This window comes from Bacillus thermotolerans (assembly GCF_000812025.2).
In the GTDB taxonomy this organism is placed as follows: Bacteria; Bacillota; Bacilli; order Bacillales; family Domibacillaceae; genus Quasibacillus; species Quasibacillus thermotolerans.
In genome coordinates this window covers 1-57,671 of sequence record NZ_JWJE02000009.1, presented here as the reverse complement: position 1 = coordinate 57,671, position 57,671 = coordinate 1, and the positions used below count along the sequence as shown (strand labels likewise).

Genomic DNA, 57,671 nt, shown 5'->3' with positions numbered 1-57,671 from the left:
CCTGCTGAAGCTTCTCCGTAATAGCCGGATGGGAACGTTTGTATCTATTTCCGTATTGAATCATTCGTTCCGCCAGCTCTGCCTGCTCCACTACTTCGGCCGTCTTACGCTCAAGACCATCTACTGATGCAATAGCCTCCTTGAGCTTTTCCTGAACGGATTTAATATTAAGCGGCGTTTCTTTAAGCGACTGCTGAGCTTCCTTGATCCGATCGACTGTCTCCTCCGTTAGCACCTCATAAAAATCCGGAACTCCCGGGATATTGCTTTTATCCACTACACGGAAAATGTCGGTAACCTTCTTGCGGAGCTCATTGATCTTCTCACGAGCTTCGATCTCATCCTTGCGAAGAGTTTTTAAGAAGCTGCTAAAGCTCGCTTGTTCCTTCTGAAGTTCCTGAAGCTGGATTTGAATTTCTTTCAGCTCGTCATGCAGGAAGGAATAGGCTGTCTTTTGCTCAGAGATTCTAGTTTCAAGAATATCGTATCTTTGTCCAAGACGATAAATGTCCTCCTCCAGCTGTTTAGGGACACTCCATTCTTCTTCTGTCAGCTCATAAGTCTGCCGCACATGCTCTGTTTCCTCTTGAAGCTCTTCATTGGTTACTCTTGCCTCTTCGATGAGATCTCTCGTTTGAGTATGGTTCGTAACAAGGAAGTGCTTGGCTTCTACTTCCTTCTCCAGCAGTTCGTAGAAGAAGTCGATATTCTCCTTCACATCTCGAATACCAGCCTCTACTTCATCTATCTCTGTTTTAACAATGAAGTCTTTATATACATTCAGCTGTTTGCGCAGGCTTGCTATCTCTTTCTCAAGCTGCAGATGATCCAAGAGGTATCCTTGGTGCTTCATTTCTTTATATCCGGACTCAATTTCGTTAAGCTGTGAAGGCAGTAAATTAGTCGTCTCTGCCATAAGCAAAGGAATGAGCTCCATTTTACGCAAAATTAAAATCACAGACTCTTTAAGCTTCAAAATGACTTCACGCGCTTCGAGGTAGTTCCCCTCTTTTGTCAGGTCTTCAAATGTTTGAAAGCCTTCAGACAAGGACTCAAGCTGCTCCTCCAGCACCGCGGCCGCTTTTCCGAATGTGTGACGGTGAGCAAGGAGGCGTTTCTTAGCGATTCGCTGCTTCTCCTTCAGCTCCTCCCTCTCCACACGGTTGTTCTCTTCGCTTCCAATTAGCTCACCAAGCTCAGATAGAATGAGATCAATTTTCTTTTCTGCTTCTTCCAGTTTGCGAGCAGCTGCTTCATTGCTGGCTCTTGCTTTTTTAAACTTAAACCAGTCGGCCCGCCTTTCTGCCTCTAGTAAATAACCGTCCGCCTGCACGATATCCTCTAGCAGCACATCGTCCCAAGTATGGCGCCAGCGATCAAACAGTTCCTCTGTCTGGCCCGTTAAGTTCAGAGCCTTCACTTTTGAGAGTTCGTCGGCAACCGGTCTCTCTGTTAATTCTTGTTTCTTTTCATCTAGTTCATCAATCTCTTTATATACCTTATTTCTATTAAAATAGGCAATAATAAGCAGGATAGCTATTGCTACCAGAACTGCACCTATAACGTATTCCATTGTAAGCCCCCTGTTCTTTCACTGCGCAGTCATCTTAGTATGTATTGATTATTCTTCTCATTCTCGTGTAATTCGCCATTAATAATGATACCATGTATATCGCTGTTTTTGACGACAAATTTCTTTTTTTTTCAGCTCATATGTGTATTTTTTGTTAAACTAGGTACATCATCACTTTTTGGGAGGCATTTCTTATGAAAAGAGACGGACATATTCATACGCCCTTTTGCCCGCACGGAACGACTGATTCGTTAGAAAGCTATGTAGAAGAAGCAATCCATCAAGGGTTCACCCACCTGACCTTTACGGAGCATGCACCTTTACCGGATGGCTTCCTGGATACAACCCCCACAAGGGACAGCGGCATGGACCGTTCGCAGCTGGATAATTACTTCATTTTACTGGATCGGCTCAAGAAAGAATATGCTTCTGCCATATCTATTAAAGCGGGGTTGGAAATAGACTTCATTGAAGGATTCGAAGCGCAGACTGCTCATTTGTTAAATGAATACGGCCCGCTGCTGGATGATTCCATTTTGTCCGTCCACTTTCTGAAGCATAGACAAGATTGGTATTGCCTTGATTACAGTGCTGATTATTTCGAAAAAATTATTCGTGCCTTCGGTTCTATAACTGCTGTATATACAGCATATTTCCAAACTGTCAAACAGTCAATTGAAGCGAATCTTGGACCCTATAAACCAACCCGTATTGGACATATGACGCTCGTGCATAAATTCCAGAAACAATTCCCTTGCAAAAAGGATTTCAGCAGAGAGATTGATGAATTGCTTCATTCGGTAAAAAGCAGCGGCTATGAACTCGATTTCAATGGAGCCGGGCTTATGAAGCCGCTCTGCCAGGAGACGTATCCTCCCCCTGCCGTCGCTCAGAAGGCAAAACAAATGGGCATTCCTCTTGTTTATGGATCAGATGCTCATCAAGCCAAGGACATAGGTCAGGGCTGGAAGGACATGCCCCTTCTTCACGATTCATTGAAAGAGGTGTAATACATGTTTCAAACAACCAACTATCAAGGAACTAAAACAGAAAACTATGAACTTGTGATCAAACAGCTTCGTGCTTTGCTAGAGGATGAGAAGAATCAAATAGCTAACTTAAGTAATGCCGCCGCCCTCTTAAATCAGTTTCTCGACAACGTTAACTGGGTTGGCTTTTATTTAACCGAAGGAGAGGAGCTCGTTCTCGGCCCGTTCCAGGGACTGCCCGCTTGCGTTCGCATTCCTTTCGGGAAAGGCGTATGCGGCACAGCAGCGAGTGAGAAAAGAACACAGAGAATTGCCGATGTTCATGCTTTCCCTGGCCATATTGCATGCGATGCTGCCTCCCAATCAGAAATTGTTATCCCGCTCGTCAAAGACAATGTCACCATTGGAGTTTTGGACATCGACAGTCCGATAAAGAACCGCTTTGATGAAATTGACCAGCAAATGCTTGAAGCCTTCAGCCAAGCATTAATCGAATACTTATAATAATAGAATGGCACTGTTCTTCATTGTAAGTCTTTTATATCCTTGCAGCGAACAGTGCCGTTTATTTAAACGCTTTTCCTTAAGCTTCATGTTTGTGTAAAAAACTCTCCTTGACACAAGGCTATGTAAATTATATACTGTTCTTTGTGTAAAATAAATGCAGCCTATGTGAACACTGTTAGCCGTTCATTTTGTTCCTTTGTCGCTCACGACAAATGGTGCATCGCGTAACCCTCTGCTGCAGGGGCGATGGTGCATGAAAACAAAATGACCTAATTGTTGTCGCACCGGTTTTTATTTTACAACAAAATAAAAACTAAAAGGAGGAGCTATATTATGGCTCGCTATACTGGCCCAAGCTGGAAAATTTCCCGCCGCCTTGGAATCTCTCTAAGCGGTACAGGTAAAGAATTAGAAAAACGTCCTTACGCACCTGGACAACACGGTCCAAACCAACGCAGAAAGTTATCTGAATACGGACTTCAATTACAAGAGAAGCAAAAGCTTCGTCATATGTATGGTGTAAACGAGCGCCAATTTAAAAACTTATTCGTTAAAGCTGGTAAAATGAAAGGTGTATACGGCGAAAACTTCATGATCCTTCTTGAAAGCCGCCTGGACAACCTTGTTTACCGTCTTGGCCTAGCTCGTACTCGCCGTCAAGCTCGTCAGCTAGTTAACCATGGACATGTGACTGTTGATGGACAACGCGTGGATATCCCGTCTTACCAAGTAAAACCTGGTCAAACAATCGGTATTCGCGAAAAGTCTAAAAACCTTACTATCGTAAAAGAAGCAATCGAAGTAAATAACTTCGTACCAGATTATTTAACTTTCGATGCTGAGAAATTAGAAGGTACGTTTACTCGCCTTCCTGAGCGTTCTGAGCTTCCAGCTGAGATCAACGAATCTCTAATCGTTGAGTATTACTCTCGTTAATAACTTTGCTTTGCAAAGCATAACGTTAAAAACCCTGGAAACCTTGTTAAGTCAAGGCGCCCAGGGCTTTTTTGTTTTCTCTATTATCACTTTCCTTACACTACTTTAAATAGAAAGAAGATCCACCCATCATTTCAACATCTTTTCTTTTTTTAACCTCTTGAATTAAGGTAAATAGAGCTTCATCCTTCTTTTTCGCCTCAATCATACAATCAATTTGCGGAACTGTTCCTTTAATTTCTCTTAGAAATCTAAAAAACATATCAATGTCCACATAATCTGAATGATGCCGGAATGCAGATTCACTTTTTGGACTTGAGATATGCATTTTAATTGGAAGAGATGAATCCTTCCAAGTTGCCACAACACGATCCCAATTTTCTTCCCACTTTTCATTCTCATGGTGGGCAAGATGATGATGATAATCAAATACAAGTGGGATTCCTAATTTTTCACATAAATAAAGAGTATCATCGAGTGTGAAGGAAGTATCATCATTTTCAAGCATGATCATTTTTTGGATAGCTTTCGGGACACTCATCCAATTATCTACAAAGCGCGACTGATCAGTTTCCTTATAGTTACCGCCGACATGGAGCACACAGCGGTGAATTGGGTCTACTTTCATCCCCCTTAACAATAGGTAATGCATCTTCAAGGTTTTTAATGAGTTTTTGAATACTTCTATTTTTGAGGAGTTCAGCACAACAAAGTGGTCTGGATGAAAATCAATTCTCATGTTGTGTTTTTTTACAAATTCTCCTATTTCGTGCAGCTTCCCCTTTAGCGGCTTTATATAGTCCCAATCTGGAAGGTCGGCATGGTTGGCGAGCGGAATCAGCCGGGAGGTTAAACGGTAAAAGTAAATATCACTAAAGGCATTATGCTTAAGCAGCCTGTGTGTATTTTCTAAATTAGCCAGTGCAATCCGTTCTAGTTTGCGAATCGCCGATTCACGGTCGCCGATTTTCTGGAATTGAGCAAACGTCATGGTTTTGGACGGAGAAGCGTTTTTGAGTTCCATACTCATCGCTACATACCCTAGTCGTACAATCGTCATTTTTTCCACCTCATCTATTAGTATGGAGAAAATGTGATGGCAGTAGACAATTTTATATAAAATAACTCTATACTGCCCAGCAATCGACGAAAGCTTTTTTAAAACAAAGAAAGCATCAACTTTTTAACAGTTGACGCCTTTTGATGATCTTATATATAGCGAGCGGGACCATAGCCGCCTTCAGCTTCTTTGTCTACGGGCCTCGATGAGACGAATAAATAGCAACACACCTTTTACTGTCTTCATCCCCCTGTATATGCTAGGCCCACTTCTGAATATTTCTAGTGCTTAAGCTCCCCTTCCATTTCCGGTACTGCCTATGCTCTTTTCTCACAAAAATGATTGCCTGCTCAATAGTACTTACCTCATACTTTGCCCAATGCTCAGCAATACTTCTAATTAATGAACGATTCATTTTCATCCCGCTGGACAGCAGAACAAACTCTAATAATACATTGACCACGCCGTCGTTAAAGCCCGCAGCCTTTAACTCTTCAATAACCTCCAAGTCCCTTGCAGAGACTGTATTAGCTTTATATTTCGAAAGGAATTCTTCGGATGTGAGCCCTTTAAATCGATTAATCAGCTCTTCTGTAACCATGTCTTCACGCCTTCCTTTACTTTTCAATAATTGTAACATATAACCAATAGCTAAAAAAAAGAAAATTCTATCCCCTCTTTTTTCTTGTATCTATTCACTTGTAGCCGTCATCATTAAACTCATTGCAGAGCAATAATAAAAAGCTGGCTTAAAGCCAGCTTTTTCATACATCACATTATTTATATTTAATCAAGTAGTACTTTTTCTTTCCTCGGCGAATGACTGTGAATTGTCCTTCCATTTTATCTGTCTCTGACAAGATATAAGAAGTGTCTTTCACTTTGTCACCGTTAATGGACACCGCTCCATTTTGGATATCCTCTCTCGCCTGGCGCTTGGAAGAAGAGATGCCGGCAGCTACAAGCAAGTCCACCAGGTTGGTCTCTTCATCAGCGGCTTGCTCGAATGTCGGTACATCTTTGAAGCCTTGCTTCACTTCTGAAGCGGTTAAGCTCTTAATATCACCGCTAAACAACGCTTCTGTTATTTTTTTCGCTTGTTCAAGCGACTGGTCTCCATGAATAAGACGTGTCATCTCTTCAGCAAGAGCTTTCTGCGCTTTGCGAAGATGAGGTTCTTCCTCTACAGACACCTGCAGGCCTTCGATTTCTTCCTTAGACAGGAACGTGAACAGCTTTAAGTATTTAATGACATCTGCGTCAGCTGTATTGATCCAGAATTGATAGAACTCATAAGGGGATGTCTTTTCGGGATCGAGCCATACGGCGCCGCTTTCTGTTTTTCCAAACTTTGTTCCGTCTGCTTTTGTTACAAGCGGAATCGTTAAGCCATATGCTGCCTCGCTCTCTGGTGCCATTTTACGGATCAGCTCAAGACCTGTCGTGATATTCCCCCATTGATCACTTCCGCCAATTTGCATTCTGCAATTGTGTTTCTCGTATAAATGGAAGAAATCCATCGCCTGCAAAATGGTATACGTAAATTCTGTAAAGGAAATGCCTGTGTCTAAGCGTGAAGCAATCGTATCTTTAGCAAGCATGTAATTGACGCCAATATGCTTACCAAAGTCGCGAAGGAATGTCACTATATCCATGGAGCCGGCCCAGTCATAGTTATTAACAAGCTTCGCTCCATTCTCCCCATCAAAATCAAAAATTTGTTCCATCTGCTTTTTAAGGCAAGCAACATTATGCTGTACTGTTTCAAGCGTTTGCAGCTTGCGCTCTTCCTTCTTACCGCTTGGGTCTCCAATCAATCCAGTCGCTCCCCCTACGAGAACAATTGGACGGTGTCCATGATTTTGGAAACGACGTAATGTTAGAAATGGAAGCAGATGTCCAATATGCATACTATCTGCTGTCGGATCTACTCCACAATAAAGAGAGATTTTCTCTTTTTCTAAAAGCTCTTGAATGCCTTCTTCATCGGTTTGCTGGTAAATGATCCCTCGCCATTGCAGTTCTTCTAACAAATTCATTTTGTATTCTTCCTTTCTTTGTCAATATAACAAGCAAACAAAAAAAGCGCCCCTGCTGATGCAGGGACGCTGATTGCGCGGTACCACCCAAGCTTGAGAATCACGGTTCTCCACTTTGTTCGATAACGGTTTGTCCGTTTGCTGCTACTTATCCGTTCACAGCAAAAGCTCCAGGAGGTAATTCGTTCAGCTATTTGTGCCGATTTCCACCAACCACCGGCTCTCTAATAAACAGGGATAGTGAACTACTGAATCCTTTCAACGCTAACTATGTACATGTATACGTCATATTTAATCAAAGGACTAAACAAATGTCAAACGAATTTTAAAATGAAATAAGCCAGCCCTTGAGAAAGAGCTGGCTTGTTGGATAATAAATTAATCTTCCATTGTAGATAAGTCACCTGTTGGAAGATCTAACTCCCAAGCTTTTAATACGCGGCGCATAATTTTACCGCTTCGCGTTTTCGGCAGTTTATCACGGAATTCAATCTCTCTTGGTGCTGCGTGAGCGGCAAGTCCCGTTTTTACAAACTGGCGGATCTCTTCTTTCAGCTCATCTGTTGCTTCGTGTCCCTCACGAAGAGCAACGAAAGCTTTAATAATTTCACCGCGTACTGGGTCAGGCTTGCCGATTACCCCGGCTTCTGCCACCGCTGGATGTTCCACAAGTTTGCTCTCCACCTCAAACGGTCCAACACGTTCTCCGGCTGTCATGATGACATCATCTACACGGCCTTGGAACCAGAAGTAGCCATCCTCATCCATATAAGCAGAGTCACCGGATACATACCAGCCGCCTGGCATGAAATAGGATTCATACTTCTCTGGGTTGTTCCAGATAGTGGTCATCATGGATGGCCAGCCTTTCTGAATAGCGAGGTTGCCCATACGGTTAGGAGGAAGCTCGTTGCCTTGGTCATCTACGATCGCTGCCTTCACACCTGGAACCGGCTTGCCCATTGAACCCGGGCGGATTTCCATCGATGGATAGTTACAAATAATATGAGCACCTGTTTCTGTCATCCACCATGTATCATGAATGCGCAGGTTGAAGACTTTCATTCCCCATCGGATTACTTCAGGGTTGAGCGGTTCACCAACGCTTAGAATATGTCTTAATGAGCTTAAATCAAATTGCTTTACAGCTTCATCTCCGGCTCCCATTAACATACGGAAGGCCGTTGGTGCACTGTACCATACAGTTACTTTGTAATCTTCAAGTGTTTGATACCAGCTTTCCGGCTTGAAGCGGCCGCCGACGATTACGTTCGTAGTTCCTGTCAGCCAAGGGCCGAAAATACCGTAGGATGTTCCCGTTACCCAGCCTGGATCGGCTGTGCACCAGTACACATCGTCCTCCTGCAGGTCAAGCACCCATTTAGCGGTTTGATACTGCTGGATCATCGCGCGATGGACATGAAGTACTCCTTTCGGTCTGCCTGTTGAACCGGAAGTGTAATGAAGAATCATTCCGTCGTCAAGATCTACCCATTCGATGTCAAAGGAGGCAGAAGCATTCTGCATTTCCTTATTGAAGTCAATATACTTATCCCCAGCTGGAGCTTCGCCGCCTACAATAAATACCTTTTGTAAGTCAGGAAGCTCATCAACCGGCACGCGCGGAAGCAGCTCTGGCGTTGTAATGATTGCCTTAGCGCTGCTGTCTTCCAAGCGGTCACGGACTGCACCCTCCATAAAGGCTTCAAAAAGCGGACCAACAATAGCACCGACTTTAATTGCTCCTAATACAGCAAAATATAACTCTGGTGAACGCGGCATAAAGATAAATACACGATCACCTTTTTCTATATTTCCAGATTGCTTGATTACATTAGCTGCCTGGTTTGTCTTTTCTTTCATATCTGCAAAAGTGTATTGCTCATTCCGCCCAGCGTCTCTGTAATAAAGCGCTACTTTATCCATGCGCTCCGGAGACTCTGCATGGCGGTCAATGGTTTCGTAAGCAATATTTACTTTGCCAGTTTCAGACCATGTGAAGTTCTTTTCGGCATCTTTCCAATCGAACGACTCATACACCTCTTCATAACTTTTTAAGTTATGATCCCCTTTTTGTACTGATAACGTTTCCAATTTCATATGACCGTTCCCCCTTCTTATGTAAGATACAACTATAATTATATGATAACACCACTTTTCGCAATTTTGAAACAATATGTTCGATGTTTTAGCAAGAAATTATAAATAATTTCGGAAAATTAAGTTAAACATCTTTAAGCATCGAAAATTCAGGTATAATACAACTATTGAACGATGAAGGTGGTGAGTGAATGGAACATAAAAAAGAATATCATTCGCAAGAAATTGAGTCGCCTGAAGGGACACTTGTCATCGAAGGCCCTGTTTCCTCAGAAACCTTGTCCCGCCTTACATTCCACGAAGGACTTTCAGCCTTTCGTATACCTGACCAGCAGCATAAAGCATTAATCGAGATTGCAGGCCTTCCCGAAGGACGTATTATTATTGCCCGCAACGGTGAAGAGATCATCGGTTATGTTACTTTTTTGTATCCTGACCCTTTAGAAAGATGGTCTGAAGCCAATCTCGAGGAATTGCTCGAACTCGGAGCTGTAGAAGTAGCTCCTGCCTATCGAGGGATGCGGGTAGGCAAAAATATGCTTCAACTGTCTATGCGTGATAAGTTCATGGAAAACTATATTATTATCACAACAGAATATTACTGGCATTGGGACTTGAAGGGGACAGGACTGAACGTCTGGGAATATAGAAAAATGATGGAACGGATGATGAATGCCGGAGGGCTCACGTGGTTTGCGACAGATGATCCTGAGATCAGCTCTCATCCGGCTAATTGCCTGATGGTGCGTATCGGGAAGAATATAGATGAAGAAACCATTCAAAAGTTTGACCAAATCCGATTCGTCCACCGCTTCATGTATTAAATAAAGGGGGAAAAGTAAGTGATAGTAGAAGAAATTATGCAGCGAGATCTGCATCTGCTTTCTCCAGAAGACAAAATCGGCACAGCTCTTCAATTATTTAGGGATAAAAAAATTCGTCACGTGCCGATTGTTGACGATAAAGGGGAGCTTGTCGGCATTGTCACTGATCGTGATGTAAAAGATTCTACGCCGTCTATTTTAAAGAAAGATCTAAGCGATGAAGAATTAAATAAACCGCTCTCGGTCATTATGCAGAAGGATGTATTCACTGGGCATCCGCTTGACTTTGTGGAAGATATTGCAGCAACCTTCTATGAATATAAAATCGGCTGCATGCCAATCGTCCAGGGCGGTGAAGTCATTGGCATTGTCACTGAATCTGATGTGCTCCGCACCTTCGTGGAACTGACAGGTGTCAACCAGCCCGGCTCGCGCATTGAAATACAAATGCCTCACAAGCAAGGCCAGTTATTCGAGGCGATTGAGGTGTTAAATAAGCGCCGGGTGCAAATTCAAAGCGTGCTCGTATATCCTGATAAAAAGAAGGAAGACTCAAGAATCGTTGTTTTCCGTATACGTACGATGAACCCTACTGGTGTGATTGATGACTTAAAAAAAGACGGGTACAATGTTCGGTGGCCAAATATGCCGGGGATGGACACATGAAGAAGGAAGCAGTGTTTGTTCATTCGGATCAACTGCTTTCCTATCGTTTTTCAGAACATCACCCGTTCAATCAGTTTCGGCTCACCTTAACCATCGACCTTTTAAAGACCATTGGCAAGCTTCGCGATTCAGACATCGCTTCGCCCCGTCTCGCCTCTAAAGAAGAGCTTCAGCTAGCTCATGATGTTTCGTATGTGGAGGCTGTCGAAAAAGCTGGCAAAGGCGAATTAAACGCAGATATCGCGGAAGGGTATGGACTGGGTACAGAGGATACACCTATTTTCGAAAATATGCATGAAGCCAGTTCACTCCTCGTAGGCGGCACGCTCACCGCTGTCGATTGGGTCATGCAGGAGAAAGCAGACCACGCTCTCCATTTAGGCGGCGGATTGCACCACGGCTTCCGCGGGAAAGCATCTGGTTTTTGTATTTATAACGACAGCTCCGTAGCCATTAAGTATTTGCAAGAAAAGTATAATGCTAGAGTACTATACATCGATACAGATGCTCACCATGGGGATGGCGTTCAATGGACCTTCTATGATGACCCCGATGTCTGCACGTTCTCCATCCACGAAACTGGGCGCTATCTTTTCCCTGGTACTGGAAATGTAAATGAACGCGGGCAAGGAAAAGGGTATGGAACTTCTTTCAACCTTCCTTTGGAGGCGTTTACAGAAGATGACTCCTGGCTTGAGTCCTATGAAACAGCTGTATGGGAAATAGCTGATTTCTTTAAACCGGACGTCATTTTAACGCAAAATGGAGCCGATTCTCACTTCCATGATCCATTGACCCATTTGTCGGCCACTACTCGTATTTATGAACGGATTCCTCAAGTTGCTCATGAAATCGCCCACAAGTATTGTGACGGCCGCTGGATTGCAGTTGGCGGAGGAGGCTACGATATATGGCGGGTCGTACCGCGAGCCTGGTCCTATGTTTGGCTGGCTATGACTGAGCAGTCAGATGTGAAGGGGTCTCTGCCGGAACAGTGGCTCAAACGCTGGCAACCGAAATCTCCGGTACAGCTTCCAGTCAACTGGCATGACGCTGAGGAAGATTATGATGCTATTCCCCGGAAGGCAGAGATCGAGGAAAAGAACCGTCTAACGCTGGACAAGCTTCTCTATCCGCTTCGCCAGCAAAAAAAGTAAATTATTCTTTATAACAAAAAGGAGTGAGAAACCTCTCACTCCTTCAGTTTGTCGACAAAAGGGTCCGGAATGGTCTCATTCCGGACCTTTTTCAGCTTTTTACTAGCGTTGACCCTATTTATAGAAAAGACTGGACCTCTCCAAGGCCATCATTTAGACCATTTCTGGACCTTGCCAAGTCCAGTTGGCCACTTTCTTAAGATTCATGCTAGCAAAAGTAATCATCGCCTGCATGGACAATTTTTCAAGTCCCCTTAGTGAACTTGATTACCCTTATTGATTGGAACGGAAGACGCGCAGACTCCTGCGGGATCAGCGGGACAGGTGAGACCCCGCAAAGCGCAACTTGAGAAGGCCACCGCCCGCCCCGCGGAAAGCGAAGCGTCTGGAGTGGAAATCAACACACTTACAGGCAAAATAAAAAGACTGCAGACGCTCGATTTCCATCGAGTTTGTCTACAGTCTGAAGGAGTGAGAAACCTCTCTCTCCTCTTTTGAATCATTATTTTGTGGAGCCTCTTTTTTCAATGTGATGCGGCAGCACAACAATTGGTGTCTCTACTTTCTCTTTATTCATATACTTTGTCAAAAGTCGCATAGCTACAGCACCAATGTCATAAAGGGGCTGTACGACTGACGTCAATTGAGGACGCACCATCAATGCCAGCCTGGAGCTGTCAAAGCTGATGACTTCCAGCTCGTCCGGAATATGTACTCCGTTGTCTTGTGCTCCGTGAATAACGCCGACCGCCATTTCATCATTATTAACAAATACAGCTGTCGGAGGCGAAGATAACTCTTGCAGCCGACTCCATGCTTCAATGCCTGAATCGTACGTATAGTCCCCTTCAATTACTAGCTCATCCTTTTTCTCGATTCCAGCAGCTTCTAATGCTTCGTAATAACCGCTTAACACATGTTGATTGATCGTGTCTTTAAGCGGGCTAGCTACAAAAGCGATGTCTGTATGCCCCGCGTCTGTCAGCATAGCAACGGCATCTGCAGCCGCCTGACGGTAATCAATATTAACCGAAGGAATTTTGCCTGTCGGTTCTATAGCGCTAGCCAGGACAACAGGGACGGAGGAGTGTTCAAACTCTTCAATGTGCTCCTGCGAAATTTGCCCTCCCATAAAGACAAGACCGTCTACTTGTTTTCCAAGCATAGTGTGGATTAGGTGGATTTCTTTTTCTGCATTTTGATCAGAGTTACTTAAAATGATGTTGTATTTGTACATCGTCGCAATGTCTTCAATACCTCGTGCCAATTCGGCATAGAAGATATTCGAAATGTCGGGAATAATAACGCCGACCGTTGTAGTCTTCTTGCTGGCTAGCCCGCGAGCTACAGCATTAGGACGGTAGCCTAAGCGGTCGATCACTTCAAGGACTTTCTTTCTTGTTACTGGCTTCACATTCGGGTTACCGTTCACAACCCGAGACACTGTCGCCATGGATACGCCCGCCTCCCTGGCAACATCGTAAATCGTAATGTTCATATTTCTATCTTCTCCTTCGCATAAACTTGTACCTCTATCTTAACAAAAAAAAGCCCTGTGAATACACAGGGAGTTATGCTTTTACAGGAATAGTTTTTACAACTTCCTTATAAAATTCATCAAATTGTTGTAAATTCATTTGCTGAGCCGAATCAGACAATGCTACCGCTGGGTCAGGATGCACCTCTGCCATTACACCGTCTGCTCCAATAGCAATCGCTGCTTTAGCAGTAGGGATCAGTAAATCTCTGCGTCCTGTTGAATGTGTAACATCAACGAATACAGGCAAATGAGTTTCTTGTTTTAAGATTGGTACAGCTGAAATGTCAAGTGTGTTACGCGTCGCACGCTCGTATGTGCGAATGCCGCGTTCACAAAGCATAATTTGATCGTTGCCGCGAGAAATAATATATTCAGCAGCATTGATGAATTCCTCAATTGTTGCTGCTAAACCGCGCTTTAACAATACTGGCTTCTTCACATCTCCAGCCGCTTTTAATAATTCGAAGTTTTGCATGTTGCGGGCGCCGATTTGAATCACATCAATGTAGTCGCAGGCAACTTCGATATCAGCTGGGTTAACAATTTCACTTACGACACGAAGATCATATTCATCCGCTACTCTCTTTAAGATCTCCAGTCCTTCAATACCAAGACCTTGGAAATCGTAAGGTGATGTACGAGGCTTGAAAGCACCACCACGAATTAAGTTTAAGCCTTTATTTTTAATAGCCTGAGCTACTTCTGCTACTTGTTCGTAAGATTCTACCGCACATGGCCCAAACACGAATGTTGGTGTGCCCTCTCCTACTTTCTCCCCGCGAATATCCACTATAGTATCTTCTGGCTTCTTCTTGCGAGAAACAAGAAGTGCTTTACGATGATCATCTTTCTGCAGCTCTAGACCAGCTTTGAAGATCTCCTTGAATAAATGCTCAATTGTTGAATTTTCAAATGGTCCTTCGTTGCTTTCCACGATCTTGTTCAGCATATCTCTTTCGCGGACAGGATCATAGCGGTTGACGCCTTGCTTTTCCTTTACTTGGCCAATTTGCTGTACAAGCGTAGCACGCTCGCTAATAAGCTCTAAAAGTTGTCCATTGATTTCGTCAACACGCTGTCTTAACTGATCTAACTCTTGGTTACTCATGTGATTATCCCTCCGCATTTTAAATCTTTATCAAATAGTTGTTTGTTCAATCTTGCCATGTAAATAACCTGATCTTTCGCCAGCTGAAAGATGGTACGGTTTTATTTTCGTTTGTAGGGTTTATTATAAAACAAAGATTCTGAAATGTCACGAACATTTTTCTTTATTTATTAAACGCTTTTAAGCGTTAAAGTATTATAGTGAAATAAAAGGAAACAGAGAAGCATCAAAAGCTGCTCTGCTTCCTTCTCTTTGCCTTCACGAGCTTAGGTCAGCTAATCCATCCTTTGTAATTTTCCAATGGGATTCGTGCCAGGAAGGCTGGCCGTTCTCAAATAAAAAAGCTTGTGGAGACTGATGTATGACTTCATACTGGGCAGCAATGTAGTTAGATAGATCTCTTGATTCCTGCACAGTTAAATAATAGCCTTTTTCTTCCGGATGCTCCTCTAAGAAAGCATTATAAGCTTCGAAAGCCTGTGCACTTACTGGACAGGTAGAACTATGCTTAAAGAAGAAGAAACGGTCGTTCTCTTCCGCCAGTCTCTCAAAGTCTGCAATTAAATGAACTTTTTCCACTATAAGTCACCCTTTGTTGAAAGATTTTGTTTGCATTATTCCTTTTATGCAAACAAGCTAATACTTATTATACCGTATAGAGAAAACCTGCACTTTATTTATTTCCCACATGAATCTAATTAAACCTTTCTGTCGATGAGAGCCTCCCTTGAGCTTTGCAATAAAAAAAGCAGGCTAAGCCTGCTTTTTAGTTATTTTTCTTTCTGTTATTCCCCTGCTTGTTATTATTGGAATTCGATCTGTTTTTCGTATTGTTTGTGCTCTTCGCTGCATTGGCAGCAGGTGTTTGGCTGCCTGTTTTTTCGTTAATCCCTGCACTGGCCGGATTGGCATACGTAGCAGATGAAGATTTAGTTGACTCATTATTATTTGCCGCAGACCCGCTTGACTGGCCTACGCTTTTTTCTGTTTCTTCAAATGCCTTTTTTGTTTCATCCAATTTTTGTTCTACTGTCTTCTTTACTTCTTCGGCCGTTTCTTTCGCCTGCTGCTTCATCTCTTCCGTACTTTGGCTGTTTGAGTCGGAAGCAGATCCAGGCATCATGTTCTTTACTTTGCCAACTAGGTTGCCGGATTGTCCTTGTACAGTTTGAGTTAAAGAAGAAGACTTTTCTTTAGCTGTGGAAGCAAGAGTTGTTCCTTTTTCCCTTGCCTTATCTGTCCATTCTCCAGCACGGCTTTTTAATGTAACTGCCTGTGAATTTAAATCCTCACGCAGTTCTCTGCCTGGTTTCGGCGCTAGGAATAAAGCTGTAGCAGCACCGACAGCTGCCCCAAGCATCGCTCCGATCATGAAGTCTCTTGAAGTAGAGCTGTTGTCTACATGCTTGTCATAATCGCCATACTGAACACTTGGTTTCTCCATTTTTTGGCCCGTGTTTTGTTTCGTGTTTTGCGCCATTATAATCTCTCCTTCACTTTTACATTTTCATCCGTTGAACGAACAGCAGGTGAAACTGTCTGGGTTGCAGGAAGAGTTGTTTGCTGCATGCCGTCTTTTTCAGCTTTAAATCTGTCCACTAACTGCTTAACTACATTCCCCCATTGAACGGCTTGAGAAATTTTATACTGATTCTTCTCCATTTGTGAGGCAACCGTAGTTGTTACTTTATTAATGGACTGATTTAAATTATGAACAGTTGAGCCAACATCTTTCACCGCATATACAACTGTATTCAGTTGCTCGGTTTTATGCTGGATGTCTTCAGCGAGCACGTTTGTCTTATGTAGCAACTCTGTTGTCTCTGTCGTTACTCCCTGCAATTGACCCTCCAGCCGGTCTAGTGTGCGTGTCAAGCTGTCCAATGTTTGGTCAACGGACTTCAAAGTTTTAGTTAAACTAATTACAAGAATTAAAAAAGCGATTGCTGCCACTGCAGCACTCAAGTACAAAATGATTTCCAATTCCGACACCTCCAGAAGCGTTATATAACTAAAGTTACCCCTCAACTAAAAGGTTAAACACTTTTATATTCGTTTTTCATGCGCGTTTTCCTGCCTATTTGCTAAATTTATTCAAAAATCCTCTCCTTTCTCCTCTTCTTGACGTTTGTCTATCACCCCCTTTCCCCGTAAAGATAAAAACTGCCGGAGAAGAACTCCGGCAGTCAATGAGGAAAATGACAACCGTCATTTTCTCTTTATTATTGTTTACTTAGGTAGTTTTCATACGCAGCCTGGAATTTTTGAATGTCCCCAGCTCCCATGAATAAGAGAACGCCTTCTTTATGCTTAGCTAAAGGTGACGTATCTTCTTCCTTCAAGAGCGCAGCCCCCGGAATTTTCTCTTGCAAGTCTTCAATAGAAAGCTTACCGTGATTCTCGCGAGCTGAGCCGAAAATATCACATAAGTAGACAGTATCAGCTTCGCCCAAGCTTTCAGCAAATTCTTCAAGGAAGGTTTGTGTCCGCGTAAACGTGTGCGGCTGGAAAATAGCCACTACTTCTTTATCAGGGTATTTCTGACGAGCTGAACGGATCGTTGCCCGCACCTCGGTTGGGTGATGAGCATAGTCGTCCACAAGAATTTGTGAGCCTGCAGTTTTTTCGGAGAACCGCCGCTTCACTCCTTGGAACGTAAGCAGCCGTTCTTTCACGATTTCCGTATCAATCTCTTCATAGTCACAAAGTGCAATAACAGCAAGTGCATTAAGTATATTGTGATCGCCGAATGTTGGTATTTTAAATGTTGCATAGAAAGTGTTCCTTACGAACACGTCGAATGTAGTACCTGTTGAGTCATGTTCTACGTGGCGGGCTTGAAAGTCATTTTCTTCCGCAAAACCGTAGAAGACAACCGGCACTTTCGCCTGTATACCTTGTAAGTATTCATCATCTCCGCACGCGAATATTCCTTTTTTCACATTCAAAGCCATTTCCTGGAAGGCAGAAACAACATCTTCTACATCCGTGAAATAATCCGGATGATCAAAATCAATATTGGTCATGATGGCATAATCTGGATTATAGGATAAGAAATGCCGTCGATATTCACATGCCTCGAGGCAAAAATAATCGGCTTGCTTCTCACCTTTTCCTGTGCCATCACCAATCAAATAAGAAGTAGGCTTAGCGCCGCTAACCACGTGAGCTAAAAGCCCGGTAGTCGATGTTTTCCCATGAGCCCCTGTCACAGCAATGCTCGTATAATTCTGCATAAAGTCACCAAGAAAACGGTGATAGCGGATCACCGGCACCTGGAGCTCCAGCGCCCGCTGGATTTCCTCATGTTCATCTGGAAAGGCATTCCCTGCGATCACCGTCATGCCCGGCTGAACATTATCAGCCCGAAACGGCAGAATCGGAATCCCTGCTTCCTCTAATGCTTTTTGTGTAAAAAACTCTTTATCAACGTCAGAGCCTTGCACGTTTTCTCCTTGATCATGTAGAACCTGTGCAAGGGCGCTCATTCCCGAGCCTTTAATTCCAACAAAGTGGTATGTTGTCATATAATTGAACCTCCAGCCTTCGTCTATCAGTACTGCAGTATATGTATTTTAATCATTTTTGATTTTATAGACGGTTTGACAGTTAACTTTCACATTGAATCATTATAACACTTTTTCTCTTGTGTGACTATTACATCGAAAAATAGCCATTTTCCTGTTTTCGGTAAGAAAGGAAAGAGCTGATCACCCACCGGCTGCAGCTCTTTCTTCTTGTCTTCATTATCTGTTAATTCATATGCGCTTCCTTCAAGGCCTGAAGATCCTCTTCTGTCATGAGCACTTCGCGCGGCTTTCCAGCTCGCTGGCCAGAAATCATCCCTTGCGTCTCCATCATTTCAATCAACCGTGCTGCTCGGTTATAGCCAATACTGAAATGTCGCTGAAGGAGCGATGTAGACGCGCCGCCTTTTTGAACAACAAATTCACACGCCTCTGGGAACAGCTCATCTTCTGTTTCCTGAATCTGAGCCTTCTCCAGCAGTTCTTCCTGCCTGAACAAATAATTAGGCGCCTGTTGCTTTCTTACATGCTCTACGACCATATCAATTTCATCATCAGAAACGAATGTGCCCTGCAATCGAACAGCTTCTGATGCCCCATTATTCAAGAGGAGCATATCTCCCCGTCCAAGCAGCTTTTCAGCGCCCCCTGTATCGATAATGGTTCGTGAGTCAACCTGGGAAGAAACAGAGAAAGCAATCCTTGTCGGGATATTCGCTTTAATTAACCCGGTAATTACGTCCACTGACGGCCGCTGCGTCGCAACGATTAAATGGATGCCGCATGCCCGCGCCTTTTGAGCAATTCGGGAAATGGCTTCCTCTACTTCAGATGGAGACATCATCATTAAATCAGCCAGCTCATCAATGACTATGACGATATACGGCAGATGCTCTCCCTTCTTGCCTCTCCGTGCGACTTTTTCATTATATTTTTTAATATCACGAACCCCTGCATGAAGGAACAGCTCGTAACGACGCTCCATTTCCTCTACTGCCCATTTTAAAGCTGCTGTCGCTGCTTTTACATCTGTAATAACCGGGCTCACAAGGTGTGGGATGTCATTATACGGGGCAAGCTCTACCATTTTCGGGTCAATTAAAAGCAGCTTCAATTCATGAGGCGCCGCTTTGTATAAGAGACTCACGAGAATAGAGTTAATACAGACGCTTTTCCCTGACCCTGTCGCCCCGGCGATTAATCCATGAGGCATTTTATTCAAGTCCAGTACAACCGGCTCCCCCGATATATCAAGGCCAAGAGCAGAGGCAAGAGGTGATGTGTGCTCAGTAAATTCCGGTGTGGAAATAATTTCGCTGATCTGCACCGGCCGGCTGTCTTTATTGGGTATCTCTATCCCGATTACCTGCGTGCCTGGAATAGGTGCTTCAATCCGGATCGTTCGGGCCGCAAGACTTCTCTTGATGTCGTCTGCTAGATTCGTAATCTTGCTGACTTTCACTCCCCGCTCAGGCTCCACCTCGAAACGCATAACAGAAGGTCCTACCGTCACATCTACGACGGAGGCCTTTACATTAAAGTTTCTGAATGTTTCATTCAAAATGTTGCTCTGTATATTGATCCGCTCGGGATCTGCCTTTTTCATAACAGGAGGTGCTAAATACAAGACATCGGGAAATGCATACACCTGCTCTTCAACAGCGAGTACTGTCTCTTCTTGCTGCTTGTGGTCCTCTGCCAATACCTCTGTCTCCTGGCGCTTCGGAGCCGCCGCCTCTTCAGCCGGCTGGGCTTCTGAACTTAGGCTGTTCCCCAGCTCCTGCTCTTGCTGTTTGGCCGGCTCTATTGGCTGTGCTTGCTGTTTAGCTTGCCGGCTTTCCCATGCCTTTCTATCCTCCATGGACATGATAACATTGAAAGGAGTTACTCTGCCCTTCTTGCGTCTCGCCTCTTGACGAGCCTTGTGCCTTTCCTCTTGTTTTTTCTTCTGCAGCTTCTTACCTGCACTCGGAGGTGTGACAGCCGACTCTTCTGCTTTGACTGCTGGCTTTTCTTCTCTTGTTTCCAAAGATGCCGGTTCTGGTTGGCTCTTAACCTCTGATTCTTCTATTTTTTCTCTAAAAGCAGGATCCTCTTTTTCTACATCAAATACGGTTTTCTTTTCTTGTGCAGTTTTAAATACAAGTAAAGTATCTTCTTCCTCCGACTGTTTATCATCCGGAGAAACTCCAGCCGCCTCTTCGGCTTCTTCGCTTACATTCGGCTGCTGTTCTTCTTGCTTTTGAGTTCGAATGACGATTTCTTCCCGTTCCTTCTCTTGCTCGGGAATCTCTTTTGCCGGCGTCACTACCGGCTCTTCAGTCCGTTCGTCTATATTAACAGAGTGGTCCTCTTTATTCGGCGATTCTGGCACTTCAGACTCAGCCTTCGCCTTTCCACTGAGCTCTCTCTTCCCAAACCCGTATACAGGTGAAGGAATATCAGTCGGACGAAAAGCTCTGTTCGTTGTCTTGCTGACAGAAGGTGTAGCAGGAGGTGTAGCAGGAGGTGTAGCAGTTGTATTTCTCACTTTCCAATCTTGTTCTGTCACTTCCTCCTGCTCCCAGTCAGCTTCAAAAAACGCCTCAGCGGGCTTTGCTATTCCCCTATACTTGAGCCTTCTGCTCAAGCTGGAAAACTCGTCTCTCCGTGCTCTTGCCGTATCAGAATCATCAGTTGATAAGCGCCTTTCTGTAGATGGATAACGGTAGGTCACTTTGGTTTTTAAATCTGGCGGGTTATACATAGCCTTAGGGAAAGAGGCAGCTGGTTCAATCGACTTTTTTCTTTTTGGCAGCTTCCCCTTCGGCGACTGTTTGTTCGTCTCTCTCAATTCAGTATCTATTTCAGCTTCTTCACGAAATATCCCTATAAATTTCTTAAAAAAACCCATTGTAATCACTCTTTCTTTTAAAGAATCTATTCCATTTTAACAGTTTTTTTCTGTATGAAAATAGATACTGGCAAGATTTGAGCTTTTTGCCCTTCTAGACGCCCTGTAAATAAAAAGCTTTACAAGCAGCCATCAACTTGCAAAGCTTTTCGTGTTGTTTATTTACTTCTTTTTTTCGGCTGCCCGGTTTTTTGCCATAATAAAAATAGGGTCAAGCTTCCCTTCTTCATAAATAAACGATAACGCTGTAATCGGCACATGACCACCTGCAAAAAAGCTCATATTCATTTGCGCCAGAACGTCGTAGCCTGTCTCATTGCGGATATCGCCTATGATCAGTACATCGCCATGCGGAACAGATATCGTCATTTCTCCCTCTACCTGTTCAGACATGTCTTTTAAAAACTTCTCATTTAAAATACGGCTCGCGTCATAGCCATCATTCGTATTTAAAAAGTAAAAGAAGTTGCCGGATACTTCGTCCTTCTTTACATTCGTCGGCAAGGAGCGCAAATTGAAACGAGCCATTTCTCTAACTCGCTCTTCTGTCCAGCCTTCTCTTTTTCTCAATGACTCATCAATCAAGCGATATGTTTTCCCTAGATCCAGCGCATAATAAATGCGCGTTTCTGCCGTATGTTCATCTGTAAAGAAAGGAACGCCGTCTTTAGTCTCTTTCGGAAACGACGTAGAGCGAATAACCGGAAAGATATTTTTCTCTTGGTTAGACAAGGAATGCTCGGCCCCCATGACAGCCAGTGCTTCCTCTACATAATAAACAACTTCATCGATGGCCTGTTCTTTTTTATTCTGCCACTTAGCAACGACCGGCGGCAAGGATACATTGATTCCTTTTCCAGTCTCTGTGTTTTCAATTCTTAATTCATCCTTCTCACGGTCAAAGGTAAAGCTGCGGTTATCCTTCTGCAGGCGCTCCTCAAGAATTCTTCTCAATTTTTTAGAATCCATTTTCTCTCTCCTTTCGCGACAAAGACGCCTGATAAGCGAGCTGCCTCAAGTAAGCAGCTGCCCGCTTACCAGGCGCTTATTATAAACCTTGAATAAACTGTTCAATTTCCTCTTTTGTTTTTCGGTCCTTACTCACGAAACGTCCGATTTCTGTCCCGTTCTCATAAGCAATAAAGCTTGGGATGCCGAAAATATTCAACTCGGCACACAGATCAATGAATTCATCACGGTCTACATAAACGAATGTAAACTCAGGGAATGCTTCCTCTATTTCCGGAAGCACGGGTTCAATGACACGGCAGTCCGGGCACCAGTCAGCTGAAAATAAAAAAATGTGCTTATTAGATACTTTCAGCTGCTGGAATTCATCTATAGATGATAATTTCTTCATGTTATTTACCTCCTAAGGAGATCGTCATCTGTCCAGGCTTGATCCAGCCTTTTTTCCTCATGATCTCAGACACTGCTAAGCTTATCACAAGCGGACCGGCAAAATGAAGCAGAAAGACTTGCAAAAAGACAGCTGGCTCAAAGCCCATGACCGTAAAAGTCATAATCTGGCCAACAAAGCCTGATGTCCCCATTCCTGCTCCTGCGGCATTGTTGAACATTGGCCAAACCGTTGTACCGATTGGAGCGAGTATAGCTCCTGCTATAGTCGGCGGAATAAGAATGAGCGGGTGCTGTACGATGTTCGGCACTTGCAGCATAGAAGTGCCGATCCCCTGCGCCACAAATCCGCCCCATTTATTCTCACGCCAGCTGGCGACCGCAAACCCGATCATTTGAGCACTGCAGCCAATCGTTGCTGCTCCTGCAGCCAGGCCGTTCAAATCGAGCATAAGAGCGATAGCAGCACTTGAGATGGGGGCGGTAAGCGCTAATCCCATCAAAACGGCAACCAATATACCCATAGGTACCGGCTGCTGCAAGGTCGCCCATTCAATCCAGCTGCCAAACCATTTCATAAATGCATTAATGCCTGGTCCTAAGAGAGCGGCTGCTGTGTACCCTGAAGCAATTGTTACTAAAGGAGCCACAATAATATCCAGCTTTGTCGTTCCGCTTAAAGCTTTTCCAATCTCCGCCCCCAATAAAGCCGCAATGTAACTTCCAGCTGGCCCGCCCAGAGCTGCTCCAGCAGCCCCTGTAGCCACGCTGGCAAATAAAACAAGCGGCGGCGCCTTTAACCCATAAGCTACCGCTACACCAATAGCCGGCCCCATCAAGCCCATGACGAGCTCTCCCATATTTACGAGATAAGGAATTCCAAGCTGCTCTCCCGCTGTATTAATAATCAGTCCGATAATAAGTGAACTAAACAAACCAAGCGCCATGAAGCTAAGCGCCTCAATAAAATATACGCGAGGTGACAGGGTAATTCCTTTTTTCTGCAAGAATGTTTTCATATCCGCTCCTCCTTTACACCGATGATAACTAGTGTAAAGACAATTATATACTTACCGGTTAACCAGCGGAAGACATTATTTTCTGTATTTCAACACAAACTGACCAAATAACAGCTTGGCAATATGCAAGAACATCTCATCTCTCGTAATAAACCCAGCTGTGAACACTCCAACCGCCCCCTCATGCTGGCGGATCCCTTCACGGGCGGTAAACTGATCCATCACAGGTCCCAGCTCCTCCCCTTTACGAAGGCGTTCCGCTATTTCATCAGGCAGTAAAATACGCGCCCCTGCGGCTGTGATCACCGGCTGGTCAGCAGAAGCAAGAGCTCCCCAATTACAAAGGAACAAGCCCTCCTCCATCTCCATGACTCCGCCTTCAAGACCAATGCCGATATCGGCTTCTGCCCTCTTAAGCGCGTGGCTTGCCCGGTTAACCGCGCCTTGCTTCGTCTCTGCATCCGAGAATGGCTGATCGCTTACTTCTGAAGGGACAGAGAGCGCTATTACTTTCGCATATAAATGCGCAAAAGCCGCTGCCTGTTCTGTCGCTGATTTTTTTGCTTGGTTTAATGAACCGATGGCAATCTTCATTTTTCCTGTCTTCTCCTTCTATTTTCTACTTAATATTCTTTTTTATTTATCCCGTTTTTCCAAGCTGCTCTCTTTCGCCTATTTATACCATTAAAGCCGGGTATTCCCTTACGGAAAATACCCGGCTTTCTCTTAACTTCCTGATTTCAGCGTATCAACTGTCGCCTTATCACTTGCTTTGACTAAACGAATCAAAAGCTCTTTGGCCGCCGCATAATCATCCACGTGAACGATAGATGCATGAGTATGAATATAGCGGGAGCAAATACCGATGACCGCACTTGGCACCCCTTCATTAGACGTATGTACACGGCCTGCATCCGTTCCGCCTTGCGATACAAAGTACTGATAAGGAATATTGTGGGTTTCCGCTGTATCAAGCACAAATTCACGCATGCCCCGGTGAGTGACCATTGTTCGGTCAAAAATACGTAAAAGCGCCCCTTTGCCAAGCTGTCCGAATTCATTCTTGTCACCTGAAGCATCGTTCGCCGGACTGGCATCCAATGCATAGAATATATCTGGTTTAATCATCTCAGCGGACGTTTGTGCACCACGCAGCCCCACTTCCTCCTGAACAGTCGCACCGGAATAAAGAGTATTCGGCACAATGTCGTCTTTTAACTCCTTTAACAGTTCAATCGCTAAACCGCATCCGTAACGGTTATCCCACGCTTTAGCCAAAATTTTCTTCTCATTGGCCATTGGCGTAAATTCGGATACCGGAAGAATAGGCTGTCCCGGCTTGATCCCAATCTTCTTCGCGTCTTCCCTGTCATCAGCTCCAATATCAATGAGCATATTTTTGATCTCCATTGGTTTTTTTCGCTGTCCTTCACTTAACAAATGAGGAGGCACCGAACTAACCACGCCAACCACCGGCCCGCTATCCGTTATAATTTGCACACGCTGGGCGAGAAGGACTTGGTTCCACCAGCCGCCGAGCGGTTGAAAGCGGATCATGCCATTTTCTGTGATTTGTGTGACCATGAAACCAACTTCATCCATATGGCCGGCTACCATGACAACAGGCTCCGCCTCTTTCCCTTTCTTCACACCGAAGATACTGCCAAGTCCATCCTGCACGATTTCATCCGCATATAATTCCAGCTGGGACCTCATGAATCTGCGAACGTCATGCTCATTGCCAGGCGCTCCCGGCAGTTCGGTTAATGTTTTAAAAAGCTGCATTGTCTCTTTATTCATTAGGAATTCTCCTTTTTAAAGAACTATTATTTCCATTTTACAGAAAGTTGGGCTATCTTGCCAATGAAGAGACTGGCAAGTATGTTACATAGCTCCTTACAGAAAATAAAAGCAGAAATTTTAAATTACTAAACATTTGCGGTATACTAAAGACAGTCTATGAAATTAGGGGAGTGAATAGCATGAAAATGAATTGGGGAACATTTATTTTGGGAGCAGTTGCTGGGGCAGCCGGTGCTGTAGCTACACAAAAATATGTAACAACAAGTACATATGCATCAGCCGATAAGGCACTGAAAGAAGTAAAAGAAGCATTTAAAGCTGAAGGACCCATCGACGGTTCTTGGATTAAGATGAAGCCCGAACCATACAAAAAAGCTGGTATCAATAAATTGGTTTATAAAGGCGGAGTTTCTCGCACAATTGGCCAGGAAAGGGAACAATACGAGTTCATTGCTGACTCTCACACTGGCACTATCATGGATGTATACCGCACTTATTAATAAGAAAGCTAGTCGGGGCTCTTCTTGAGCAGCTTCATTGTTACAGCTGTTCAAATCTTGCTTCCCGGAACACAGCGCCAGCTGAAGCAATGCGGCTGCTGTGTCCCGGAAAAGCAGTGAGCATGAATATTCTTAGCTGCTTTCACTCTGCACCGGGCTTCTTTCTTTTCTTACGTAATCGATCAGCTCGCCCTCTTCGTTCCACTTGACTGCCCGGTAAACGGCATCATGGTAAAAGAAAAGCCAATCTTCTTTCTTCATCACTTCCGGCAGCCAGCGCTTTTTAGCCTCAATCGAATCCATCGGATAATCATCATAAGCCATTACCCATAGAACATTTTGATGAGCATGCGTGGCTAGCAAGTCCGCCATGTGGACAAGACGCTCTTCACCTGTTTCAATGATAATAATAGAATGACCGGCACTGTGCCCGCCTGTATGAATCATTCGCACACCTTTTACAGGCTCGAACTCCTCATCAAAGGTTTTAACCTGGTGCTCAATCGCTGTCCAGTTCTCTTCCCAGTACGTACTTTTTGAGCGAATATTGGGATTTCGCATTTCTTCCCACTCTACCGACGATGTGTAAATGACCGCATTCGGAAAAGCTGGTACAAGCTTTCCGTCCTGCCGCTTCGTTAAACCGAGCGCATGATCAAAATGCATATGTGTCATTAGCACAACATCAATATCTGCCGGTGTTAATCCAAGCTCCTCTAAACTCTCTTCTACCTTCGATTCCTCAGTCACACCATAATTACGAATCTGCTTCTCTGTCAGCCGTCCTTTTCCGATACCCGATTCAATTAGAATATTTTTCCCTTCCATCTGAAAGAAAATAGGGTCCGTTCTCAGCTCTATCTGGTTTTTCTCATTGTATTCATATTTACGTGACCATAGCGGCCTTGGAACTACTCCGAACATGGCGCCGCCATCCAAATGCGTAACCCCTCCATCTAACCAGGTTAGTGTAACCTCTCCAACTGTAAGCTTTTCCATAAACATCCTCCTCTTTTCATTTATATCTTGATTGTAACACTTTTTAGAAAAGTCTTTCTATTCACTTGATTAGGAAATGCAACCATCTATAAAAAAAGACCGTCCCATCTGTCGGCTTTCGACAATGAGACAGTCCCTAGAAACTTAACTATGAGCGAAAAGCCGCTTCTGCCCGGTAAATTCGCTGGCCTTTTGCTGAAAATTTCTCTTCATATTCAGTCATAATATTCCCTTCAAAGTCACTGTTATGAAGATCCAAGCTGACAAACTTCAATAGCATTCCATATTCAGAAAAGCTCATTAGTGAAAATTCAAACAGCCCTTGATTATCCGTCTTAAAATGAATTTCTCCGCTAGCCGGCATAATATCCTCATACCGCTTTAAGAAAGTTTTGTATGTTAAACGCCGCTTGGCATGGCGTTTTTTCGGCCATGGATCGGAAAAGTTTAAGTACACGCGGCTGACTTCCCCTTTTTCAAAGTAATCGGTTAGATTCTCCGCATCTACATTCAAGAGTTTTAAGTTCGGAAGCTCTGCTTCAATAAGCCGGTCCAAAGCAGTAACCATGACGCTTTCATATACTTCAATACCGATGAAGTTAACATCCGGATGGGCCTTTGCCATTTCAGTCACAAACTGGCCCTTTCCCGTTCCCACCTCGATGTAAATAGGATGGTCGTTTTGAAATGCTTCCTTCCAGCGGCCTTTTTGTTCTTCGGGCTGCAGAATTACATATTGGGGATGAGCCTCAATTTTTTCACGGGCCCATGGTTTATGTCGCAAACGCATAGCTGCACCTCATTTATTCTTTTTTCGTTCAAACCATACCATGATATTGGGTTAGATGCAATGCACATAAAAAAAGAGCCTGACGACTCTTTCTGTATACGTATTCATTTCAAAGAGCTTTCGCTGACTCGTAACAAACGCTTTTTCAGCGTCTAAGTATTTGAGCCAGCTCGCGAAGGCCTTTGTTCATCTCATGAAGACGACCTGTATCTTTATCCCATTGAATCGATGCCAGTACCTGGACAATTGCATACCACTTCATTCTTAAGTGAAGATGAGGGGTAAAAGCCAAGTCGTACTGAGCCAGCCACTCTTCCCAATTTCCCGCTTCTACATACTTATACAGCAACATGCCTAAATCCATGGCTGGATCAGCAATCATCGCTCCATCCCAATCAATTAAATACAGCTCATCCTCATCCGATAAGAGCCAATTATTATGATTAATATCTCCATGGCAAACAACGTACTCTCCATGTCTTACTTCCTGAAGGTACTCATAAAGAAATTCAAGAGCTGAGTGAACGTCTTCATGCATCATTACTTCCGCATCAAGCTGCTGCTCCAGGTGCCTCATTGAAGTATAAGGGTCAACCTTTTCCTTATCCAGTTTCTCAAGCATGGACAGCAGCGGCTGTGAAGAGTGAATTTTGCTCATGAGCCGAGCTACGCGGCCCGTTGCCATCTCTTCCGGTCTAAGCTCCCGGCCCTGAAGCCAATGCTGGGCGGTGATGACATCCCCATTCTCCACCCTCTTTGTCCAAACTAACTTCGGCACAATTCCTTCGGCCGATAAGACTGCTAAGAAAGGAGAAGAGTTCCTCTTTAAAAACAGCTGCTGTTCATCTTGGTGCTTAGCTATATAGGCTTTTCCTGTTGCTCCGCCAGCCGGCGTGATTTCCCAGTCTTGTCCGAGTAAGTATTCCACCGTTCGTCACCTTCATTTAGTACAAGAATAAAAAAGACAGCTATCGATCAATGACGCAATAGCTATCCTTGTCATGTCCAAAACATTCCCTTTTTCGCCGTTTGCTGAAAATTACCGTCAAAGTTATTTGTTATTTTATCATGAAATAACACATTCGGCTACGTTATTTGAAGGATTGAGACAAAGGAACGTGTTTTCAAGAGAATAGACGCTTTTATTTACTCTTCCTCTTCTTCTTTAATTGTATGATAGAGCCAAGAACCTTCATGCCTTTCCCACTCCGGCCGGATAGTACTCGTTGTCTGGGTGGATTGAAGCAGGGCTTTAGCCGCTCTCAGCTGCGCTGTCTTTAACGGAGAAGGCGTGCCTTGTAAACGTTGAAACCAAGGTAAAAACCTGCGGCTGTCGATCACTTCCAAGGAGGCAGGGGCTTCCGGATAATCAATAAATCCATTTCGAGAGATCACTGCCTTTTTAATAGGAAAATCAAGCTCCGCTTGCTGAAATACCGCCTTAAGCACAGCTTCTGCTCGGCTGATCGTAAGGAGCGGACTCAGCACACGGCTTGACTTCTCCCCATTTCTTTTTATCCAGAAGCGATCGCGCGAACCAATAAATACCGATTGATCTTCTTTCTCTAAAAACGTCAAGCACCAAACTTCTGTCGGGGTCAGCAAAATGAGTTCAAGCTCTACTGGTGCACTTTTTAGCTGCATAACAGGCTTGTACATAAGCAAAAAGCTATCCGGCAGCCCTTGCAGCAGCAGCTTTAAGAGCTCGTCGTAAAAATATTTCCGATCTACATACGATGTCTCCTGTGAAGTTGAGCTGGCCCACTTCATTTGGAAGGCAAACAGCTCACTTAAGAAAAACCTCCTTAGATCATCTATCGTTTCAGCGGCAGCTACCTCATTCACACCAAGGAACGCCTCGTTAACAGCGAACTCATCTGGCCACTCTTCTTCTTTATGACGGAAAAACCATAACTTTAACCGGCCTGCAAGGGTAACTGGTCCCTGACCTGTCTCTATTTCTTCGATCAGCTCCTGCCGCAGCACCTTCCTTCCCTGATAACGCTCCCAGTCTCTTCTCATGCTTTTCCACTGAATGTTTTTTAAACGGACAAAGCGAGACGGATATTGGTAAATATCCTTTTCATAGCGGGATACGTAATCCTGTAACTTCACTAACTGCGCCATGGTCAACGATCCTTTCCTTCCAATTCTAAAGCTCAAACTGATGCTTCACTTTATATTTCGGCAGTTTATCGAGATGTGTTTCGTATAGAACGACAGAATTTGTTAAAAAATTTTTTTCGAAGGCATCAGCGGGAAGCTCAAAAGGTACCTCTCCTTTCCATTTTCTCGCTACGGTAATATGCGGACGGAATGGCTTGCGGTCAAGCTCAAAGCCTGCCTGCCTGCAAGCTTCGTATACTTTTTTCTGCAGTGTATAGAGCTGTTCTTCTTCCTTTACCCCCGCCCAAAAAATGCGGGGGCTCGTCTTCTTCCCGAACCAGCCAAGGGAATGGATCGACAATGGGAAAGGGGCTATTTGCTGGATGGCTTCCGCAACGAGCTCGATGGAAGCGTTTAGCTTGTCTTCTTCTGCTGCTCCAAGAAAAGCAAGAGTCAGATGCAGGTCTTCTTGGTGGACAAACCGGCTGAAGGGAAGCTCCTTATTTTGCACAAACTCATATAGTTCTCGCTTTACCTCAGCCGGCAGGGGCAAGGCATAGAAAAAGTGATTTCGCTTCATTCTTTTCTCTCCTGTCTTATTTTTGAGCATTATACTAAAAAGCAAATAGGCACCGCAAATAAACGCAAGAAAAACAGGCTGTATGATTGGATTAATTCAGGTAATGTGATAATAATAAGATAAAGATATTTAATGGAAGGATGAACATTAGCAGTGAAAACCGTTGATAATATTGCTGACTTAATTGGTGACACACCGTTATTGAAATTAAATAAACTAAACCCCGAGGAAGGGGCCGACATATATTTAAAGCTTGAGTTTTTTAATCCGAGCAGGAGTGTAAAAGACCGGGCTGCCTTTAATATGATCGTCGAAGCGGAAAAAGCCGGGCTGCTTAAGCCGGGTGCGACAATTATTGAACCGACAAGCGGGAACACAGGTATCGGCTTGGCGATGAACGCGGCTGCCAGAGGCTACAAGGCGATCCTTGTGATGCCTGATACAATGACAAAAGAACGGATTAATCTGTTGAAGGCGTACGGCGCAGAAGTTGTACTAACGCCTGGCGATGAAAAAATGCCTGGCTCCATCAAAAAGGCAGAGGAGCTGGCAAAGGAAATTCCTAACAGCTTTATCCCAATGCAATTTGAAAACCAGGCTAACCCTGACGCTCATCGGAAAACGACAGCGCTGGAAATCTTAGAAGGGGTTAAACAGATCGGCAAAAACCTTGGTGCTTTCGTGGCAACAGCTGGCACAGGAGGAACGATTACCGGCACAGGTGAAGTATTAAAAGAGCATGTGCCAGGCGTAAAGGTGCATGTTGTAGAGCCCGCAGGTTCACCTGTTCTCTCGGGCGGCAAGCCAGGTAAGCACAAGCTTGTAGGGACAAGCCCCGGCTTTATCCCGGATACACTTAATGAAGATGTGTATGATTACATTTACAAAATTGAAGATGAGCATGCATATGAAACAGCCCGCCGTCTTGCCAGCGAGGAAGGCGTGCTTGTTGGCCCGTCATCCGGTGCTGCCTGCTATGCGGCCATTCAAACGGCTAAAACATTAACGAAAGATGACATTGTTGTATGCATCATGTGTGATACTGGCGAACGCTACCTTTCAAGCGACCTTTTCCAATTTTAATCAGACAGAAGCTGCCCCAACAGTTTCTACAAAAAAGCGGCTGCATAAAGCAGCCGTTTCAGACTGTAGACAAACTCGATGGAAATCGAGCGTCTGCAGTCTTTTTATTTTGCCTGTAAGTGTGTTGATTTCCACTCCAGACGCTTCGCTTTCCACGGAGCGGGCGGTGAGCCTCCTCAAGCTCCGCTTTGCGGGGTCTCACCTGTCCCGCTGATCCCGCAGGAGTCTGCGCGTCTTCCGTTCCAATCAATAAGGGTAATCAAGTTCACTAAGGAGACTTAAAAATTGTCCATGCAGGCGATGATTACTTTTGCTGCCATGAATCTTAAGAAAGTGGCCAACTGGACTTGGCAAGGTCCAGAAATGGTCTAAATGATGGCCTTGGAGAGGTCCAGTCTTTTCTATAAATAGGGTCAACGCTAGTAAAAGATCGAAAAAGGGTCCAGAATGAGACCATTCCGAACCCTTTTGTCGACAAACTGAAACGGCTGCATAAAGCAGCCGTTTTTTTATTATGCTTGTAGAGCGTCCTTGTCTCCTGCCAGCTCCCAAATAGCCTGTGCATAAATAGCCGTCGCCTTCAGCAAATCATCAATATAAATATACTCATCCTTCTGGTGAGCGACATCTTCTCTCCCTGGGAACAAGGCGCCAAAAGCAACGCCTGTTTTCAGACTGCGCGCATACGTGCCGCCTCCAATAGAAAGAAGCTCAGCTCTCTCTCCAGTTTGCTCTTCGTATACCTTGCGTAATGTCTGGATGAACGGGTGAGTCCTCTCCACATAATGCGGAGCACTGTCAGAAAAGTTTTCTATATAAAACCCATCTTCTTCAAGTTTAGTCTCCAAGTGTCCTTTTCGCTTCTCAAGAGGGAATGTAACCGGGTAGCGCATATTTAACCCTAAACGGCCGCCATTTTTCTCATCGTATGACAACTTTCCAACATTAATCGTTAAATCTCCCGTAATGTCATCCGTGTAGTCCATCTCTATGTTCTTTCCTCGCGAGCTTTGGAAGAAGCGCTCAGCCGTCCATTTAAAAAACTGGGCTGCGTTTTTGTCCAAATGACGGGAAGCAAGAAACTCAGCTAAATAAAGACCAGCATTTTTTCCATGATCCGGCTCCATCCCATGTGCAGATACACCCTTCAACGCTAGAATCAAACGTCCGTTATCAATATAGAACAGGCCATTTAAATCATTTTCTTTCATGAATATCTGATAGCTTTGAACAATTTCCGACTGGCCTCCGTTGACGGTGACTACTGCTTTTGCATAATCCGGCACCATATTATAACGCCGACCCGACTCGAAGGAATGTACCTTTACCTCCTCCCCGCCTCGCTTGCCAGACTGCTCAGCTATTTTCTGGACAATATCGAAATCGGCAATCCCCTTCTCTGCATGAATAATTGGAAAATCGGCATCAGGGGCAAACCCTACAGTCGGCATTTCCTCTTTTTTAAAATAAGCATCGACACATCGCCAGTCGCTCTCTTCGTCGGTGCCGATAATCATGCGTACACGTTTATGTAACGGGAGGCCTAATTCCTTTATGATTTTCATTGCATAATAGGCAGCCATCGTTGGACCTTTATCATCAATCGCTCCACGGCCAAACAGCTTTCCATCCTTCTCCTCCCCTTTGAAAGGATCGAATGTCCAGCCATCGCCAGCAGGCACTACATCCACATGACACAAAATTCCGATGAGTTCTTCCCCTTCGCCAAACTCCAAGTGTCCCGCTACCCGGTCCACTTCCTTTGCCGCAAATCCGTCCGCTTTGCCAAGGTTCAGCATAAAATCGAGTGCTTTCTTAACTTCCTCTCCAAGCGGAGCCTCTGGTGTTGCTTGAGCTTCATCAAGAACACTCTTGACCGCAAGGAGTGAACGCAAGTCACGAAGCAAGCTCTCCTTCCGCTTCTCTACTTCTCCTGCCCAATTCATTCTTTTCATCAGCTCCCTCCTTATCCTTTTACTCATTTTACCTTGAGATGAGAAAAAACAAAATAAATTGCCCTTTCAGACCAGGAAGAAATAAAAAGTGTTAATCTAGTGCAAATTAAGGGTAAATAATATGTAAAATAGATGAAACGAAGCATTTTTTCTAGCAATCACCATATAAATGAGATAAAATGAAATTGTCAGACATCTTGTATTCTTTCGCAAAGGAGCTGTCTGCCGTATAGAATTACATATCGCAAATACCATGATTAACCTGTCGTCTGTTGGATCGTCGTCTCTGTGAAAAAAGATGAGGGAGTGGTTTTTTGAAACCTTCAACAAATCGAATGTTAACTCGGATCAAATCAGTCTATCTGTTCATTAAGGAGAATGGGACTGTTTCGACTCAGGAAATTGTAGATGAATTTGGTATCACTCCTCGCACCATTCAAAGAGATTTGAATGTGTTAGCTTATAATGGCTTAGTAATTAGCCCACAACGCGGCCGGTGGACAACAACACATAAGAAAGTAAAAATGACTTCATAATATAACCCCCTGCCATAAACACGGCAGGGGGTTTCACTTGTTTCTCTTATAAGCTGCTTCCTTTTAGCAGGTCGATCTCTTCTTCTGTCAGCTCTCGGTATTCACCAAGCTCCAAGTCCTCATCTAATTGGAGAGGCCCCATGGAGATACGCTGCAGGTAGACGACTCTCTTCCCTACTGCAGCAAACATACGCTTCACTTGATGGAATTTTCCTTCTGTAATGGTTAGCTCAATATCCGAGCGCAGCCCGCTTTTAAGAATCTTCAAATCTGCCGGCTTTGTTACATAGCCATCATCAAGCGTAACTCCTCGCTGAAAGATTCTCCCGTCTTCATCTGTTACTTCCCCATCAATCACTGCGAAGTATGTTTTCGGTACATGCTTTTTAGGGGAAAGCAGCTGATGAGAAAGCACCCCGTCATTCGTAAGAAGCAGCAGTCCTTCGGTATCCTTATCCAAACGCCCGACAGGAAACGGTTGAAACACCGCATGGGAGGGCTCAAGCAAATCGACAACCGTTTCATCCCGCACATCCTCTGTTGCCGAGATCACTCCCGGCGGCTTATTCATCATTAAATAAATAAACTCCCGGTAGTACACCTCTTCGCCATGCACGGTGATCAAGTCGCTCTCATGATCCACGTGCTGTTTCGCTTCTTTAAGCACTTGACCATTTACTTCTACCGCTCCTTGTTTTAAAAGCTGTTTCACATCCTTGCGGCTCCCATAACCGCTTGCCGCTAAAAGCTTATCAATTCGCATCCATCTTTCCCTCCTTTGAAGATTTCTTTACCCTCGATAACATCAGAACTGTCGTGATGATAAAAATAGTACCCAGCCACTCTCCAATACCGAACTGCACGTCAAGAAAAAGGATGGATAAGAAGACAGCTGACAGCGGCTCTGCACAGGAGAGCAGACTAGTTTCGGCAGGTTTTAAATAGTTCAAGCTCTCTAAGTAAAAATAGAACGAAAGCAGCGTGCCAAAGACAATCACAAACACAACTGCCACTATAGTAACAAAAGAAAAAGTACCTGTTAGCTCCCACGGAGGGTAAAAGAGGCTGAATACGATCCCCGCAATCACCATCCCCCAGCCAACGACGATCTCCGACCCCCACCTTTGCAGAAGCTTGAGTGGCAGCAGTGTGTAGATTCCGAGAGCAACAGCCGCACTTATTCCCCAGAATACAGCTTCTCCTGAAATAGCCAGTTCATTCGGGTTCCCGCCCGTTACAAGAAGGAAGGTTCCAAATAAGGACAAAAGCACCGCGATGATTTCCTTCGTTTCCGGACGGGCTTTCGAGCGGATAGCTAAATACAGAACGATAAGTACTGGAGTCAAGTATTGCAAGACTGTTGCGGTTGCTGCATTTCCCGCTTCGATGGCTGAAAAGAACGTATACTGGACAGCCAGCATACCGAACAAACTGAAGAGGATTAAAGATGGCCAGCTGAACCGGTCTTTCCATATGCGGAATACTGGCTGCTTCTTTTTAAAAGAAGCAAAAAGCAGAAGCAGCAGACCGGCAAACAGCAGACGCATAGTGACAAGCCACTCAACCGCAACTCCTTTTTCATCAAAAAGAAATTGCGCCACTACGCCTGAGCTGCCCCAAAATACAGCACTTGAAAGAACCATAATAATTCCTTTTGTTCTTAAGTTAACAGAAAGACTATTTTCCACCTTTCCCCCTCCTCCCTGAAAGCTAAAAATAAAAGCGAGCGAGAAAGAAACTCCTCACTCAGCCTTTTGCTCTTTTTAATTTATTTTTCAAGCGGTCGAGCCTTGAGCCGAATACTATGTCAGCAAGTCCTGACCGGATACTTAGTGCAAAGTAGACAGCCGCACCTAATATGGCACAAATAACAATCAACACAACACTCTGCATTTTGCTGTCCGTACTAAGCAACGGCAAGAGCATAAAGTAAGCAGCTAAGACAACAATGGACATGATGATATTGTATAAGAAAATCTGTCCAATCTTTCCGGCGACTGACCGGAGAGAATATTGGGCATAATGGCGAATAACGAGCAGATTAATGATAATGGAAGCTCCATATCCGATCGCTGTTGCATAAATGGCCCCTTCTGCTTGAAACAGCTTAATAAGCGGAATGTTTAAGGAGAGCTTCAGCAGGATGCCGAACAGCAAACTGAATACCGTAAAGCGCTGCTCATTAATCCCTTGCAAAATAGCAGCCGTTACACTAAACAATGCGAATAAAATAGCAACCGGTGCATAGGCCCGTAAAATTTCCGTACCATCTATGCTATGCTCATAAAACACGGTATAGATGGGTTCAGCTAACAGCATAATGCCGACAACGGCCGGCACTGTTAGGAAGAGAAGCACCTGGAAGGTTTGGTTCAGCTGCCTTTTGACTGCACCCTCTTCTCTCGAGACAAAAGAGCTCGTAACAAGCGGGACAATCGTCATTGCAAAGGCAGTCGCCAGCGAAACAGGGATAATGACAATTTTCTGCGCGCTGAAATTGACAATTCCAAACAGCGTATCCGATATACCCGCTAGACCTATAGAAGCCATGGCCCGGTTAAAGGTAATCATATCCACCAGCTGATAAAGCGGAATGGCGATGCCAACGAAAATAAAAGGAATTGCATAAACAACAATTTCACTGTAAATGCCGCCAAGTGATACTTGAACTTGGCCTTTATCCTGTACAAGAAGCTCATCTAAGTGTTTTTTCCGCTTCTTGAAATACCAGAACAGCGTCAGCAGGCCAAATACCGCTCCAACGAAAGCGGCGAATGTGGCGACGCCGATTGCCTCCACAACGGTTCCGCCCCACACATACAGTACAAGAAACGAGCCGCCTAGTAAAAAGACAATACGGGCGATTTGTTCAATCACCTGTGACACAGCTGAAGGTCCCATCGATTGATGTCCTTGGAAGAACCCGCGCATAATACTCATAAATGGTACGATAATTAAAGCAAAGCTCACCGCTCGGATGACATAAGCAACCTCCGCCACTGTGTAAATTTGTTCATCATCTGATATAACCATTTGAGCAAATACAGGGGCAAAAGTATACATAGCAAGGAACGCCAGGAAGCCGGTCAGCAGCATGATAACAAGCCCCGACCTGAAAAGGCGCCTTCCTACTTCATACTCCTCGAGTGCATTGTATTTAGCAATGAACTTAGAAACCGCCAGCGGGATCCCTGCTGTCGCCAGGCTGATAAAAATCGTGTACGGTACATAACCATACTGGTAAAGAGATGTCGCCTCCTCCCCTACAATTGCGTAAAACGGAATGACGTAGAATAAACCAAGAAACTTGGAGATAAATGTCCCCAAGGTTAAAATAAAAGTACCTCTAATCAGCTTTGAAGACATACAAATTCCCTTTCTATCCCTTTAAGATAATGCACACACTAAAAATCAGTTTACCTCTTTCCTATCGTTCTGACAATTTATAACGAGTATATTTATCTTGTTAAATTGACAAGCAGGAAGGGAATCTTTTACGATGAGAAGACTGTTCAAGAAAGAGAGGAAGCAATCATGGATTATGATGTAATCGTCGTGGGCGGCGGACCGTCGGGGCTTATGGCTTCTATCGCAGCCGGCGAACAGCAGGCACGGGTACTGCTGGTTGATAAAGGCAATAAGCTCGGACGGAAGCTGGCTATTTCCGGAGGCGGCCGCTGTAACGTGACGAACCGCCTCCCCGTTGATGAAATCATCCGGCACATCCCAGGTAACGGGCGGTTCCTATACAGCGCTTTTTCCATCTTCAATAATGAAGATATTATCCGCTTCTTTGAAGATTTGGGGATTGAGCTTAAAGAAGAAGATCATGGCCGGATGTTTCCCGTCAGCAATAAGGCCCAATCAGTGGTTGACGCTCTTCTTCGCCGTATTGATGAACTCAATGTAGATGTGCGGGTGAATACAGCTGTAGAGACCCTATTGTTTGAAGGTGGACAAACAGCCGGCATAATGCTGCGTGACGGTCAAACCATCCGAAGCCGGGCGGTCGTCGTAGCAGCGGGCGGAAGCTCTGTCCCTCATACAGGCTCTACTGGGGACGCCTACCCATGGGCAGAAGAAGCGGGACACACGGTGACAGAGCTCTATCCGACAGAGGTGCCAGTCACTTCTGATGAATCGTTTATTAAAGAGAAGAAGCTTCAAGGGCTGTCTCTGCGCGGCGTGGCACTCAGTGTATTGAATCCGAAAGGGAAGCCTATTATTACTCATCAAATGGATATGATCTTCACTCACTTTGGCGTATCAGGCCCTGCAGTTCTGCGATGCAGCCAGTTTGTCGTCAAAGCCTTGAAGAAAAGCAAGACAGGCGAAGTCTTTATGGCGATTGACAGCTTCCCTGACCAGCACGAAGAACAGCTATTCCAGCATTTGCGAAGGCAGCTTGCAGAACAGCCGAAAAAAGCAATTAAAAATACTTTAAAAGGCCTGCTGCCCGAGCGGTACTTGTTATTTCTCCTAGAGAGAGCTGAAATAGATGAGAACACGCCCGGAAGCAATGTCAGCACAGAGAAACTTCGGCAGTTCACCCGCTTATGCAAGCAGTTCCGGTTTGCTGTTAACGGGACGCTTCCGCTTGAAAAAGCATTCGTCACAGGCGGTGGCATTTCTATTAAGGAAGTGGACCCTAAGACCATGGCATCCAAAAAAATGCCGGGCTTGTTTTTCTGCGGAGAGGTGCTCGATATCCACGGTTACACGGGCGGCTATAATATCACTTCCGCTCTCGTGACGGGCAGACTCGCTGGCATGAATGCAGCAAAATAAAAAAGCAGGGGGATCCCCCTGCTTTTTTATTAACAAAACCGGTTTTCGTTCGAGACGCTTCGCATAATCCTTGTGTGCAGCGATACCTCCGTATGCCCGTTCACCTGTGACTTCGTACGCTTTGGACGTGTCCAGTTATGGCTAAACTTCTGAGTCGTCGGATCCTGCCAATCTCTTTTGGCCATGCTGCTCACCTCACCGGTATTTTTAAAAGAGATATTCATCTCGAATATCTCTTTTAGGATGTGTAGAGAGTCCATCAGATATAAGCCACATGTGCATCCATTTGCTGGATGCCTCAAAAAAGCAGCCCTTGAAGGGATCAAGGGCTGCTTTTTCCTATATTATTCTGTTTCTCCTGTCCACTCCAGCATGCCGCCTGTCATGTTGCGGACCTTGAATCCTTGATCACGCATGAAGTGGCAAACATTGGTACTGCGTCCACCCGAACGGCAAACGAAAATATACTCTTTTTCCTTATCGAACTTGTCCAGGTTCTCAGGAATAGTCCCCATAGCGATATGTTTAGCTTGAGGAATTTTTCCAGCAGCTACTTCTTCATCTTCACGCACATCAATTATTTCCAGCTTTTCTCCATTTTCAAGCTTTTGTTTTAACTCTTCTGTTGTAATTTGCGGAATTGATTCCATGTTTTTTCATCCTTTCTTCTAGTTAGCTACAATATTAACCAGTTTACCCGGTACAGCTATCACTTTACGCACTGTTTTACCGTTAATTTGCTCTTGAACCTTCTCTTCGTTCATAGCGATTTGTTCCATTTCTTCTTTTGTTGCTTCTTTAGAAATCATTAATTTTGCTTTCACCTTGCCATTCACTTGAATAACGATTTCTACCTCATCATCTACCAGCTTTGTCTCATCGAATGTCGGCCAAGCTTCATAGCTAATTGAACCTTCATGACCAAGCTTTTCCCACAGCTCTTCAGCCAGGTGAGGAGCTATCGGTGCAAGCAGTTTCACGAAGCCTTCTACATATTCCTTTGGAAGTGTCTCGGCTTTGTAAGCTTCATTAATGAACACCATCATTTGTGAAATAGCTGTGTTAAAGTGCAGGTTGCCGTAGTCTTCCGTCACTTTCTTTACAGTTTGGTGATATACCTTCTCCAGCTCATTGCCTGAGTCGGTTATTTTGTCGCTAAGCTCTTCATTTTCTTGAACAAGCAGACGCCAGATACGGTCAAGGAAGCGGCGCGCCCCGTCAAGACCCGTGGTGGACCAGGCAATAGAAGCATCCAGCGGTCCCATGAACATCTCATACAGACGAAGCGTGTCAGCCCCATGACTCTCGACAATTTCATCTGGATTTACGACGTTTCCTTTGGATTTACTCATCTTTTCGTTATTTTCTCCAAGAATCATCCCTTGGTTATACAGCTTCTGGAACGGCTCCTTCGTCGGTACAACGCCAAGGTCATACAATACTTTGTGCCAGAAGCGTGCATATAATAAGTGAAGGACGGCATGCTCTGCTCCGCCGATATAAATATCAACCGGCAGCCATTGCTTTAATTTTTCCGGATCAGCCAGCGCTTCATCATTGTTTGGATCAATAAAGCGCAGGTAATACCAGCAGCTTCCCGCCCATTGCGGCATTGTATTCGTTTCGCGCCGGCCTTTTTTGCCTGTTTCTGGATCTACTACATTTACCCAGTCATCAATATTAGCAAGCGGCGATTCGCCCGTACCGCTCGGCTTAATTTCAGTTGTTTCAGGTAACACAAGCGGCAGCTCCTCTTCCGGAACTGTGCTCATTGTACCATCTTCCCAATGAATAATTGGAATTGGCTCTCCCCAATAACGCTGGCGGCTAAATAGCCAGTCACGCAGACGGTAAGTAACCTTCTTCGTGCCATTGCCTTTTTCCTCAAGCCACTGGATCATCTTCTCAATCGCTTCTTCTTTATTTAAGCCATTTAAGAAGTCTGAATTCACGTGCTCACCGTCGCCTGTGTACGCCTCTTTATCCACATCTCCGCCCGCTACTACTTCTTTGATCGGCAGCTCAAATTTCTTCGCGAATTCATAATCACGCTCATCATGCGCCGGAACAGCCATAATAGCACCGGTTCCGTAGCTCATTAGCACGTAATCCGCAATCCAGATTGGCATCTTCTCTCCGTTGACTGGATTGATTGCATAGGCACCCGTAAACACGCCTGTTTTATCCTTCGCAAGATCTGTACGCTCCAGGTCGCTTTTTGATTTTACTTGATCCAAATAGCGCTCTACCGCTTCCTTTTGGTCAGCTGTCGTGATCTTTTCCACAAACGGGTGCTCGGGAGCCAATACAGCGTAAGTGGCACCAAAGAGTGTATCTGGACGTGTCGTAAACACCGTAAATGTTTCTTCATGTCCTTCAATTCCAAAGGTGACCTCTGCCCCTTCTGAACGTCCGATCCAGTTACGCTGCATATCCTTAATGCTTTCCGGCCAGTCCAGCTCTTCTAAGTCTTCAAGCAGACGATCAGCATAAGCTGTAATTTTCAGCATCCACTGTTTCATCGGGCGGCGCTCAACCGGGTGTCCTCCCCGCTCGCTCTTGCCGTCGATAACCTCTTCATTGGCAAGTACTGTACCAAGGGCCGGGCACCAGTTGACAGGCACTTCATCTACATAGGCCAATCCTTTTTTATACAGCTGTAAGAAGATCCATTGTGTCCACTTATAGTAGCCAGGATCTGTCGTATTAATTTCCCGGTCCCAGTCGTAAGAGAAACCGAGAGATTTAATTTGACGGCGGAAGTTATCAATATTATGCTTCGTAAATTCTGCCGGGTCATTTCCTGTATCTAGTGCATATTGCTCCGCCGGCAAGCCAAAAGCATCCCAGCCCATTGGGTGAAGAACATTATATCCCTGCATCCGCTTCATTCTGGATAAAATATCGGTTGCCGTGTAGCCTTCTGGGTGTCCTACATGAAGACCTGCTCCTGAAGGATAAGGGAACATATCCAATGCGTAGAACTTACGCTTGTCTGCCTCACTTGTTGTTTTAAATGTTTTATTTTCTTCCCAATACTGCTGCCACTTTTGTTCAATCTTCTGATGATTGAAACTCATATGTAACACCCTTTCCTGTTGATATGAAAAAACTCCCGCCCCACAAGTTGGGACGAGAGAGAGATTCCCGCGGTACCACCCACATTAGCGCAAACGATCGCGCTCTGCTTCGTATCTGTAACGCCGATTACAGCGGCAGGCATTACTTTTTGTTTCACACCTGCGATTCAAGAGGCGAGTTCATAGATTTTCCGGACTGGCTTGCACCGGCCGCCAGCTCTCTGTTTACCGAAAGAACACCATTACTACTCCTCAATCACTATCTTTCCATTATTCAGTCTACAACTATTTTAGACAATATTTCTCTCTGTTGCAAGCCTAAAGAGAAGACGCAGACACAGCCGGCACCTCTTCTTTCCCTTTTAGAGGACGGTCATATACAACGGTCAAACTAACACTGATAGCAAGCAAAGCAATTAAAACAAAGAACAGAACAGACATGCCGTACAAGTCAACAAGCATTCCGCCAAGTACTGGTCCAAACATCCGGCCGGCTGTCGCTGTGCTGTTTACGACCCCTTGATAGAACCCTTCGCGTCCTTTTGGGGAAAGCTGATTCGCAACAGTCGGCACTGCAGGCCAGACAAGCATTTCACCTACCGTCAGAATCAGCATAGCGGCAAGGAATCCTTTGAAGTCGCCAGCAAACGCTGTGACAGCAAAAGACACAGCAAAAATACAAATACCAGTAATGATCTGTTTTTTCATATTATCCTTAAAGATCTTCACTAGATAATTAATCAGCGGTTGGCCGAAAACAATAAGCGTACCATTAATAGTCCACAACAAACTGTACTGTTTGAGGCTGATATTCAATTCTTGTGTGTAAGTAGCAATAGTAGACTGCCACTGTACGTAGCCAATCCAGCAAATCATGTAGGCAGCGCATAGGATGAATAATGCATTTAGCTTGCTGCGGCTCTTCACAGCTCCACTCTCCGCTAGAACGCTCGTCTGGCTCCCTTGCACTTTCTTCATGCCCCGATAGCCAAAGGCGGCAATCAGGAAGAACGCAGTAAACATCATTAGATTCGCGCCAAATATATAAGCAAACGAAAAGGAAGCAACAAAGCCGCCGAGTGCGGAACCAAGTGCCACCCCTGCATTTTGCGCAATATATATGGCGTTGAAGGCGCGCCGTCCGCCCTCTGGCCACACTGCACCGACGAGCGCATACACCGCTGGGAAGATCATACCGGATCCAAAGCCGACAATTGTCAGGAAGAATACATAATGCGGCCACCCGTTCCAAAATGTCATTCCCGTCATAGCAGTAACATTGATAAATGCTCCCAGCAAAATTGTCCGATAGCCTCCCAGCCGGTCAAATAAGGTACCGCCGAGTAAATTGCCAACCACTGTTGCACCTGCGTTCAACATTAAAACAACCCCTGCCACAGACAAGGATTTCCCTAACTCTCCATGTATATAAATTGTATTTAAAGGCCATAAAAACGAGGATCCTGTTACATTAATGACCATACCAATGACTAACAACCAAACAGCTTTTGGCATACTGTCTCCCCCATCTAACCGTTATTTCGTATTCCAAAGTAACAGTTTAGAGAGCACAGGCAGTTTTTTCAAGCTGTTTTCCGAACTTACTATTCTGACTAGTCTCTATGGATAACCATAGTATTTCCCTCCCCGCTCATGATACACTTTTTCTTTGAAGTATCCCCTTGATACTGGACAGAAAGGATGAAACCAATGACAACAAATCCGTTTCCTTATGCAAGTGACAATAAACGCTATCATACATGGAATTATCATCTGCGTAAGCACTTTGGCCATAAAGTCTTTAAGGTAGCATTGGACGGCGGTTTTGACTGCCCGAACCGTGATGGCACAGTAGCCTTTGGCGGGTGTACATTCTGCAGTGCGGCCGGTTCCGGCGACTTCGCTGGCAGCCGTGCCGATAGTTTAGAAGCACAGTTTCAAGAGATAAAAAATAAAATGCATCGCAAATGGAAGGATGGTAAGTATATCGCTTATTTTCAAGCCTATACGAATACCCATGCCCCAGTCGATGTACTTCGGGAAAAGTACGAAACCGTGCTTAGCCAGGATGGCGTCGTTGGCTTGTCCATTGCAACTCGCCCTGATTGCCTTCCAGATGAGGTAGTTGACTATTTAGCTGAGCTGAACGAACGGACTTATCTGTGGGTGGAGCTCGGTCTGCAAACCGTTCACGAAAAGACAGCTAATCTCATTAACCGGGCACATGATTTTCCGGCTTATGTAGAAGGGGTGGAGAAGCTTCGCAAACACAATATTCGTATCTGTTCTCATATTATTAACGGACTCCCTATGGAAACACCGGAGATGATGATGGAAACGGCCCAGGCAGTTGCTGGTTTAGATGTACAGGGAATTAAAATTCACCTTCTCCATCTGTTGAAAGGCACACCTATGGTCAAGCAATATGAAAAAGGCATGCTTGAGTTTCTCTCTTTAGAGGAGTATGTCCAGCTCGTATGTGATCAGCTAGAAATCCTCCCGCCCGAGATGGTGATTCATCGCATTACTGGTGACGGACCCATTGATTTGATGATCGGTCCGATGTGGAGCGTGGATAAATGGACCGTTTTAAATGCGATTGATGCAGAGCTTCATCGAAGGAACAGCTTTCAAGGGGCACGCTTTCTTCAGAAGCAAACGACTAAGCTTTCCTTCTAACTAAGATCCCCCGCTCCCTTTAAGGGAACGGGGGATCAAATTAGCGGGTCTCTTCCTCTTTTAAGTCTTTAATGGCAACTTGTGTCCGCTCCTCCAGCGGGCCCCTTAGATGAACGGTCGCCATTTCATTCTCTTCATGAAGTTCATCAATCCAGATAGATGTCCCAGCAAAGGTCACATCAATATCAGCAGAGGAAGAAACGATTTGCTTTGCACGCTTCATATCCATTGTGCTAACCTCCTAAATAAATGATGAATGTAGTTTGTGAAAGGAAAGAAATTTTATACAGTCATCACAAAATGATGTGAAAGGAGACTTTTTATGAATATGGATGGTATTCTTCCGTTCGCCCGGCTGCTTCTTGAAAAGGTAGTGACGGACGGAAGCGCGGCCATTGATGCAACAGTAGGAAACGGCCATGATACAGTCTTTCTTGCAAAGCTTACCGGCAGCAATGGACATGTATTCGGCTTTGATATACAAAAGCAGGCATTGGAAAATACAGCTGTCCGCCTTCAAGAGCACGGCCTGAGCAATCGCGTAACGCTCTTTGAGGAAGGACACGAGCATGCAGCTGAGGTGATCCCTTCTGAATGGCACGGACGGCTCTCAGGGGCCGTATTTAATCTTGGATATTTGCCGAAGGGAGATAAATCAATTGTTACGAAACCAGATACAACCATTGAAGCAGTAACACAGATATTCTCTATGCTCTCCCCCGGCGGAATCATTGTGCTCGTGATTTATCATGGACACACGGAGGGGGCTGAAGAAAAAGAGAAATTGCTTCACTTCGTACAAAGCATGGATCAGACAAAAGCACACGTGCTTCGCTATGAATTCATTAATCAAGCTAATAATCCCCCATTCATTGTGGCTATCGAAAAGCGCTGAATTAAAAAAGGAAAACGGCTGCCGTTTTCCTTTTTTATTGAACAGCTTCCCTTAGCCACTCAAATGATTGCAGTTTTTTCTCAAAGTCATACACGATGGTAACAGCCATAATCTCTTCCGTTTCATATTGCTCGCTAATCCGCTTAAATTGCTCGCGAACGGTAGCCGGACTGCCGACAACCATGCGCTTCCGGTTTTCCTTAATATAGGGCCGCTCATACTTATTGTACTCGTAAGCGGAAGCCTTCTCTGGGCTCGGCGTACCATTGAGCTGCATGCCCTGCGCACCCATGATTAAGGAATAATCCAGACTGGAGGCCAGATATTCAGCCTCCTCATCTGTCTTTGCGCAGATGGTGAATACCGCGGTCAAGTTTTTAGGCTGGTTCAGTAAAGGGGATGGCTGGAAGTGCTTCAAGTAGGCAGCCATATGCTCTGACCCTCCATCTCCATTAATAAACTGGGCAAACGCATAAGGGAGCCCTTTCTCTGCTGCGAGCTTGGCACTGGATAAGCTGGACCCAAGCACCCATACTTCCGGAACGGTTTGCACAACTGGAGAAGCCTTTAATCCCGGATAAGGTCCGCTTTCCACGTCTCCCTTCACATAACCGACCAATTCGTCAATCAATTCCGGAAAAAGATCCTTTTTCCTCGGCTGGCCGTTGTTAAGTGCCCAAGAGGCAATGGGCATGCCTCCTGGCGCCCGCCCCACACCTGCATCGATCCTTCCTGGCGCAAGCCCCTCAAGCAGCCGGAAATTCTCTGCCACTTTATACGGGCTGTAATGGGTCAGCATTACACCGCCCGAGCCTAGACGAATCCGTTCTGTCTTGGCCGCTAAATAGGCGATGAGCACTTCTGGTGATGAGCCCGCCAGATGAGAAGCGTCATGATGCTCAGATACCCAAAAACGTTCATAGCCCAGCGCTTCTACATGACGGGCAAGCTGTACGGTTTGCCTCAGCGCTTCTTCTGCCGTTGTCCCTTCTGAGATAGGAGACTGATCCAGTACACTTAATTTAATCGTCAATGGCTACTCCTCCTCTGTTGCCTGCCTGTAACAGAATATTATGGCAAACAGCGTTCTTTCAACCCATTAATCTATTAATTTATCTCATGTTACATAGCCCAGCAGGCGCAGGCGGCTGTCTACAAATTCCATCGTATAGCGAAATACTTCCTCCCGCTCCGGCTCATTGAATAACTCATGATACAGCTCAGGCCATTCCTTATAATGCATCTCTGAAACATCAAGCTTGTTGAACCATCTTTTTACACTCTTCTTGTCTACAATTAAATCGCTGCCCGCCTGCATAACAAGAAGCGGTACATCAAGGGAGTCTGCTGCCTTAAGGCTGGCTGTTTTCGTTGCCTGAATCAGTTCCCGGTACCAGCGGACAGATACTTTATGAATATAGAGCGGGTCATCTTTATCAGCCTCCCGTATTTCCTCATTGCGTGTAGCCATTTCTAGAGTTAAACCAGACGGAAACTTTAACGAAGGCGAAAGAGAACTTAGCCCATGCGACATCATCTCTAATACTTTAGGCGGTGTATGAAGCATGCCGAGGCATGGAGACGCCAGGATCACCCCTGCTACTTCGATGTCTTCTTTTATTTCCTGAAGAAGGCGGATAACGACGAGTCCTCCCATGCTATGTCCTAGCAAGAAGACCGGCAAGTTGAATTGATAAGAGGCCATCAGCCACTCTCTTACTTCGTCAATATATTCATTAAAAGAAGAAATATGGCCTCTTTTCGCCCGGGAAGTCATGCCGTGGCCAGGCAGGTCTCCCATTACTACATGAAACCCATTCTTACGCCACATCTCAATCAGCCAGCCGTAACGGCCGTGATGTTCCATTGCTCCGTGTACCATAACGATGACGCCTCTTGGCTGTTCCTCTGTTTCCCACTTCCACACGACCTATTCCTCCTCCAACTTTCCCTTTTTTACTTTCCATTATACAAATGTTGTCGTTTTAGATACAATAATAAGAAAATTTGTTTTTTATCCAGAAAGGAAGGAAAAAAAGAAATGATTTATCCTTATAAAGGAAAAACCCCTGAAATTGCCGATTCAGCTTTCATCGCTGACTACGTATCCATCAGCGGCGATGTCAAAATCGGTGAGAAGTCAAACATCTGGTTCAACACCTCTATCCGGGGGGATGTCGCACCGACCATCATTGGAAATAAAGTGAGCATACAGGATAACTCGGTGCTTCATCAGAGTCCAAACAATCCGCTTATTATCGAGGATGAGGTAACCGTCGGCCACCAAGTGATCCTGCACAGCTGCAAGATCAGAAAAGGTGCGTTAATCGGTATGGGCTCCATTATTCTTGATAATGCGGAAATCGGAGAGGGCGCCTTTATTGGTGCAGGAAGCCTCGTTCCTCAAGGAAAGGTGATTCCTCCTCACTCCTTAGCATTCGGCCGCCCTGCAAAGGTGATTCGCCCAGTCAATGACCATGACCGTCAGGAAATGGAGCGAATCGTTAGAGAATACGTCGAAAAAGGTGAATATTACAAAAGCCTACAACAAAACCCTGCGAACTCAGAGTGAGTTCGCAGGGTTTTACTATTAGTTCGTGGCTTGTTGTTTTAACACTTCCGCTTTGTCTGTTCTTTCCCATGGAAGGTCAACATCGATACGTCCGAAATGTCCGTAAGCAGCTGTTTGCTTGTAGATTGGGCGACGCAGACCCAGCATATTAATGATACCCGCCGGACGAAGGTCAAAGTTGCTGCGAATCAATTCTACGAGCACTTCTTCAGATACTGTGCCAGTACCGAATGTATCAACTGAAATGGAAACCGGCTGTGCTACACCGATCGCATAAGCAAGCTGCACTTCACACTTCTCGGCTAAGCCGGCAGCAACAATGTTTTTTGCTACGTAGCGGGCTGCATAAGCAGCAGAACGGTCTACTTTTGTCGGATCCTTACCGGAGAAGGCCCCCCCTCCGTGACGAGCATAACCGCCGTATGTATCGACGATGATCTTACGGCCTGTTAAACCGGCATCTCCTTGTGGGCCGCCAATAACGAAACGTCCTGTCGGGTTAAGGAAATATTTTGTCTCCTCGTCGATTAGCTCAACCGGCACTACTGGCTCAATAACGTGCTGACGCAGGTCCTGCTGAATCTGTTCTAAAGAGATTTCCGGATGATGCTGTGTAGAAATAACAATTGTGTCGATTCTTACTGGTTTATCATTCTCGTCGTATTCAACAGTTACCTGTGTTTTTCCATCGGGACGCAAATAAGGAATAATCTCTTCCTTCCTTACTTGTGTCAGACGGCGGGATAACTTATGAGCCAATGAAATTGGAAGCGGCATTAGCTCTTCTGTTTCATTGCAAGCAAAACCAAACATTAACCCTTGGTCTCCCGCACCAATCGCTTCAATTTCTTCATCGCTCATTTTACCTTCCCGGGCTTCCAACGCTTGGTTTACGCCGGCTGCAATATCAGGGGACTGCTCATCGATTGAAGTTAATACTCCGCATGTGTCAGCATCAAAGCCGTATTTCGCGCGAGTGTAGCCGATTTCTCTTACTGTCTCGCGGACAATCTTGTTAATGTCGACATACGAAGTTGTAGAAATTTCCCCAGCTACTAATACAAGACCAGTTGTCACGGATGTCTCTGCTGCTACACGTGCATTAGGGTCCTGCGTTAAAATTTCATCCAAAATCGCATCAGAAATCTGATCACAAATTTTGTCCGGATGGCCTTCAGTAACTGACTCTGAAGTAAATAGACGGCGATTTGTTGTCATGATACTTCCTCCTTGAAATGACCAGCTTACACTGATCGTTAGTTGCACGGTACTCATTTTCCTTAAGTTTATTCTTTCCAAACACGTTCTGTAAAATTATACGCAAAATTGAATAGAACAATTTAGCCTATAATTGCTGAACAGAACGCAGAAATAAAAAACTCCTCTCCTGAAAATAAAGAGAGGAAAGGTTAGACGTTTCAACTTAGGCCTTTCACTCTTATCGTTCAAGGTTTTTCCCTTGCTGCAGGTTGGCACCTTTGTCTTGAAAATATGTATAATAGAAGCGATTGATAAACAACCTTCGCTTCCTTAGGATCAAGCAGGTTGCCGGGCTTCATTGGGCCTGTCCCTCCGCCAGCTCAGGATAAGAGTATCCGTTCAAGGTTACATCTTACGTAATTCCCCCATTAATGTCAACAACTATCCTTAAAAACAGGGCTTTCTGCTTCCTTCTTTGTCTAAAAACACCCTTCAGCAGACAAATCAGTTTCAGTCATGTAAAATGTAGAAAAACCGTTGTATTATGATAAATATCTTGCAAAAATAAGCCGACAATAAAAAATAACAAAAAATCAAATAATAGTATAGACTATTAATGGGAATGTGTTATACTATTTTTGAGAATTGACAGATCACATACATTTACTAGATAAAGGATGGTTATAAATTTATGAAGACTGTGAACATCGCAAGCGAAATTGTGGATCTTTTAAAGGGCTCTAACGTAACTATACAGCCATCTGTGCCATTGCTTGTAGAAAAGGTATTAAATCGCGAGGAAGGCGTTTTAACAGCCTCTGGAGCGGTGCGCGCAGAAACTGGAAAATATACTGGCCGTTCGCCTAAAGATAAATTTATTGTCGAGGAACCTTCTACGAAGGATAAAATTGATTGGGGACCAGTCAATGAGCCTATTTCTAAAGAAGTGTTTGATCAATTATACACGAAAGTGATCGGTTACTTAAAGGAAAAAGAAGAACTTTTTGTTTTTAAAGGCTTCGCGGGTGCAGATCAAGCAAACCGCTTACCAATCCAGGTGATTAACGAGTATGCATGGCATAACCTTTTTGTTCATCAGCTCTTTATTCGCCCGACTGAAGAAGAATTGAAAAACCACCAAGCTGGCTTCACTGTCATCTCAGCACCAGGCTTCAAAGCTGACCCTGAAGTTGATGGCACAAGATCAGAGGCATTTATCATCGTATCCTTCGAGCGCCGTGTTGTCTTAATTGGCGGTACAGAATATGCAGGTGAAATGAAGAAGTCAATCTTCTCCGTTATGAACTACCTGCTTCCTGAAAACGACGTTCTGCCAATGCATTGCTCAGCGAATGTTGGCTATGAAGGCGATGTGGCTCTATTCTTCGGCCTTTCCGGTACAGGGAAAACAACGTTAAGTGCTGATCCAAACCGCCGCCTGATCGGTGATGATGAGCATGGCTGGTCATCAAACGGAGTATTCAACATCGAGGGCGGCTGCTATGCGAAGACAATCGGCCTTACACGTGAGAAAGAGCCGCAAATCTACGATGCGATCCGTTTCGGTGCAGTATTAGAAAATGTTGTTCTTGATGAAAATACACGCATTCCGGATTACGAAGACAATTCATTAACAGAAAATACACGTGCGGCTTACTCGCTTCAAGCTATGGATAATATCGTAGATCCAAGTGTAGCTGGCCATCCGAACACAATTATCTTCTTAACAGCGGATGCATTCGGCGTATTGCCTCCAATCAGCAAATTAACAAAAGAACAAGCGATGTACCATTTCTTAAGCGGCTATACTTCTAAGCTTGCCGGTACAGAACGCGGCGTAACTGCTCCTGAAGCTACATTCTCTACATGCTTCGGTTCACCATTCCTTCCGCTTGAAGCGACACGCTATGCGGAAATGCTTGGTAAGAAAATTGATGAACATAACGTTCAAGTCTTCCTAGTAAATACAGGCTGGACTGGCGGAGAATATGGTGTTGGTTCCCGCATGAAGCTTGCTTATACGCGTGCGATGGTTCAAGCAGCTCTTGAAGGCGAATTAAACAACGTTGAAACTTACACAACAAAAACATTCGGCCTGCAAATTCCGCTTCATGTACCTGGTGTTCCTGATGAAGTGTTAATCCCGCGCAAAGCATGGGCAGACGAAGATGCGTTTATGACTAAAGCAAAAGAATTGGCTGACAAATTCCGTGAGAACTTCAAGAAGTTCGAAAATGTTTCAAAAGAAATCGTTGAACTTGGCGGACCAGTGTTATAATCACCTAAAAAAAGCGTGCCTCTCTTCGAGAGCACGCTTTTTTACTATCTTGCTTGCTTCCTTTCACTTGCCCGGTTCTTTTCAAAGAATATCAGCAAAGACGGCAACAATAACCCCCGGACTAAGAACGTATCAATTAAAATCCCTATGGCGACAATAAAACCAAAGACAAATAAAATTTCGATTGGCTGTGTCATTAGCACGGCGAATGTAGCGGCGAGAATAATACCAGCCGAGGAGATCACTCCTCCTGTCTTCGACACCGCTATTTTGACAGCCTCCTTCAGTGGATACTTTTCACGCTCTTCTAAGTAACGAGAGACAAGGATAATATTATAATCGATGCCCAGTGCTACTAGGAAGATGAAGGCATATAGCGGCACCCGTGTACTAATCGCATCAATACCGAAAAACAGTTCGGTTAAGAATATTCCTAATCCGAGTGCTGATAGGAAGGAAACCAAGATGGTACCTACCATATAAATCGGCATCTTAACCGAGCGGGTCAGAACGATCAGCATGACAAAAATCAAAATAGTTTCTAGTAACACAATTACCTTTAAATCACGGTTGTTTAGCAAGCGGTCATCCACATTTTGAGCTGTCTCTCCGGCAAAATAAAGCTCTCCCTCTGCCCCGGCAGCTTTTACAATGGCTTCTTTATTTTCGCGGAGGGCCTCTAGCGCCTTCATAGCCGGTTCTTCATAAGGGTTGCCCTCAAAAGATAAGGATAGCTCCTGAGCTTCTCCATCCTCACTTACAGCTGATGGAGTAACCGTCCCTACTCCGGGTTGTTGTTCAAGCTCAGCAGCCAGACGCTCTGCTTCCCCATTCCCTTCGAAGATGACAGTTGTCGGTGCTACATCGCCAGCTGCAAACTTCTCTTCCACGACTTCATAGCCTTGAAGAGAAGGCATATCATCCGGAAAAGACTTTAACGTATTAAATTCATATTTGATGTTTAATGTATTCAACGAAGTGACAATCATCAGCAGAAGAACCATACCGCCAGCAATAAGCGGCCGGCTCGTTACAAAGCTTCCCACCTTGCTCCAAAGGCCACTCTCCTGTTCAGCTTTCCCTCCTACTTGAGGCACTTTTGGCCAGAAAGATCTGCGTCCAAATAAAATAAATAAAGCAGGAACGAGGGTTAAAGAACCAATCATGATTACTGCCATGACAGTAGCGAAGATAGGCGCAAAGTTTTGGTAGTCACCGATAGAAGCAAAGAATAAGACAAGCATCGCTGCTAACACGGTTCCTCCTGAGAAGAAAAGCGGTTCGCCTGTTCCTCTCATTACCTCTTTCATCGCTTTGTATTTATCATCGTACACCTTGAGTTCTTCTCGGTAGCGAGCCAGCACGAACAGTGAATAATCCGTTACCGCTGCGAACAGCAGAATCGTCATAATGGATAATGATTGGCTGCTCATGTCGAGTCCGGCTTTGCCGTACAGCCCTAAAATCCGGTCAGTAACAGCATACACCACTGCAGAAGCCAGCAATGGAATAAGCGCCAAAAGCGGCGAGCGGTAAATAATAATTAAAAGTGCCAGAATAATCCCCACAGTGGACAGCAGCAGAACAATATCTGCCTGTGAAAAGAGAGCAGTGGTGTCTACCGCAATCCCAGCCGGTCCAGTCACATAGATCCCTGTATTCTCCGCTTGTTCAGAAGCAATCTTATTGACTTCATTAATACCTGCTTCGATTTCGTCTGTCTCAAGCCCTTCCTCAAATATGAAAGGAATGGCCGCAGCTGAACGATCCTCAGAAAGAAACTGCTCTTGAGCTGGAGGCGGAAGCTTATGAAATGGTACAATTTCCTTTACTCCATCAACAGCGGTTTGCTGCATATGTTCAACTGCTTGAGAAAGTGCGGTCAATTCTAATTCGCCGTTCTCTGTATTAAATACGAGAATGGCAGGTGTCCCTTCATCGTCTGGAAAGTAATGAGAAGCTTTCTCCGCCGCTTCCATCGCTGGTGAATCGTCAGGCAGGGACTGGATAGAAGATACGCTGTAATCACGTGAGCTTGGCGCTAATACACTGAGCAATACAGCTGCAAGCAGCCAAGCAAGAATCACTATCCACCTTCCTTTCCGAGTCGACACCCGATCTGTAAGCGGCCTAAGTAGCTCTTTCATTCATTCTCCTCCTTGTCTATTAAAAAACTCAGCTCTTTTTCATTAAAAACAATATTGACATGAGTGTCAAAAATAAAGCAAGGAAAGGGAGCGATTATTTTTTTCCGCTCCCTTCATACCAAATATTAAATAAATAATCCGCCCACTCTTCAGAAGGCAGCTGCATGACATTCGGTGTGTTAATCAGTTGAAAAAATAAACTCGCTAGAATAACAAACGGAATATCCCGTCGTACCACCCCTTCATTTTGCGCCTGTTGAAAAATTCGGGAAAGCTGGTCACTAAGTGTCTCATGCATACCCATAACCTCTCGGACAAGCTCGGCCGCTTTTTCAGACTGAGATACATCTATTTTTCTTACGTCTCCCAGTATGGCATGAAGATCTGCCTCCTGCATATACATTCGAAGCAGATCACGCAGAGCATTTAACGGCTCTCGTTCATCTACCTGCTCAGCCTTCGCAACTGTACGTACCATCGCTCTCTTCATACAGGCAGCAGCTATTTCTTCTTTATTGGCGAAGTACTGGTAAATCGTACTCCGCGCCCCGGATGCTAAATGCTCGGCTAGCTTCTTTAAATGAAAGCTGCTATAGCCCTGTTCAATGATTAGCTGTTCCGCAGTATCCAAAAGCTCTTCCTCCGTAAACGCTCTTTTTCTAGCCATTCACCTCACCTTTCTTTTTACTGTTTATCAACCGCTCTTACTTGAACAAAAAACGACGGCCGCGTGTCTTTGCCGCCGTTTAATATTGTCTATTTCCCTCATTAGTTTGTGGTATTTAAAGAGATGAGCCTATACGTAATGGTAGTCTCCTCGCTTTCCCACTCCACTTTTTCAATCACAGCTGTCCCGGTTGGATCCCCATCGCGCACTTTATGCACGCTCAGCGGTATATCAATCGGATAAAGGCGGTATCCTTTTTTCTTCAGCGAAAATAAGTTTTCCTCATGACGCGTTTCTTTTCCCTTCGTCACAATCATCGTATTGAGTTCCATCGGCATTCCCATAGTCGTTCCTCCTCACTTTTATTCTCTATGTTTCTTCATCCATCGTCCTACATCGGTCACAATTCTTCTGTTAACACGAGGCGGAAAATAATGGTTGTACTCCTTAAAATACCATGTCTCCACTGTTTTCTCTAATTCTTGCAGTCTTCTTTCTAAACGGAATGCATGCTCAGGCGAGACATTCTGATCATGCATTCCGTGAATGATGAGAACTGGTGCATCTATTTTATCAAGCTCGTACAATGGTGTGCGCCATCTATACACCTCTTCATCCTTATAAGGGCTGGCACCAATTACCCGCTTCATCATCCGACGCAGATCTTTCCTTTCTTCATAGGTTAAGACCATATCTGAAACCCCGCCCCATGTCACGATCGAGGCAGGATTCCTTTCCAGGGCGGTCAGAAGGGCCATGACACCTCCCCGAGAAAAGCCAAAAATATGCACATGATGATTCACTCTCGGGTGAGACATAAGCAAATCAAAAGCGGCAAAGGCATCCATCCGGTCTTCTCCAGCAAAATCCTCGTTTCCCTCACCGCCCCGGTTTCCCCGATAGAACGGTGCGAAAACAATAAAACCTTCAGAGGCAAACTGTGCTATGCGGGCGGGCCGCACCATTCCCACGTTTTTGATGCCTCCACGTAAGTAAAGGAATCCGTCGTACGTTCCTTCCTCTTTCGGCTCTGCAAGCATTCCCTTTACCTTTAAACCATCTGACCAATATGTAACCATGGATAGGCGCACACGCGGATTGGGAGAAGGGAAACGATAGCAATCAATGATTTGATCCATCTTATCACCACATTTATTATTGTTTAAGCCACTCGTTCTCTTCCAGGAAGTTAAGCGTTCTCTCTACTACCTCATCCTTCATTAGAAAGCTAAAGCGGGGATTCATCCTTTCCGTACGCAAATCCTGGTCGAATAACATGGGGCCGTTCGTTTCTAAATAGTGCTGCTTCTTTTCTATTTTCCCAATTTCCGCAAAGAAAACCGCTTTTACAAACGGGTTCTCCGGCTGATTTACATAATACTCTCCAATAAAAGACAACGTGTCCACAACCGCTCCCGTTTCTTCATACACTTCACGCACGGCTGCTTGCTCCAGTGTTTCTCCAGTTTCCACCTTTCCGCCGGGGCACTCTAGCCCTCTTTTCGGGTGGCAGGTAAGCAGCCAATTTTGATGATATCGACAAAAAACAAGGACATGCCGGGCAGACAAGGAAAAAGCATTCCTTGTGAAAGAAAGCGTTACCCGGCAGCCATTTTGATCTGTGAATTCAAACATATTCGTTCCCCTGCTGATTTATTTTTATATGTTGAATCCATTATACCTTATTTTCTTCTAAGCGTGAGCCTCTGTGCCTCTGTCTGCTACTCCTTCTTCCATATATCCTTGACATACTGTTTTGCCTCTTCGTCCCCAAGCTGATAAATCATCTCGTATACCTGTTCCATACGGCTGTCATATTGATCATTTTCCCGGTCATAATGATATTGAACGTACGGCACATGAGCTCGGAGAAAGTTTGCCCATTCTGTTGAATAATTGGCATTAAACAGCTCCCTCAAAGCGGTAATCTCTTCGTCTGTTGCCTCCACTTTAAAGTTCCATGGAGAATCAGTCGAACTTCGCATAATTTCCCCATTGGCAATTGAAATATAATAAGTATTCTTCTCCTTCTGCACAATAAACACCTCCTTTTTTTAGCTTTCCCACGGCTATTCAGAAAAATGAGTAGAATTTCTTCTATAAGTTGGTGCTTATTCGCTGGTTTATTCGCTCCATTTAGGGTATAACTGTTATAAAGGGATAAGGAGAGTCTTACATATATCTTAAAACAAAGGAGAGGATTATCTTGAAATTGGTGGATGAATTATTCGAAATCTATAGAGGCAGGCTCCAAGGAACGGAAGAAGATCTGGACATGATTACACTAACCGTTCTTGAGCAACTGTCTCAAGAAGAAATTTTAAATATGATTAAAGATTTAAAAGAAGAGGAATTAGCCTATTTTTTCCGTTTATACCTGTTTGAAGCATTAAAGCAAAAGTTCGATACGAACGACACATATCACTCCCTCCCGAACAATCGACTCTATCACTAAATCACCCATACATAAGAAAAGGATGTTCCCAATTTACTTGGGAACATCCTTTATTTTTGTTTATTTTCCTAGATAAGACTTAAGCATCCACACGTGCTTCTCTAGGCCCTGATGAATAGATAACAGCATATCACCCGTTGTTTCATCATTGACCTCCGCTGCAAGATCCATGGCTTCTTTAAGTTCTGTAATCATCGTTGTAAAGTCGTTGGCTACGGATTGGACCATCTCATCAGGAGACTCATTGCCGCTAGCTTCTTCGATGGAAGCCATTTCTAACGACTCTTTTAACGTAGCCACTGGTTTTCCTTCAAGGGCTAATAGTCGTTCGGCTAATTCATCAATGTGCACGCCTGCTTCTGTATAGAATTCCTCAAACTTTTCATGAAGTGAGAAGAATTGCGGACCTGTTACGAACCAGTGATAATTATGTAGCTTCGTATACATGACTGTCCAATTTGCAATTTGTTTGTTTACACTGCTAATTAATTGTTGAGACATCTAATTCATTCCTCCTAATTATGTTATGCCTTTTCTATCACCACTACTTATTCATTACCACTGCATGAGGATTTAAAACATTCTTTTTCAGCGGGAAGAAAACATGATATGATAAATGAGAACAAATGGATAGGAGGAATGCTTCATGGCCGTTGTTATGGTCATTTCTATTATTATTATCTTCGCTGTGATTGCTATGTCTGTTGTTGCAGTGAACAAAGCATATAAATTCAAACATACAGTCGATCCAATCGAAGAACATAAAGATCATTCATCAACTGTTCTTGAGAAAAAAGAACAGGACAAGTAAGGATGACTTATCAGCAATGAAACAACTATTTATTTGGCTGATCCGCTTTTATCAAACATGTATTTCACCCTTAAAGCCGCCGACATGCCGTTTTTACCCGACATGTTCTCATTACGGCTTAGAAGCAGTTAAGCGGTTCGGCGCATTAAAGGGCGGATACTTAACCGTCAGACGAATTTTAAAATGTCATCCCTTCCACCCAGGAGGTTTTGACTTCGTTCCAGACTCTTGGACTGATCGCAACAAAAGCCGTGAATCTCAGTGATTCACGGCTTTTCATTCTGTTGATAAAGTCTTCTGTCAATGGACAAGCAATGAAAAAATATGTAGAATCTCCTCAGAATACATGAAAGAGGAGATTTTTTTATGTTCTTTTCTCACACCTACCAGGAAATTGAACAAAACCGGGCGTTCTATCTTCACATGTATGATGCTTCCCATCAGCTTGTC

General features: G+C 44.6%; 58 protein-coding genes, 1 riboswitch and 2 other annotated features (1 of these 61 running past the window's edge). Of the genes, 17 read left to right on the top strand and 41 right to left on the bottom strand.

The features are described from left to right. Positions 1–1,573, bottom strand: the 5' portion of a protein-coding gene (gene ezrA / locus QY97_RS05810) for a septation ring formation regulator EzrA (RefSeq protein ID WP_039234169.1). Its footprint begins 125 nt before the window's first position; only the first 1,573 of its 1,698 coding nucleotides appear in the window; the start codon lies at positions 1,571–1,573; the stop codon falls past the left edge of the window. 194 nt (positions 1,574–1,767) lie between these two features. Here ezrA and hisJ point away from each other — a divergent pair, with 194 nt between their 5' ends. The 3 genes from hisJ to rpsD all read left to right on the top strand — a co-directional run bounded on the left by hisJ (position 1,768) and on the right by rpsD (position 4,005). Beyond that, entirely contained in the window at positions 1,768–2,583 is an 816-nt protein-coding gene (hisJ, locus tag QY97_RS05805) for a histidinol-phosphatase HisJ (protein ID WP_039234165.1), read from the top strand. A gap of 3 nt (positions 2,584–2,586) precedes the next feature. Next, complete coding sequence (locus QY97_RS05800) at positions 2,587–3,066, top strand: GAF domain-containing protein (protein WP_039234162.1); 480 nt, start codon at positions 2,587–2,589, stop codon at positions 3,064–3,066. A 336-nt stretch (positions 3,067–3,402) separates the two neighbouring features. Further along, positions 3,403–4,005: a 30S ribosomal protein S4 gene (rpsD, locus tag QY97_RS05795; protein ID WP_039234158.1), complete on the top strand. Its 603-nt coding sequence runs from the start codon at positions 3,403–3,405 to the stop codon at positions 4,003–4,005. A gap of 100 nt (positions 4,006–4,105) precedes the next feature. Here rpsD and uvsE read toward each other — a convergent pair whose 3' ends face one another. From uvsE to acsA, 4 genes are all read right to left on the bottom strand, one after another. Further along, positions 4,106–5,065 carry a UV DNA damage repair endonuclease UvsE gene (gene uvsE, locus QY97_RS05790; protein WP_039234156.1) on the bottom strand — a complete coding sequence of 320 codons (960 nt, stop codon included), beginning with the start codon at positions 5,063–5,065 and terminating at the stop codon, positions 4,106–4,108. Between the two features lie 259 nt (positions 5,066–5,324). Beyond that, positions 5,325–5,666, bottom strand: coding sequence for a DnaD domain protein (locus QY97_RS05785; protein WP_157761883.1), 342 nt, complete (start codon positions 5,664–5,666; stop codon positions 5,325–5,327). Positions 5,667–5,841: 175 nt separating this feature from the next. Then, positions 5,842–7,104 carry a tyrosine--tRNA ligase gene (tyrS, locus tag QY97_RS05780; protein WP_039234150.1) on the bottom strand — a complete coding sequence of 421 codons (1,263 nt, stop codon included), beginning with the start codon at positions 7,102–7,104 and terminating at the stop codon, positions 5,842–5,844. A gap of 59 nt (positions 7,105–7,163) precedes the next feature. Continuing rightward, positions 7,164–7,375, bottom strand: a binding site (T-box leader). A 107-nt stretch (positions 7,376–7,482) separates the two neighbouring features. Further along, the gene (gene acsA / locus QY97_RS05775) at positions 7,483–9,204 is read right to left on the bottom strand and encodes an acetate--CoA ligase (protein ID WP_039234147.1); all 1,722 of its coding nucleotides are present in this window, start codon (positions 9,202–9,204) and stop codon (positions 7,483–7,485) included. 191 nt (positions 9,205–9,395) lie between these two features. Between acsA and QY97_RS05770 the strand changes: the two genes are divergently transcribed. Genes QY97_RS05770 through QY97_RS05760 form a run of 3 tightly spaced genes read left to right on the top strand, consistent with a single transcriptional unit; the run spans position 9,396 to position 11,851 of the window. Next, positions 9,396–10,028, top strand: a complete 633-nt coding sequence (locus QY97_RS05770) for a GNAT family N-acetyltransferase (RefSeq protein ID WP_039234144.1) — start codon at positions 9,396–9,398, stop codon at positions 10,026–10,028. Between the two features lie 18 nt (positions 10,029–10,046). After that, positions 10,047–10,694, top strand: a complete 648-nt coding sequence (locus QY97_RS05765) for an acetoin utilization AcuB family protein (protein WP_039234139.1) — start codon at positions 10,047–10,049, stop codon at positions 10,692–10,694. Then, positions 10,691–11,851, top strand: coding sequence for an acetoin utilization protein AcuC (locus QY97_RS05760; RefSeq protein WP_039234136.1), 1,161 nt, complete (start codon positions 10,691–10,693; stop codon positions 11,849–11,851). The genes QY97_RS05765 and QY97_RS05760 overlap by 4 nt, the downstream gene beginning before the upstream one ends. 502 nt (positions 11,852–12,353) lie before the next feature. Here the strand turns inward: QY97_RS05760 and ccpA are convergent. The 12 genes from ccpA to QY97_RS05700 all read right to left on the bottom strand — a co-directional run bounded on the left by ccpA (position 12,354) and on the right by QY97_RS05700 (position 25,097). Continuing rightward, positions 12,354–13,349, bottom strand: coding sequence for a catabolite control protein A (gene ccpA / locus QY97_RS05755; protein ID WP_039234133.1), 996 nt, complete (start codon positions 13,347–13,349; stop codon positions 12,354–12,356). A gap of 73 nt (positions 13,350–13,422) precedes the next feature. Next, positions 13,423–14,499 (bottom strand): bifunctional 3-deoxy-7-phosphoheptulonate synthase/chorismate mutase, encoded by a 1,077-nt coding sequence (locus tag QY97_RS05750; RefSeq protein ID WP_039234131.1) that lies wholly within the window; start codon positions 14,497–14,499, stop codon positions 13,423–13,425. Positions 14,500–14,757: 258 nt separating this feature from the next. After that, positions 14,758–15,078 carry a bacillithiol system redox-active protein YtxJ gene (ytxJ, locus tag QY97_RS05745; protein ID WP_039234128.1) on the bottom strand — a complete coding sequence of 107 codons (321 nt, stop codon included), beginning with the start codon at positions 15,076–15,078 and terminating at the stop codon, positions 14,758–14,760. 187 nt (positions 15,079–15,265) lie between these two features. Continuing rightward, positions 15,266–15,979, bottom strand: a complete 714-nt coding sequence (locus QY97_RS05740) for a YtxH domain-containing protein (RefSeq protein ID WP_052717203.1) — start codon at positions 15,977–15,979, stop codon at positions 15,266–15,268. Next, positions 15,979–16,482, bottom strand: a complete 504-nt coding sequence (locus tag QY97_RS05735) for a DUF948 domain-containing protein (protein WP_039234126.1) — start codon at positions 16,480–16,482, stop codon at positions 15,979–15,981. Before QY97_RS05735 ends, QY97_RS05740 begins: the two co-directional genes overlap by 1 nt. Positions 16,483–16,721: 239 nt before the next feature. Then, on the bottom strand, positions 16,722–18,026 hold the full coding sequence (murC, locus tag QY97_RS05730) for a UDP-N-acetylmuramate--L-alanine ligase (protein ID WP_039234123.1): 1,305 nt from the start codon (positions 18,024–18,026) through the stop codon (positions 16,722–16,724). A gap of 226 nt (positions 18,027–18,252) precedes the next feature. Beyond that, positions 18,253–20,919 (bottom strand): DNA translocase FtsK, encoded by a 2,667-nt coding sequence (locus QY97_RS05725; protein WP_052728931.1) that lies wholly within the window; start codon positions 20,917–20,919, stop codon positions 18,253–18,255. A gap of 162 nt (positions 20,920–21,081) precedes the next feature. After that, the gene (locus QY97_RS05720; protein WP_039234121.1) at positions 21,082–21,888 is read right to left on the bottom strand and encodes a DUF1444 domain-containing protein; all 807 of its coding nucleotides are present in this window, start codon (positions 21,886–21,888) and stop codon (positions 21,082–21,084) included. 79 nt (positions 21,889–21,967) lie between these two features. Further along, positions 21,968–22,279, bottom strand: coding sequence for a thioredoxin family protein (locus tag QY97_RS05715; RefSeq protein ID WP_039234119.1), 312 nt, complete (start codon positions 22,277–22,279; stop codon positions 21,968–21,970). 1 nt (position 22,280) lies between these two features. Further along, on the bottom strand, positions 22,281–23,297 hold the full coding sequence (locus QY97_RS05710) for a PTS transporter subunit IIC (protein ID WP_039234117.1): 1,017 nt from the start codon (positions 23,295–23,297) through the stop codon (positions 22,281–22,283). A 75-nt stretch (positions 23,298–23,372) separates the two neighbouring features. Beyond that, the gene (locus QY97_RS05705; RefSeq protein ID WP_039234116.1) at positions 23,373–23,891 is read right to left on the bottom strand and encodes a DUF84 family protein; all 519 of its coding nucleotides are present in this window, start codon (positions 23,889–23,891) and stop codon (positions 23,373–23,375) included. A gap of 132 nt (positions 23,892–24,023) precedes the next feature. Continuing rightward, positions 24,024–25,097, bottom strand: a complete 1,074-nt coding sequence (locus tag QY97_RS05700; RefSeq protein ID WP_039234115.1) for a M42 family metallopeptidase — start codon at positions 25,095–25,097, stop codon at positions 24,024–24,026. Positions 25,098–25,279: 182 nt separating this feature from the next. On the opposite strand from QY97_RS05700, the gene QY97_RS05695 reads away from it, so the two are divergent. Further along, a complete protein-coding gene (locus tag QY97_RS05695; RefSeq protein ID WP_315849903.1) occupies positions 25,280–25,600 on the top strand; it encodes a PepSY domain-containing protein in 321 nt (106 codons plus the stop codon). A 132-nt stretch (positions 25,601–25,732) separates the two neighbouring features. Here the strand turns inward: QY97_RS05695 and QY97_RS05690 are convergent, their stop codons facing one another. The 5 genes from QY97_RS05690 to thpR form a co-directional block, all read right to left on the bottom strand. Next, the gene (locus tag QY97_RS05690) at positions 25,733–26,599 is read right to left on the bottom strand and encodes a YtnP family quorum-quenching lactonase (RefSeq protein ID WP_039234112.1); all 867 of its coding nucleotides are present in this window, start codon (positions 26,597–26,599) and stop codon (positions 25,733–25,735) included. Between the two features lie 148 nt (positions 26,600–26,747). After that, positions 26,748–27,389 (bottom strand): tRNA (guanosine(46)-N7)-methyltransferase TrmB, encoded by a 642-nt coding sequence (trmB, locus tag QY97_RS05685; RefSeq protein ID WP_039234109.1) that lies wholly within the window; start codon positions 27,387–27,389, stop codon positions 26,748–26,750. Between the two features lie 145 nt (positions 27,390–27,534). Further along, positions 27,535–28,317, bottom strand: a complete 783-nt coding sequence (locus QY97_RS05680) for a phosphotransferase family protein (RefSeq protein ID WP_039234108.1) — start codon at positions 28,315–28,317, stop codon at positions 27,535–27,537. Between the two features lie 218 nt (positions 28,318–28,535). Next, positions 28,536–29,516 carry a hypothetical protein gene (locus QY97_RS05675; protein ID WP_039234105.1) on the bottom strand — a complete coding sequence of 327 codons (981 nt, stop codon included), beginning with the start codon at positions 29,514–29,516 and terminating at the stop codon, positions 28,536–28,538. Between the two features lie 25 nt (positions 29,517–29,541). Next, the gene (gene thpR, locus QY97_RS05670) at positions 29,542–30,075 is read right to left on the bottom strand and encodes an RNA 2',3'-cyclic phosphodiesterase (RefSeq protein ID WP_039234102.1); all 534 of its coding nucleotides are present in this window, start codon (positions 30,073–30,075) and stop codon (positions 29,542–29,544) included. A 153-nt stretch (positions 30,076–30,228) separates the two neighbouring features. Between thpR and cysK the strand changes: the two genes are divergently transcribed. Next, entirely contained in the window at positions 30,229–31,158 is a 930-nt protein-coding gene (gene cysK / locus QY97_RS05665; protein WP_039234100.1) for a cysteine synthase A, read from the top strand. A 512-nt stretch (positions 31,159–31,670) separates the two neighbouring features. On the opposite strand, the gene pepV is transcribed toward cysK, so the two are convergent. Beyond that, a complete protein-coding gene (gene pepV / locus QY97_RS05660; RefSeq protein ID WP_039234097.1) occupies positions 31,671–33,113 on the bottom strand; it encodes a dipeptidase PepV in 1,443 nt (480 codons plus the stop codon). Between the two features lie 314 nt (positions 33,114–33,427). On the opposite strand from pepV, the gene QY97_RS05655 reads away from it, so the two are divergent. Then, positions 33,428–33,649, top strand: coding sequence for a DeoR family transcriptional regulator (locus QY97_RS05655; protein ID WP_039234094.1), 222 nt, complete (start codon positions 33,428–33,430; stop codon positions 33,647–33,649). Positions 33,650–33,695: 46 nt separating this feature from the next. Here QY97_RS05655 and QY97_RS05650 read toward each other — a convergent pair whose 3' ends face one another. From QY97_RS05650 to QY97_RS05640, 3 genes are all read right to left on the bottom strand, one after another. After that, positions 33,696–34,412, bottom strand: coding sequence for a pseudouridine synthase (locus tag QY97_RS05650; protein WP_039234091.1), 717 nt, complete (start codon positions 34,410–34,412; stop codon positions 33,696–33,698). After that, complete coding sequence (locus QY97_RS05645; protein WP_039234315.1) at positions 34,402–35,292, bottom strand: DMT family transporter; 891 nt, start codon at positions 35,290–35,292, stop codon at positions 34,402–34,404. Before QY97_RS05645 ends, QY97_RS05650 begins: the two co-directional genes overlap by 11 nt. A gap of 103 nt (positions 35,293–35,395) precedes the next feature. Then, complete coding sequence (locus QY97_RS05640; RefSeq protein ID WP_039234087.1) at positions 35,396–37,015, bottom strand: putative polysaccharide biosynthesis protein; 1,620 nt, start codon at positions 37,013–37,015, stop codon at positions 35,396–35,398. A 168-nt stretch (positions 37,016–37,183) separates the two neighbouring features. On the opposite strand from QY97_RS05640, the gene QY97_RS05635 reads away from it, so the two are divergent. After that, the gene (locus QY97_RS05635) at positions 37,184–38,437 is read left to right on the top strand and encodes a BaiN/RdsA family NAD(P)/FAD-dependent oxidoreductase (RefSeq protein ID WP_039234084.1); all 1,254 of its coding nucleotides are present in this window, start codon (positions 37,184–37,186) and stop codon (positions 38,435–38,437) included. Positions 38,438–38,466: 29 nt separating this feature from the next. Here QY97_RS05635 and QY97_RS05630 read toward each other — a convergent pair whose 3' ends face one another. The 4 genes from QY97_RS05630 to QY97_RS05615 all read right to left on the bottom strand — a co-directional run bounded on the left by QY97_RS05630 (position 38,467) and on the right by QY97_RS05615 (position 43,032). Further along, a complete protein-coding gene (locus tag QY97_RS05630; protein WP_039234081.1) occupies positions 38,467–38,661 on the bottom strand; it encodes a YpzG family protein in 195 nt (64 codons plus the stop codon). Between the two features lie 120 nt (positions 38,662–38,781). Then, positions 38,782–39,087 (bottom strand): rhodanese-like domain-containing protein, encoded by a 306-nt coding sequence (locus tag QY97_RS05625; RefSeq protein WP_039234078.1) that lies wholly within the window; start codon positions 39,085–39,087, stop codon positions 38,782–38,784. 18 nt (positions 39,088–39,105) lie between these two features. Beyond that, positions 39,106–41,517, bottom strand: coding sequence for a leucine--tRNA ligase (leuS, locus tag QY97_RS05620; protein ID WP_039234075.1), 2,412 nt, complete (start codon positions 41,515–41,517; stop codon positions 39,106–39,108). Between the two features lie 45 nt (positions 41,518–41,562). Next, positions 41,563–41,786: a binding site (T-box leader), on the bottom strand. Positions 41,787–41,835: 49 nt separating this feature from the next. Next, complete coding sequence (locus QY97_RS05615; RefSeq protein ID WP_039234071.1) at positions 41,836–43,032, bottom strand: MDR family MFS transporter; 1,197 nt, start codon at positions 43,030–43,032, stop codon at positions 41,836–41,838. Between the two features lie 195 nt (positions 43,033–43,227). Between QY97_RS05615 and QY97_RS05610 the strand changes: the two genes are divergently transcribed. Further along, a complete protein-coding gene (locus QY97_RS05610) occupies positions 43,228–44,196 on the top strand; it encodes a TIGR01212 family radical SAM protein (RefSeq protein ID WP_039234068.1) in 969 nt (322 codons plus the stop codon). A gap of 40 nt (positions 44,197–44,236) precedes the next feature. Here QY97_RS05610 and QY97_RS05605 read toward each other — a convergent pair whose 3' ends face one another. Further along, positions 44,237–44,425 carry an H-type small acid-soluble spore protein gene (locus QY97_RS05605; protein WP_039234065.1) on the bottom strand — a complete coding sequence of 63 codons (189 nt, stop codon included), beginning with the start codon at positions 44,423–44,425 and terminating at the stop codon, positions 44,237–44,239. Between the two features lie 93 nt (positions 44,426–44,518). On the opposite strand from QY97_RS05605, the gene QY97_RS05600 reads away from it, so the two are divergent. Continuing rightward, entirely contained in the window at positions 44,519–45,091 is a 573-nt protein-coding gene (locus QY97_RS05600; protein ID WP_039234062.1) for a tRNA (mnm(5)s(2)U34)-methyltransferase, read from the top strand. 34 nt (positions 45,092–45,125) lie between these two features. Here QY97_RS05600 and QY97_RS05595 read toward each other — a convergent pair whose 3' ends face one another. Together QY97_RS05595 and QY97_RS05590 are read right to left on the bottom strand one after the other, a co-directional pair. Next, the gene (locus QY97_RS05595; RefSeq protein WP_039234060.1) at positions 45,126–46,124 is read right to left on the bottom strand and encodes an LLM class flavin-dependent oxidoreductase; all 999 of its coding nucleotides are present in this window, start codon (positions 46,122–46,124) and stop codon (positions 45,126–45,128) included. 84 nt (positions 46,125–46,208) lie between these two features. Beyond that, positions 46,209–47,018, bottom strand: coding sequence for an alpha/beta hydrolase (locus tag QY97_RS05590; protein ID WP_039234059.1), 810 nt, complete (start codon positions 47,016–47,018; stop codon positions 46,209–46,211). Positions 47,019–47,132: 114 nt separating this feature from the next. On the opposite strand from QY97_RS05590, the gene QY97_RS05585 reads away from it, so the two are divergent. Beyond that, on the top strand, positions 47,133–47,663 hold the full coding sequence (locus QY97_RS05585; RefSeq protein ID WP_039234056.1) for a gamma carbonic anhydrase: 531 nt from the start codon (positions 47,133–47,135) through the stop codon (positions 47,661–47,663). 18 nt (positions 47,664–47,681) lie between these two features. Here QY97_RS05585 and metK read toward each other — a convergent pair whose 3' ends face one another. Then, on the bottom strand, positions 47,682–48,881 hold the full coding sequence (gene metK, locus QY97_RS05580) for a methionine adenosyltransferase (protein ID WP_039234053.1): 1,200 nt from the start codon (positions 48,879–48,881) through the stop codon (positions 47,682–47,684). Between the two features lie 217 nt (positions 48,882–49,098). Next, a riboswitch (SAM riboswitch) is annotated at positions 49,099–49,255 on the bottom strand. A 299-nt stretch (positions 49,256–49,554) separates the two neighbouring features. Here metK and pckA point away from each other — a divergent pair. Then, complete coding sequence (gene pckA / locus QY97_RS05575; RefSeq protein ID WP_039234051.1) at positions 49,555–51,141, top strand: phosphoenolpyruvate carboxykinase (ATP); 1,587 nt, start codon at positions 49,555–49,557, stop codon at positions 51,139–51,141. A gap of 44 nt (positions 51,142–51,185) precedes the next feature. On the opposite strand, the gene QY97_RS05570 is transcribed toward pckA, so the two are convergent. From QY97_RS05570 to QY97_RS05545, 6 genes are all read right to left on the bottom strand, one after another. After that, complete coding sequence (locus QY97_RS05570) at positions 51,186–53,288, bottom strand: MMPL family transporter (RefSeq protein ID WP_039234049.1); 2,103 nt, start codon at positions 53,286–53,288, stop codon at positions 51,186–51,188. A gap of 94 nt (positions 53,289–53,382) precedes the next feature. Continuing rightward, entirely contained in the window at positions 53,383–53,955 is a 573-nt protein-coding gene (locus QY97_RS05565) for a TetR/AcrR family transcriptional regulator (RefSeq protein WP_039234046.1), read from the bottom strand. Between the two features lie 101 nt (positions 53,956–54,056). Beyond that, positions 54,057–54,299 (bottom strand): DUF2584 domain-containing protein, encoded by a 243-nt coding sequence (locus tag QY97_RS05560; RefSeq protein WP_039234044.1) that lies wholly within the window; start codon positions 54,297–54,299, stop codon positions 54,057–54,059. An 18-nt stretch (positions 54,300–54,317) separates the two neighbouring features. Further along, positions 54,318–55,094 (bottom strand): alpha/beta hydrolase family protein, encoded by a 777-nt coding sequence (locus QY97_RS05555; protein ID WP_039234040.1) that lies wholly within the window; start codon positions 55,092–55,094, stop codon positions 54,318–54,320. Positions 55,095–55,110: 16 nt separating this feature from the next. Continuing rightward, positions 55,111–55,590: an RNA deprotection pyrophosphohydrolase gene (ytkD, locus tag QY97_RS05550; protein ID WP_039234037.1), complete on the bottom strand. Its 480-nt coding sequence runs from the start codon at positions 55,588–55,590 to the stop codon at positions 55,111–55,113. Between the two features lie 86 nt (positions 55,591–55,676). After that, entirely contained in the window at positions 55,677–55,991 is a 315-nt protein-coding gene (locus QY97_RS05545; RefSeq protein ID WP_229731587.1) for a hydrolase, read from the bottom strand. A gap of 179 nt (positions 55,992–56,170) precedes the next feature. Here QY97_RS05545 and QY97_RS05540 point away from each other — a divergent pair, with 179 nt between their 5' ends. Beyond that, positions 56,171–56,410: a DUF6154 family protein gene (locus QY97_RS05540; RefSeq protein WP_315849902.1), complete on the top strand. Its 240-nt coding sequence runs from the start codon at positions 56,171–56,173 to the stop codon at positions 56,408–56,410. A 60-nt stretch (positions 56,411–56,470) separates the two neighbouring features. On the opposite strand, the gene QY97_RS05535 is transcribed toward QY97_RS05540, so the two are convergent. Beyond that, positions 56,471–56,911: a Dps family protein gene (locus tag QY97_RS05535; RefSeq protein ID WP_039234032.1), complete on the bottom strand. Its 441-nt coding sequence runs from the start codon at positions 56,909–56,911 to the stop codon at positions 56,471–56,473. A gap of 145 nt (positions 56,912–57,056) precedes the next feature. On the opposite strand from QY97_RS05535, the gene ytzI reads away from it, so the two are divergent. Both ytzI and yidD read left to right on the top strand, forming a co-directional pair. Beyond that, positions 57,057–57,221: a YtzI protein gene (gene ytzI, locus QY97_RS19835; RefSeq protein WP_083965792.1), complete on the top strand. Its 165-nt coding sequence runs from the start codon at positions 57,057–57,059 to the stop codon at positions 57,219–57,221. 16 nt (positions 57,222–57,237) lie between these two features. Next, complete coding sequence (gene yidD, locus QY97_RS19830; protein WP_040037863.1) at positions 57,238–57,486, top strand: membrane protein insertion efficiency factor YidD; 249 nt, start codon at positions 57,238–57,240, stop codon at positions 57,484–57,486. Positions 57,487–57,671: the final 185 nt, after the last annotated feature.

Coding starts and splice junctions, on each gene's coding strand:
- QY97_RS05695 (WP_315849903.1), top strand. CDS start 25,280: ATGAAAATGAATTGGGGAACATTTATTTTGGGAGCAGTTGCTGGGGCA.
- QY97_RS05770 (WP_039234144.1), top strand. CDS start 9,396: ATGGAACATAAAAAAGAATATCATTCGCAAGAAATTGAGTCGCCTGAA.
- thpR (WP_039234102.1), bottom strand. CDS start 30,075: ATGAAGCGAAATCACTTTTTCTATGCCTTGCCCCTGCCGGCTGAGGTA.
- QY97_RS05650 (WP_039234091.1), bottom strand. CDS start 34,412: ATGCGAATTGATAAGCTTTTAGCGGCAAGCGGTTATGGGAGCCGCAAG.
- QY97_RS05565 (WP_039234046.1), bottom strand. CDS start 53,955: ATGGCTAGAAAAAGAGCGTTTACGGAGGAAGAGCTTTTGGATACTGCG.
- hisJ (WP_039234165.1), top strand. CDS start 1,768: ATGAAAAGAGACGGACATATTCATACGCCCTTTTGCCCGCACGGAACG.
- QY97_RS05645 (WP_039234315.1), bottom strand. CDS start 35,292: ATGGTTCTTTCAAGTGCTGTATTTTGGGGCAGCTCAGGCGTAGTGGCG.
- QY97_RS05635 (WP_039234084.1), top strand. CDS start 37,184: ATGGATTATGATGTAATCGTCGTGGGCGGCGGACCGTCGGGGCTTATG.
- rpsD (WP_039234158.1), top strand. CDS start 3,403: ATGGCTCGCTATACTGGCCCAAGCTGGAAAATTTCCCGCCGCCTTGGA.
- QY97_RS05585 (WP_039234056.1), top strand. CDS start 47,133: ATGATTTATCCTTATAAAGGAAAAACCCCTGAAATTGCCGATTCAGCT.
- QY97_RS05615 (WP_039234071.1), bottom strand. CDS start 43,032: ATGCCAAAAGCTGTTTGGTTGTTAGTCATTGGTATGGTCATTAATGTA.
- acsA (WP_039234147.1), bottom strand. CDS start 9,204: ATGAAATTGGAAACGTTATCAGTACAAAAAGGGGATCATAACTTAAAA.
- QY97_RS05535 (WP_039234032.1), bottom strand. CDS start 56,911: ATGTCTCAACAATTAATTAGCAGTGTAAACAAACAAATTGCAAATTGG.
- tyrS (WP_039234150.1), bottom strand. CDS start 7,104: ATGAATTTGTTAGAAGAACTGCAATGGCGAGGGATCATTTACCAGCAA.
- QY97_RS05720 (WP_039234121.1), bottom strand. CDS start 21,888: ATGGATTCTAAAAAATTGAGAAGAATTCTTGAGGAGCGCCTGCAGAAG.
- QY97_RS05710 (WP_039234117.1), bottom strand. CDS start 23,297: ATGAAAACATTCTTGCAGAAAAAAGGAATTACCCTGTCACCTCGCGTA.
- leuS (WP_039234075.1), bottom strand. CDS start 41,517: ATGAGTTTCAATCATCAGAAGATTGAACAAAAGTGGCAGCAGTATTGG.
- QY97_RS05630 (WP_039234081.1), bottom strand. CDS start 38,661: ATGAATATCTCTTTTAAAAATACCGGTGAGGTGAGCAGCATGGCCAAA.
- QY97_RS05715 (WP_039234119.1), bottom strand. CDS start 22,279: ATGAAGAAATTATCATCTATAGATGAATTCCAGCAGCTGAAAGTATCT.
- uvsE (WP_039234156.1), bottom strand. CDS start 5,065: ATGACGATTGTACGACTAGGGTATGTAGCGATGAGTATGGAACTCAAA.
- QY97_RS05600 (WP_039234062.1), top strand. CDS start 44,519: ATGAATATGGATGGTATTCTTCCGTTCGCCCGGCTGCTTCTTGAAAAG.
- QY97_RS05740 (WP_052717203.1), bottom strand. CDS start 15,979: ATGGCGCAAAACACGAAACAAAACACGGGCCAAAAAATGGAGAAACCA.
- QY97_RS05555 (WP_039234040.1), bottom strand. CDS start 55,094: ATGGATCAAATCATTGATTGCTATCGTTTCCCTTCTCCCAATCCGCGT.
- pckA (WP_039234051.1), top strand. CDS start 49,555: ATGAAGACTGTGAACATCGCAAGCGAAATTGTGGATCTTTTAAAGGGC.
- ccpA (WP_039234133.1), bottom strand. CDS start 13,349: ATGAACATTACGATTTACGATGTTGCCAGGGAGGCGGGCGTATCCATG.
- ytzI (WP_083965792.1), top strand. CDS start 57,057: ATGGCCGTTGTTATGGTCATTTCTATTATTATTATCTTCGCTGTGATT.
- QY97_RS05675 (WP_039234105.1), bottom strand. CDS start 29,516: ATGGCGCAGTTAGTGAAGTTACAGGATTACGTATCCCGCTATGAAAAG.
- ytkD (WP_039234037.1), bottom strand. CDS start 55,590: ATGTTTGAATTCACAGATCAAAATGGCTGCCGGGTAACGCTTTCTTTC.
- QY97_RS05750 (WP_039234131.1), bottom strand. CDS start 14,499: ATGAGTAACCAAGAGTTAGATCAGTTAAGACAGCGTGTTGACGAAATC.
- QY97_RS05640 (WP_039234087.1), bottom strand. CDS start 37,015: ATGTCTTCAAAGCTGATTAGAGGTACTTTTATTTTAACCTTGGGGACA.
- QY97_RS05785 (WP_157761883.1), bottom strand. CDS start 5,666: ATGGTTACAGAAGAGCTGATTAATCGATTTAAAGGGCTCACATCCGAA.
- metK (WP_039234053.1), bottom strand. CDS start 48,881: ATGACAACAAATCGCCGTCTATTTACTTCAGAGTCAGTTACTGAAGGC.
- QY97_RS05560 (WP_039234044.1), bottom strand. CDS start 54,299: ATGGGAATGCCGATGGAACTCAATACGATGATTGTGACGAAGGGAAAA.
- QY97_RS05625 (WP_039234078.1), bottom strand. CDS start 39,087: ATGGAATCAATTCCGCAAATTACAACAGAAGAGTTAAAACAAAAGCTT.
- QY97_RS05610 (WP_039234068.1), top strand. CDS start 43,228: ATGACAACAAATCCGTTTCCTTATGCAAGTGACAATAAACGCTATCAT.
- QY97_RS05570 (WP_039234049.1), bottom strand. CDS start 53,288: ATGAAAGAGCTACTTAGGCCGCTTACAGATCGGGTGTCGACTCGGAAA.
- QY97_RS05605 (WP_039234065.1), bottom strand. CDS start 44,425: ATGGATATGAAGCGTGCAAAGCAAATCGTTTCTTCCTCTGCTGATATT.
- pepV (WP_039234097.1), bottom strand. CDS start 33,113: ATGAAAAGAATGAATTGGGCAGGAGAAGTAGAGAAGCGGAAGGAGAGC.
- yidD (WP_040037863.1), top strand. CDS start 57,238: ATGAAACAACTATTTATTTGGCTGATCCGCTTTTATCAAACATGTATT.
- QY97_RS05725 (WP_052728931.1), bottom strand. CDS start 20,919: ATGGGTTTTTTTAAGAAATTTATAGGGATATTTCGTGAAGAAGCTGAA.
- murC (WP_039234123.1), bottom strand. CDS start 18,026: ATGACAACATACCACTTTGTTGGAATTAAAGGCTCGGGAATGAGCGCC.
- QY97_RS05800 (WP_039234162.1), top strand. CDS start 2,587: ATGTTTCAAACAACCAACTATCAAGGAACTAAAACAGAAAACTATGAA.
- QY97_RS05760 (WP_039234136.1), top strand. CDS start 10,691: ATGAAGAAGGAAGCAGTGTTTGTTCATTCGGATCAACTGCTTTCCTAT.
- trmB (WP_039234109.1), bottom strand. CDS start 27,389: ATGCGTTTGCGACATAAACCATGGGCCCGTGAAAAAATTGAGGCTCAT.
- QY97_RS05690 (WP_039234112.1), bottom strand. CDS start 26,599: ATGGAAAAGCTTACAGTTGGAGAGGTTACACTAACCTGGTTAGATGGA.
- QY97_RS05700 (WP_039234115.1), bottom strand. CDS start 25,097: ATGAATAAAGAGACAATGCAGCTTTTTAAAACATTAACCGAACTGCCG.
- QY97_RS05705 (WP_039234116.1), bottom strand. CDS start 23,891: ATGAAGATTGCCATCGGTTCATTAAACCAAGCAAAAAAATCAGCGACA.